48 protein-coding genes, 2 pseudogenes, 1 riboswitch and 1 other annotated feature (2 of these 52 running past the window's edge) are annotated in these 57,671 nt (G+C 43.1%); of the genes and pseudogenes, 20 read left to right on the plus strand and 30 right to left on the minus strand.

What is annotated here, in order from left to right:
• From aat to infA, 3 genes are all read left to right on the plus strand, one after another.
• On the plus strand, positions 1-311 hold the end of the coding sequence (gene aat / locus BSR11_RS06210) for a leucyl/phenylalanyl-tRNA--protein transferase (RefSeq protein WP_072669581.1). It extends 424 nt beyond the left edge of the window; the window shows 311 of its 735 coding nt (coding positions 425-735); its start codon lies off the left edge, out of view; the stop codon is at positions 309-311.
• Positions 308-1,009, plus strand: coding sequence for an arginyltransferase (locus BSR11_RS06215; RefSeq protein WP_072669582.1), 702 nt, complete (start codon positions 308-310; stop codon positions 1,007-1,009). The genes aat and BSR11_RS06215 overlap by 4 nt, the downstream gene beginning before the upstream one ends.
• 84 nt (positions 1,010-1,093) lie before the next feature.
• Entirely contained in the window at positions 1,094-1,312 is a 219-nt protein-coding gene (gene infA / locus BSR11_RS06220) for a translation initiation factor IF-1 (RefSeq protein WP_004395079.1), read from the plus strand.
• A 168-nt stretch (positions 1,313-1,480) separates the two neighbouring features.
• Here infA and clpA read toward each other — a convergent pair whose 3' ends face one another.
• On the minus strand, positions 1,481-3,745 hold the full coding sequence (clpA, locus tag BSR11_RS06225; protein ID WP_072669583.1) for an ATP-dependent Clp protease ATP-binding subunit ClpA: 2,265 nt from the start codon (positions 3,743-3,745) through the stop codon (positions 1,481-1,483).
• Positions 3,746-3,784: 39 nt separating this feature from the next.
• Complete coding sequence (clpS, locus tag BSR11_RS06230; protein WP_040904233.1) at positions 3,785-4,105, minus strand: ATP-dependent Clp protease adapter ClpS; 321 nt, start codon at positions 4,103-4,105, stop codon at positions 3,785-3,787.
• An 839-nt stretch (positions 4,106-4,944) separates the two neighbouring features.
• Here clpS and cspD point away from each other — a divergent pair.
• Positions 4,945-5,166 (plus strand): cold shock domain-containing protein CspD, encoded by a 222-nt coding sequence (cspD, locus tag BSR11_RS06235; protein WP_004395077.1) that lies wholly within the window; start codon positions 4,945-4,947, stop codon positions 5,164-5,166.
• Positions 5,167-5,219: 53 nt separating this feature from the next.
• Here the strand turns inward: cspD and BSR11_RS06240 are convergent, their stop codons facing one another.
• Positions 5,220-7,448, minus strand: coding sequence for an NADP-dependent isocitrate dehydrogenase (locus BSR11_RS06240; protein WP_072669584.1), 2,229 nt, complete (start codon positions 7,446-7,448; stop codon positions 5,220-5,222).
• Between the two features lie 311 nt (positions 7,449-7,759).
• Here BSR11_RS06240 and BSR11_RS06245 point away from each other — a divergent pair, with 311 nt between their 5' ends.
• Positions 7,760-8,443 (plus strand): pseudouridine synthase, encoded by a 684-nt coding sequence (locus BSR11_RS06245; protein WP_072669585.1) that lies wholly within the window; start codon positions 7,760-7,762, stop codon positions 8,441-8,443.
• A 48-nt stretch (positions 8,444-8,491) separates the two neighbouring features.
• Here the strand turns inward: BSR11_RS06245 and hisIE are convergent, their stop codons facing one another.
• From hisIE to BSR11_RS06290, 9 genes are all read right to left on the minus strand, one after another.
• Positions 8,492-9,127, minus strand: coding sequence for a bifunctional phosphoribosyl-AMP cyclohydrolase/phosphoribosyl-ATP diphosphatase HisIE (hisIE, locus tag BSR11_RS06250; protein WP_072669586.1), 636 nt, complete (start codon positions 9,125-9,127; stop codon positions 8,492-8,494).
• A complete protein-coding gene (gene hisF, locus BSR11_RS06255) occupies positions 9,124-9,897 on the minus strand; it encodes an imidazole glycerol phosphate synthase subunit HisF (protein ID WP_072669587.1) in 774 nt (257 codons plus the stop codon). The genes hisIE and hisF overlap by 4 nt, the downstream gene beginning before the upstream one ends.
• Positions 9,879-10,616, minus strand: a complete 738-nt coding sequence (hisA, locus tag BSR11_RS06260) for a 1-(5-phosphoribosyl)-5-[(5-phosphoribosylamino)methylideneamino]imidazole-4-carboxamide isomerase (RefSeq protein ID WP_072669588.1) — start codon at positions 10,614-10,616, stop codon at positions 9,879-9,881. Before hisA ends, hisF begins: the two co-directional genes overlap by 19 nt.
• Before the next feature lie 60 nt (positions 10,617-10,676).
• Complete coding sequence (gene hisH, locus BSR11_RS06265; RefSeq protein WP_072669589.1) at positions 10,677-11,288, minus strand: imidazole glycerol phosphate synthase subunit HisH; 612 nt, start codon at positions 11,286-11,288, stop codon at positions 10,677-10,679.
• On the minus strand, positions 11,288-12,361 hold the full coding sequence (hisB, locus tag BSR11_RS06270) for a bifunctional histidinol-phosphatase/imidazoleglycerol-phosphate dehydratase HisB (protein WP_072669590.1): 1,074 nt from the start codon (positions 12,359-12,361) through the stop codon (positions 11,288-11,290). The genes hisH and hisB overlap by 1 nt, the downstream gene beginning before the upstream one ends.
• 62 nt (positions 12,362-12,423) lie before the next feature.
• On the minus strand, positions 12,424-13,464 hold the full coding sequence (hisC, locus tag BSR11_RS06275; RefSeq protein WP_072669591.1) for a histidinol-phosphate transaminase: 1,041 nt from the start codon (positions 13,462-13,464) through the stop codon (positions 12,424-12,426).
• Positions 13,464-14,762, minus strand: a complete 1,299-nt coding sequence (gene hisD, locus BSR11_RS06280; protein ID WP_072669592.1) for a histidinol dehydrogenase — start codon at positions 14,760-14,762, stop codon at positions 13,464-13,466. The genes hisC and hisD overlap by 1 nt, the downstream gene beginning before the upstream one ends.
• A gap of 4 nt (positions 14,763-14,766) precedes the next feature.
• A complete protein-coding gene (gene hisG / locus BSR11_RS06285; RefSeq protein ID WP_072669593.1) occupies positions 14,767-15,663 on the minus strand; it encodes an ATP phosphoribosyltransferase in 897 nt (298 codons plus the stop codon).
• 40 nt (positions 15,664-15,703) lie between these two features.
• Positions 15,704-15,841: a sequence feature (His leader region), on the minus strand.
• A gap of 134 nt (positions 15,842-15,975) precedes the next feature.
• Positions 15,976-17,565, minus strand: a complete 1,590-nt coding sequence (locus tag BSR11_RS06290) for a Na+/H+ antiporter NhaC family protein (RefSeq protein ID WP_072669594.1) — start codon at positions 17,563-17,565, stop codon at positions 15,976-15,978.
• Positions 17,566-17,679: 114 nt separating this feature from the next.
• Positions 17,680-17,906: riboswitch (Lysine riboswitch) on the minus strand.
• 461 nt (positions 17,907-18,367) lie between these two features.
• Between BSR11_RS06290 and BSR11_RS06295 the strand changes: the two genes are divergently transcribed.
• Positions 18,368-18,781 (plus strand): H-NS family histone-like protein, encoded by a 414-nt coding sequence (locus BSR11_RS06295; RefSeq protein ID WP_072669595.1) that lies wholly within the window; start codon positions 18,368-18,370, stop codon positions 18,779-18,781.
• A 199-nt stretch (positions 18,782-18,980) separates the two neighbouring features.
• On the opposite strand, the gene BSR11_RS06300 is transcribed toward BSR11_RS06295, so the two are convergent.
• Complete coding sequence (locus BSR11_RS06300; RefSeq protein ID WP_072669596.1) at positions 18,981-20,285, minus strand: inosine/guanosine kinase; 1,305 nt, start codon at positions 20,283-20,285, stop codon at positions 18,981-18,983.
• A 310-nt stretch (positions 20,286-20,595) separates the two neighbouring features.
• Here BSR11_RS06300 and mnmA point away from each other — a divergent pair, with 310 nt between their 5' ends.
• The 3 genes from mnmA to purB are packed head-to-tail and all read left to right on the plus strand — an operon-like array spanning position 20,596 to position 23,779.
• A complete protein-coding gene (mnmA, locus tag BSR11_RS06305; RefSeq protein ID WP_072669597.1) occupies positions 20,596-21,714 on the plus strand; it encodes a tRNA 2-thiouridine(34) synthase MnmA in 1,119 nt (372 codons plus the stop codon).
• A 20-nt stretch (positions 21,715-21,734) separates the two neighbouring features.
• Complete coding sequence (gene hflD / locus BSR11_RS06310) at positions 21,735-22,352, plus strand: high frequency lysogenization protein HflD (protein WP_072669598.1); 618 nt, start codon at positions 21,735-21,737, stop codon at positions 22,350-22,352.
• Between the two features lie 56 nt (positions 22,353-22,408).
• On the plus strand, positions 22,409-23,779 hold the full coding sequence (gene purB, locus BSR11_RS06315) for an adenylosuccinate lyase (RefSeq protein ID WP_072669599.1): 1,371 nt from the start codon (positions 22,409-22,411) through the stop codon (positions 23,777-23,779).
• 63 nt (positions 23,780-23,842) lie between these two features.
• Here the strand turns inward: purB and BSR11_RS06320 are convergent, their stop codons facing one another.
• The 9 genes from BSR11_RS06320 to htpX all read right to left on the minus strand — a co-directional run bounded on the left by BSR11_RS06320 (position 23,843) and on the right by htpX (position 30,937).
• Positions 23,843-24,370 (minus strand): DUF3833 domain-containing protein, encoded by a 528-nt coding sequence (locus BSR11_RS06320; protein ID WP_072669600.1) that lies wholly within the window; start codon positions 24,368-24,370, stop codon positions 23,843-23,845.
• Positions 24,367-24,954, minus strand: coding sequence for a hypothetical protein (locus BSR11_RS06325; protein WP_240004047.1), 588 nt, complete (start codon positions 24,952-24,954; stop codon positions 24,367-24,369). Before BSR11_RS06325 ends, BSR11_RS06320 begins: the two co-directional genes overlap by 4 nt.
• Positions 24,929-25,432: a DUF2878 domain-containing protein gene (locus BSR11_RS06330; protein ID WP_072669601.1), complete on the minus strand. Its 504-nt coding sequence runs from the start codon at positions 25,430-25,432 to the stop codon at positions 24,929-24,931. Before BSR11_RS06330 ends, BSR11_RS06325 begins: the two co-directional genes overlap by 26 nt.
• The gene (locus tag BSR11_RS06335; RefSeq protein ID WP_072669602.1) at positions 25,432-26,670 is read right to left on the minus strand and encodes an SAM-dependent methyltransferase; all 1,239 of its coding nucleotides are present in this window, start codon (positions 26,668-26,670) and stop codon (positions 25,432-25,434) included. Before BSR11_RS06335 ends, BSR11_RS06330 begins: the two co-directional genes overlap by 1 nt.
• A complete protein-coding gene (locus tag BSR11_RS06340) occupies positions 26,670-27,452 on the minus strand; it encodes a DUF1365 domain-containing protein (RefSeq protein WP_072669603.1) in 783 nt (260 codons plus the stop codon). The genes BSR11_RS06335 and BSR11_RS06340 overlap by 1 nt, the downstream gene beginning before the upstream one ends.
• A complete protein-coding gene (locus BSR11_RS06345; protein ID WP_072669604.1) occupies positions 27,452-28,729 on the minus strand; it encodes an NAD(P)/FAD-dependent oxidoreductase in 1,278 nt (425 codons plus the stop codon). The genes BSR11_RS06340 and BSR11_RS06345 overlap by 1 nt, the downstream gene beginning before the upstream one ends.
• A gap of 12 nt (positions 28,730-28,741) precedes the next feature.
• Entirely contained in the window at positions 28,742-29,467 is a 726-nt protein-coding gene (locus BSR11_RS06350) for an SDR family NAD(P)-dependent oxidoreductase (RefSeq protein ID WP_072669605.1), read from the minus strand.
• Positions 29,464-29,943, minus strand: a complete 480-nt coding sequence (locus tag BSR11_RS06355) for a nuclear transport factor 2 family protein (RefSeq protein WP_501207395.1) — start codon at positions 29,941-29,943, stop codon at positions 29,464-29,466. The genes BSR11_RS06350 and BSR11_RS06355 overlap by 4 nt, the downstream gene beginning before the upstream one ends.
• A 130-nt stretch (positions 29,944-30,073) precedes the next feature.
• The gene (htpX, locus tag BSR11_RS06360) at positions 30,074-30,937 is read right to left on the minus strand and encodes a protease HtpX (protein ID WP_072669607.1); all 864 of its coding nucleotides are present in this window, start codon (positions 30,935-30,937) and stop codon (positions 30,074-30,076) included.
• A 301-nt stretch (positions 30,938-31,238) separates the two neighbouring features.
• Between htpX and BSR11_RS17270 the strand changes: the two genes are divergently transcribed.
• On the plus strand, positions 31,239-31,406 hold the full coding sequence (locus BSR11_RS17270; protein ID WP_004395053.1) for a hypothetical protein: 168 nt from the start codon (positions 31,239-31,241) through the stop codon (positions 31,404-31,406).
• A gap of 72 nt (positions 31,407-31,478) precedes the next feature.
• Here the strand turns inward: BSR11_RS17270 and metE are convergent, their stop codons facing one another.
• The gene (gene metE, locus BSR11_RS06365; RefSeq protein WP_072669608.1) at positions 31,479-33,770 is read right to left on the minus strand and encodes a 5-methyltetrahydropteroyltriglutamate--homocysteine S-methyltransferase; all 2,292 of its coding nucleotides are present in this window, start codon (positions 33,768-33,770) and stop codon (positions 31,479-31,481) included.
• 257 nt (positions 33,771-34,027) lie between these two features.
• Here metE and metR point away from each other — a divergent pair, with 257 nt between their 5' ends.
• Positions 34,028-34,939, plus strand: a complete 912-nt coding sequence (gene metR, locus BSR11_RS06370; RefSeq protein WP_072669609.1) for an HTH-type transcriptional regulator MetR — start codon at positions 34,028-34,030, stop codon at positions 34,937-34,939.
• Positions 34,940-34,977: 38 nt separating this feature from the next.
• On the opposite strand, the gene BSR11_RS06375 is transcribed toward metR, so the two are convergent.
• Both BSR11_RS06375 and BSR11_RS06380 read right to left on the minus strand, forming a co-directional pair.
• Entirely contained in the window at positions 34,978-35,172 is a 195-nt protein-coding gene (locus BSR11_RS06375; protein ID WP_040904231.1) for a DUF4250 domain-containing protein, read from the minus strand.
• A gap of 91 nt (positions 35,173-35,263) precedes the next feature.
• Positions 35,264-35,941 (minus strand): HI_1241 family integral membrane domain, encoded by a 678-nt coding sequence (locus BSR11_RS06380; protein ID WP_072669610.1) that lies wholly within the window; start codon positions 35,939-35,941, stop codon positions 35,264-35,266.
• Between the two features lie 195 nt (positions 35,942-36,136).
• Here BSR11_RS06380 and BSR11_RS06385 point away from each other — a divergent pair, with 195 nt between their 5' ends.
• Positions 36,137-38,899, plus strand: a complete 2,763-nt coding sequence (locus BSR11_RS06385; RefSeq protein ID WP_072669611.1) for a M16 family metallopeptidase — start codon at positions 36,137-36,139, stop codon at positions 38,897-38,899.
• Positions 38,900-39,111: 212 nt separating this feature from the next.
• On the opposite strand, the gene BSR11_RS06390 is transcribed toward BSR11_RS06385, so the two are convergent.
• Positions 39,112-41,592: a bifunctional diguanylate cyclase/phosphodiesterase gene (locus tag BSR11_RS06390; RefSeq protein ID WP_072669612.1), complete on the minus strand. Its 2,481-nt coding sequence runs from the start codon at positions 41,590-41,592 to the stop codon at positions 39,112-39,114.
• Between the two features lie 290 nt (positions 41,593-41,882).
• On the opposite strand from BSR11_RS06390, the pseudogene BSR11_RS06395 reads away from it, so the two are divergent.
• Positions 41,883-44,051, plus strand: a pseudogene (locus BSR11_RS06395) (YgiQ family radical SAM protein); the annotation flags it as partial.
• 115 nt (positions 44,052-44,166) lie between these two features.
• Here the strand turns inward: BSR11_RS06395 and BSR11_RS06400 are convergent.
• The 3 genes from BSR11_RS06400 to BSR11_RS06410 form a co-directional block, all read right to left on the minus strand.
• The gene (locus BSR11_RS06400; protein WP_072669614.1) at positions 44,167-46,035 is read right to left on the minus strand and encodes a methyl-accepting chemotaxis protein; all 1,869 of its coding nucleotides are present in this window, start codon (positions 46,033-46,035) and stop codon (positions 44,167-44,169) included.
• Between the two features lie 302 nt (positions 46,036-46,337).
• Complete coding sequence (gene serC, locus BSR11_RS06405; protein WP_072669615.1) at positions 46,338-47,432, minus strand: 3-phosphoserine/phosphohydroxythreonine transaminase; 1,095 nt, start codon at positions 47,430-47,432, stop codon at positions 46,338-46,340.
• Positions 47,433-47,669: 237 nt separating this feature from the next.
• On the minus strand, positions 47,670-48,932 hold the full coding sequence (locus BSR11_RS06410) for a DUF945 family protein (protein ID WP_072669616.1): 1,263 nt from the start codon (positions 48,930-48,932) through the stop codon (positions 47,670-47,672).
• A gap of 183 nt (positions 48,933-49,115) precedes the next feature.
• Between BSR11_RS06410 and BSR11_RS06415 the strand changes: the two genes are divergently transcribed.
• The 3 genes from BSR11_RS06415 (at position 49,116) to BSR11_RS06425 (ending at position 52,416) form a co-directional block, all read left to right on the plus strand.
• Positions 49,116-51,050 carry an ATP-binding protein gene (locus tag BSR11_RS06415; protein ID WP_072670049.1) on the plus strand — a complete coding sequence of 645 codons (1,935 nt, stop codon included), beginning with the start codon at positions 49,116-49,118 and terminating at the stop codon, positions 51,048-51,050.
• A gap of 10 nt (positions 51,051-51,060) precedes the next feature.
• The gene (locus BSR11_RS06420) at positions 51,061-51,558 is read left to right on the plus strand and encodes a response regulator (RefSeq protein WP_072669617.1); all 498 of its coding nucleotides are present in this window, start codon (positions 51,061-51,063) and stop codon (positions 51,556-51,558) included.
• A gap of 309 nt (positions 51,559-51,867) precedes the next feature.
• Positions 51,868-52,416, plus strand: coding sequence for a hypothetical protein (locus tag BSR11_RS06425; RefSeq protein ID WP_072669618.1), 549 nt, complete (start codon positions 51,868-51,870; stop codon positions 52,414-52,416).
• 75 nt (positions 52,417-52,491) lie between these two features.
• On the opposite strand, the gene BSR11_RS06430 is transcribed toward BSR11_RS06425, so the two are convergent.
• Positions 52,492-53,079, minus strand: coding sequence for a TfoX/Sxy family DNA transformation protein (locus BSR11_RS06430; RefSeq protein ID WP_072669619.1), 588 nt, complete (start codon positions 53,077-53,079; stop codon positions 52,492-52,494).
• Positions 53,080-53,431: 352 nt separating this feature from the next.
• Here BSR11_RS06430 and BSR11_RS06435 point away from each other — a divergent pair.
• The 4 genes and pseudogenes from BSR11_RS06435 to BSR11_RS06450 all read left to right on the plus strand — a co-directional run.
• A pseudogene (locus tag BSR11_RS06435) lies at positions 53,432-54,265 on the plus strand (HDOD domain-containing protein); the annotation flags it as partial.
• 60 nt (positions 54,266-54,325) lie between these two features.
• On the plus strand, positions 54,326-55,231 hold the full coding sequence (locus BSR11_RS06440; RefSeq protein ID WP_072669620.1) for a LysO family transporter: 906 nt from the start codon (positions 54,326-54,328) through the stop codon (positions 55,229-55,231).
• Between the two features lie 203 nt (positions 55,232-55,434).
• Positions 55,435-57,087: a pyridoxal-dependent aspartate 1-decarboxylase PanP gene (gene panP, locus BSR11_RS06445; protein WP_072669621.1), complete on the plus strand. Its 1,653-nt coding sequence runs from the start codon at positions 55,435-55,437 to the stop codon at positions 57,085-57,087.
• Positions 57,088-57,425: 338 nt separating this feature from the next.
• On the plus strand, positions 57,426-57,671 hold the 5' portion of the coding sequence (locus tag BSR11_RS06450) for a MurR/RpiR family transcriptional regulator (protein WP_004395036.1). It continues 609 nt past the right edge of the window; 246 of the gene's 855 nt are visible here — the first part of the coding sequence; its start codon is at positions 57,426-57,428; its stop codon lies beyond the right edge, outside the window.

Consider the following 57,671-nt stretch of genomic DNA (forward strand, 5'->3'; position numbering starts at 1 on the left):
CCTTAATCGGTGGCCTTTATGGTATTCAAGTTGGCCAGCTCTTTTGTGGAGAATCGATGTTTAGTTTAGCCGATAACGCATCCAAAATCGGGTTTTGGTATTTCTGTGCTCATTTTGCCACTCATGGCGGACAATTAATCGATTGCCAAGTGATGAATCCACATCTTCGCTCATTAGGTGCCGTTGAATTACCGCGTGACCAATTTTTAGATTCATTGCTATCCTTAAAACAAGGTCAGGTAACAGATAACTGCTTTCAACCTCAATGGTTATCTCTTACCGTTAACGGCTCATCGAAGGAGTCGCTATGAGTTCTGATTTACAGCAAATTCGCATTGGTTTAACCAGTAATCACCCTTGCAGTTATTTAGCCGACCGGATGGAGCGAGTCGCTGTTGCAATGGATCCTCACATGCAGAGTCCAGATAACTATGAACTACTGCTAGCCAATGGCTTTCGACGTAGTGGCGATACTATCTATAAACCTCATTGCGATCATTGCCAAGCTTGCCAAGCTCTACGAGTGTCAGTGAATGAATTCACACCATCGAGAAGTCAAAAACGCCTGCTAAAACAAGTACAAGCTCGTTATCAATGGCAATTAAAACCAGAAATGGATGACGATTGGTTTTCGCTCTATTCTCGTTACATCGAAGCGCGTCATAACAGCGGTACTATGTATCCTCCTCGCCGTGATGAATTTTCTAAGTTTGCGAGTTCTAACTGGTTAGATACACAATACTTACATCTCTATTTAGATGATCGATTAGTCGCCGTCGCCATCACCGACATTCTCCCGAATAGCGCAAGTGCGTTTTATACCTTCTTTGATCCCGATAGTTCACTGTCCTTAGGAACATTAGCCGTTCTTAGTCAACTTGAGCTCACCAAAATCATGAATAAACAGTGGCTTTATTTAGGATATCAAATTGATGAATGCCCAGCGATGAACTACAAAGTACGCTTCAGAGCACATCAAAAGCTAGTCAAACAGCGTTGGCAAGGGTAGAATACGCCCCAAGTTTACATATTGATTTTTTAACGGCAAAATACGCCGTTGATTATTTTTCGCCAAATTTCTAAAGAGGATTAAATGGCTAAAGAAGACGTAATTGAGATGCAAGGCACTGTCCTTGATACTCTTCCAAATACAATGTTCCGTGTTGAGCTAGAAAATGGTCACACAGTGACAGCTCACATCTCTGGTAAAATGCGTAAAAACTATATCCGCATTCTTACTGGTGACAAAGTTACTGTCGAGATGACACCTTACGATCTTTCTAAAGGTCGCATCGTCTTCCGTGCTCGTTAATCACTGATTTTCGAATGCAACAAAAACGGAGCTCTACGCTCCGTTTTTGTTGCCTAAGAGTGAGTGATAAGGCGATATCACGGATAACAAAAAGCGCACGATACCCTGTGCGCTTTTTTATTAACTTAATTTTATTCGCTGTTAAGTTCACTCATTAAATCGTTGGTCTTAATGAGCAACCTTTTCACGTGAACTCATGTACTCAAAGGTCAAATGGTCATCCGCTAAATCAACTTTAACCGTACCACCTTCGACTAATGAGCCAAACAGTAATTCATTCGCTAATGGTTTTTTCAACTGATCTTGAATCACTCGGCCCATCGGGCGAGCTCCCATATCACGGTCATAACCTTTCACGGCTAACCAGTGGCGCGCATCTTCAGACACTTCAAGAGATACACCACGAGCATCAAGCTGCACTTGTAGTTCAACAATAAATTTATCAACGACTTGGTGAATCACTCGTTCATCAAGACTATTGAACCAAATTACATGATCCAAACGGTTACGAAACTCTGGCGTAAAGACTTTTTTGATCTCCGCCATCGCGTCATGGCTGTGATCCTGCTGAATCATACCAATTGATTTTTTAACTGTTTCCGCAACCCCTGCGTTGGTCGTCATGACCAAGATAACGTTACGAAAATCGGCTTTACGACCATTATTATCCGTTAACGTCCCATTATCCATCACTTGCAATAATAGGTTAAATACATCGGGGTGCGCTTTTTCTATCTCATCCAATAACACGACGGCATGAGGATGTTTAATCACCGCATCGGTTAATAATCCACCTTGGTCATAACCGACATAACCAGGAGGAGCACCAATTAAACGACTCACCGAGTGACGCTCACCATATTCCGACATATCAAAGCGCAGTAACTCGATACCGAGCAACTTAGATAGCTGAACAGTGACTTCCGTTTTACCGACCCCTGTTGGTCCTGCAAATAAGAAGGAGCCAACAGGGCGGTTTTCCGCACCCAATCCTGCACGAGTGAGCTTAATCGACTCGCTCAACACTTCGATAGCTTTGTCTTGACCAAACACCAGCATCTTCATTTTCTTATCCAGATTTTTCAAAATATCCTTGTCTGAAGAAGAAACTGACTTCTCTGGTATACGAGCCATTTTAGCAACCATGGCTTCAATTTCTGCCACACCGACCGTTTTTCTGCGTCGGTTTGCAGGCATCAAGCGAACTCTCGCCCCAGCTTCATCAATGACGTCAATCGCTTTATCTGGTAAGTGACGCTCGTTAATGTATTTAGCCGACAGCTCCACCGCCGCGCGTAAAGCTTTATTGGTATAGCGAACATCGTGGTGAGCTTCATATTTCGGTTTTAGACCCATCAAAATTTTTGTTGTGTCATCAATAGACGGTTCGACAACATCAATTTTTTGGAAACGACGAGATAACGCACGCTCTTTTTCGAATATCGTATTGTATTCCTGATAAGTCGTTGAGCCAATACAGCGTAGCTTACCGCTACTCAGCAAAGGTTTGATTAAATTGGCTGCATCAACTTGTCCACCAGAAGCCGCTCCAGCACCGATGATGGTATGAATTTCATCGATAAACAAAATTGCATCTTTTTCTTTTTCTAACTGTTTTAGAATCGTTTTAAAACGTTTTTCAAAATCGCCACGGTATTTGGTCCCAGCTAATAACGAACCAATATCCAACGAGTAAATAACGCTATTTTGGATAACTTCAGGCACTTGACCTTCAACAATCCTCCACGCTAAACCTTCAGCAATCGCAGTTTTACCTACGCCAGCCTCACCCACTAATAAAGGGTTATTTTTGCGACGACGACATAATACTTGAATAGTACGCTCAAGCTCTTTATCTCGGCCGATTAAAGGATCAATTTGGCCTTGTTTAGCCAGTTGGTTTAGATTGCAAGCAAAGCTCTCTAAACGCTCATCAGAATTAGACTCTTCAGGACTACTGCTCCCAAAGGAGTCTCCTGCCGAATCTTCCGCACCAGACGTTTTCGTGATGCCATGGGAAATGTAATTCACAATGTCGAGACGACTGATATCATTTTTTTTCAATAAATACGCCGCATGGGATTCTTGCTCACTGAAAATGGCAACCAGTACGTTAGCACCCGTGACTTCACTTCGGCCAGAAGATTGAACATGGAAAACAGCACGTTGTAGTACGCGTTGAAAACTCAATGTAGGTTGAGTTTCGCGTGTTTCATCGTGGTTAGGAATTAAAGGCGTGGTTTGATCAATAAATTGATCAAGCTCGCGACGTAAGTTATCGATATCGGCTTGACAAGCGACGAGTGCGTCCTTCGCTGCATCATTTTCTAATAATGCAAGTAGGAGGTGCTCGACGGTCATAAATTCATGTCTTTTATCTCGCGCTCGAGCGAACGCGCCATTGAGACTCGATTCTAGTTCTTTGTTAAGCATAAGGCCTCCTTGAGGAACAACCAGATTGTTGTTGCAAGTCTAAGCTTGCTCCATGGTACACAAGAGGGGATGCTCATTTTCTCTTGAGTATGTCGCGACTTGTGCCACCTTCGTCTCTGCTACCTCTGCAGTATACGTGCCACAAATGGCTTTTCCTTCATAATGAACTCTCAACATAACCTGCGTCGCTCGTTCCATATCCATTGAAAAGAACCGAGCAAGTATTTCGATGACAAAGTCCATCGGAGTATAATCATCGTTATTGAGTACCACATGATACATCGCCGGGGGTTTAACCGCGGTTTTCTCTTTCTCCAGTAAGTCAGAGCCTGGAGTAACCCATTCAAAATTTCTACTCATAACCGTCGTATTTCGGAGCGTTTCTCGTTGTATTACTCATTGTTACCCTTTTCATCAGCGCAGTAAATAGGCTTTACTGGTGGCTTGCTCAGGTGAAAAACAACCCTTACTTAGAGACTAATCTAGCAATGGTATCGCTGCAAATAAAACATCACTTTTCCAGTTATTCATGGGGTCTAAATGTGTAAAATTCACCCATCACTATGCACCAGATATCACATTATGCATTGCTATTTGCAAATTAAATTGCATTTCTCCACACTACGTAGCCCAACCGCTTGAGCCTTATTAAGTCTATGGGGAAGTGACACGACGAGCACCACTATCGCTTCAATCAATAATCGGCTCATTGAGAATATCCACCGTTCAACCTTTCACGACGCCATTGATCTTCATCTAACTCAGCCAATAAGCAGACTTAGCCATCCATTGTTACGTTAATAAAGCGTTCAGCAGATCAACTCCGTTTAAAGGAAACCGATAAACAACAAATTAATCAATAAACCAGTCGCCATCCTACACTCAGCACGGTTCATTCGGTATCCATATCACGATACGAGATGTATTTGATAAAGATGCATTTAATAGCAGGCTAGTTAAGTGATTTACCTATAAAAGTGACGATTTTTATCTCTTTTTACTATTGACTGTACTCAATCATTGGCTACATTGGTCAATTAGTGACTAAAAATTTGGCAGCAGCTAAATGGTTATTCACTCAATAAGAGTTTCGCTGATGGAATAAAAAGCGAAAATTGATACCTAGACGATGGGACATTACCCATAAATAAGGTAAGTGTTAACAACATCAGTAATACAATGCATGAGGGATGTATAGCATGGCTACAGGTACAGTAAAATGGTTCAACAACGCTAAAGGATTTGGTTTTATTTGTCCGGAAGGCGGAAATGAAGACATTTTTGCTCATTATTCAACGATCAAAATGGATGGCTATCGCACATTAAAAGCGGGTCAACAGGTTGCTTATGAAGTGGAACAGGGCCCTAAAGGCTATCATGCAAGTAATGTGGTACCGATTGAAGGCCAACCAAGTAAATAATTCGCTGCCATCTTGTGTCTAAAACTAACCCGCCTTTCGGCGGGTTTTGTTCTTTAAACGCGATCAATGATCTTATTTAATGTTGCACTTGGACGCATCAAGATAGATGCCTTAGTAAAGTCAGGAGCGTAATAGCCACCTAAATCACCAGGAACACCTTGAGCTTGATTAAGTTCTTGAATAATCTGCTGCTCTTGCGCCTTCAATTGCTCAGCAATAGGGGTAAACTCCGCGGCCAGATCACTGTCTTGCTTTTGCTCAGCAAGCGCTTGCGCCCAGTAAGTCGCAAGATAATAATGACTGCCACGGTTATCTAACTCCCCAACTTTACGCGACGGCGATTTGTTATTGTCTAAAAACCGACCTGTCGCCACATCCAAGGTATCAGCCAAGACTTGCGCTTTCGAGTTCCCCGTCACCACACTCAGGTGTTCCAATGAGGCAGCGAGAGCAAGAAACTCACCCAATGAATCCCAACGTAGATGATTCTCTTTCTGTACTTGCTGCACATGTTTTGGCGCAGAGCCACCCGCTCCCGTTTCAAATAGACCACCACCATTCATCAGCGGAACAATAGACAGCATTTTTGCTGAGGTTCCTAATTCAAGAATCGGGAAGAGATCGGTCAGATAATCACGCAATACGTTACCGGTTACAGAGATAGTATCTTTACCCTCTTTCATTCGCGCTAAAGTATAGAGTGTGGCTTGTACCGGCGACATGATTTTGATTTCTAGGCCATTGGTATCATGATCCGGTAAGTATTGCTTCACCTTTTTAATCAGCTCAAGATCATGGGCACGAGCATCATCGAGCCAAAATACAGCAGGAACCCCGGTTGCTCGAGCGCGATTTACTGCTAGTTTGACCCAATCTTGAATTGGCGCATCTTTCACTTGGCACATACGGAAGATATCCCCCGCTTCGACAACCTGCTCAAGCAAGACTTGGCCTGATTGATCAATGACTTGCACAACGCCTTCAGCATCAAGGATAAAGGTTTTGTCGTGTGAACCGTATTCTTCGGCTTTTTGTGCCATTAAACCAACGTTGGGAACACTACCCATGGTGGTTGGATCAAAAGCGCCATTATCACGACAAAAATCGATCACTGCTTGATAAACTCCTGAATAGCAACGATCTGGAATTAAAGCTTTAGTGTCTTTTTGTTTGCCATCCGGGCCCCACATTTGACCTGACGAGCGAATCATCGCTGGCATGGAAGCATCGACAATGATATCGCTTGGCACATGTAAATTGGTGATTCCACGATCCGAATCAACCATCGCTAACGGTGGTTGAGTTGCATATACCGCCTGAATGGCAGATTCAATCTCTTCGCGTTGTGCTTGAGGTAAGGTCTGAATTTTTGCGTAAACATCGCCTAAACCATTATTGACATCCACACCTAACTGCTCAAACAGCTCACCGTATTTGTTAAAGACCTCTTTGTAATACGCTTTTACTGCATAACCAAAAATGACAGGGTCTGAGACTTTCATCATTGTCGCTTTAAGGTGTAAAGACAGTAAGACATCTTGCTGCTTAGCTTGCGCGATCTCTTTTTCGTAAAACGCCACTAAGGCTTTTTTATTCATCACACTAGTATCGATGATTTCTTTATCGAGTAAAGCGAACGGCTTCTTCAAGGTTTTACGAGTACCATCATGAGCAACAAACTCAATCGAAACCTGAGTATCACCATGAATCGTTAACGATGTTTCACTACCAAAGAAATCTTTATCATCCATACTTGCCACATGAGAGCGTGAATCTTTCGACCAAGCGCCCATTGAGTGCGGGTTCTTCTTCGCGTAATTTTTCACTGAAGTCGGTGCACGGCGATCCGAGTTACCTTCGCGCAACACTGGATTCACCGCACTGCCTTTAATTTTATCGTAAGTCGCTTTTATCGCTTCTTCTTCATAGGTGCTCGGCTCAGCCGGATAATCAGGAAGGTGATAGCCTTTATCCTGCAATTCTTTAATCGCGGCTTTCAATTGCGGAATCGACGCTGAAATGTTCGGTAGCTTAATAATATTCGCTTCAGGAGTTTGCGCTAACTGACCTAATTCAGCTAAAGCATCACTGACTCGTTGATTTTCTTTTAAGTGTTCAGGGAAGCTGGCAAGAATACGCCCGGCTAACGAAATATCTCTGGTCTCAACACTGATCCCTGATGATGCCGTAAATGATTGAATAATTGGCAACAATGAATAAGTTGCTAATGCTGGCGCTTCATCAGTGATGGTATAGATGATGGTTGGTTTTTCTGTAGGCATGAACTTTCCCTTTGTTCTAACCGCACTATGGGATGAGATAGTACGATGTGAATGTCCGTGAACAAGCTAGTCTTACATCCTCAAAACTTGGCCACGTTTGTCTCACTATTATAAGGTTAACTCTCACGATGGATGTGCTGGTTGAGTCTCACGGTGAGAAATTCTCTATTGGCTATAATTAAACAAAAACAAGATAATAGTCTATCATTCCGTCGTTCAATCTTGTTTTCAGGCGCGAAAAGCATAGCCTATTTCTGCGTCAGATAAAACATTCAAACACAACTCATTTACATATTTGCAAGGTGCTTAACATGTCATCCCGCTCACGTCGTACGCTTTCCAACTCTTCAACGACCGGCGCACCTGCGCAATTCAAACGCGCCGAACGCCCTAAACGGGCTGAAAAAACCATCTTCAAGCGAAAGAAAATCACTTCCGTGCCACGAGCTCCTGACGAACGAAAAGTCATCGCCTTTAATAAACCTTACGATACCTTAAGCCAGTTTACTGATGGTCAAGGCCGACAGACTTTGGCTGATTTTATTACGATAAAAGACATTTATGCCGCTGGACGGCTCGATCGTGATAGCGAAGGCTTAATGATCTTAACCAATGATGGCGTATTACAAGCAAAACTGACTCAGCCTAAAGCTAAAGCGCCAAAAACCTATTGGGTGCAAGTTGAAGGGCAACCACAAGAAGCCGATTTAGCGCAGTTGCGCCGCGGTGTAACGCTTAAAGATGGCCCGACGTTACCGGCTCAAGTTGAGATTATCGAACCACCACATGTATGGGAACGCAACCCACCAGTGCGCTTTCGGGCGGCAATCCCCACGACGTGGTTAGCAATTACTATTATTGAAGGTCGCAATCGACAAGTGCGGCGTATGACTGCTCACATCGGCTTTCCCACTCTACGCCTGATTCGTTATTCAATTGGTAATACTCGCCTAGAAACGCTTCAACCCGGTGAGTGGCGTGAAATTCAGCTATAAAGAATACGTAGGCCATGCGTCCATCAAAGAGGCATGGCCTAAGTACAATTACTGATGGCGCTGCTTTAATTTATCAATCACATCACTCAAAGCTAAACCTTGATCTTGTAATAACACTAACAGATGATAAATAAGATCCGCCGATTCACTGATCAGCTCCGCCTTATCACCCGTCGCCGCCGCCAGCGCGACTTCAACCCCTTCTTCACCGACCTTCTGCGCAATGCGCTTAGTGCCGCTCGCGTAAAGGCTAGCGGTGTAGGATGACTCAGGAGAGGCAGATTTACGAGCGGCCAACAATTGTTCAAGTTGATGAAGCCAAACCAGTTGTGATTCTTCTTGGCTATCTCCGTCCCAGCAAGTCGTGGTGCCAGTATGACAAGTGGGGCCAATCGGATTGACCTTGACTAACAGAGTATCTTGATCACAATCGAGGGCCAAATTTCTTAGCTGTAAAACATGACCAGAGGTTTCCCCTTTGGTCCATAAGCGCTGTTTGGAGCGCGAATAAAAGGTCACCTGCTTGGTAGTTAGTGTCACTTTAAGGGCTTCTGGATTCATATACCCCATCATCAACACTTGGCTAGAGTCAAAATCTTGCACAATGGCGGGAATCAGACCATCAACCTTTTGCCAATCAATACGCTCAACCAGCGCTGGCTCGATTTGTTCAGTTTGGCTCATCGTCTTACCTCTATCTGTTGTTGACGTAAATATTGTTTCAACTCACCAATATTAATGATTTGTTTGTGGAATACCGATGCCGCGAGCGCGCCATCAACGTTGGCAACTTGAAACGCATCGGCGAAATGCGCCATAGTTCCAGCACCTCCGGATGCAATCAGCGGCACTTTACACACCGCGCGGATCATTTGCAGCTGCTGCAAATCATAGCCATTACGTACCCCATCTTGATTCATCATATTGAGTACGATCTCCCCCGCGCCGCGTTGTTGGACTTCTTGCACCCAATCTTGCGTTTGCCATTGTGTGGCTTTGGTGCGCGCTTCATCACCAGTAAATTGATAGACCTGATATTGTCCCGTTGCCTGATCAAAATAAGAATCTATCCCGACCACAATACACTGCACACCAAATTTGTCCGCTAATTGAGTAATCAAGTTAGGATCAGCTAACGCCGGTGAGTTGATAGAAACTTTATCAGCACCAAACTCTAAGATCCGTGCGGCATCTTGCGCACTTTTAATGCCGCCAGCGACGCAAAAAGGGATGTCGATAACTTCAGCAACTCTGGCGACCCAGCTTTTATCCACCACCCGTCCATCGCTGGAGGCGGTGATATCATAAAAAACTAACTCATCGGCACCTTCTTGTGCGTAACGCTGAGCGAGTGGCACGATATCACCAATAATCTCATGGTTACGAAACTGAACCCCTTTCACGACTTGCCCATCACGTACATCTAAACAAGGAATTATGCGCTTTGCCAACATGAAAATGCCTCCTGAGCGGTAAATTTACCATCTAATAACGCTCGACCGACAATCACACCCGCCACACCACTGCCTTTAAGTGCAGCAATATCAGCGAGGGTGCCAATCCCCCCAGAAGATTGAAATTGCACCTGCGGATAGCGCTGACACAAATCGATATACAACTCGACATTGGAGCCATTTAAGGTGCCATCGCGGGCAATATCGGTACACAATACGTGCTGCAAGCCAACGGTGAGATAATCGTCTAGTAGTGCTTCAATCGTCACCCCAGAATCTTCTTGCCAGCCAGATACCGCCACTCGGCGCACACCATATTGGTCAATATTGATATCCAGAGCGAGGACGATTTTTTCTGCGCCATATTTTTCCATCCACTGCTTGACCAACTGCGGCTGCTTAACCGCTGTTGAGCCGATAACCACACGCTGCGCTCCAGCCGCCAGTAAATCAATTACATCTTGCTCACTGCGTACTCCTCCACCAATTTGGATCTTGGCCGGCGTACTGGCTAATAGTTGACTAATAAGCTCAAGCTGCCGTGCTGAGGTATCTTTTGCGCCGGTTAAATCCACCAAGTGCAGCCAATTGGCACCAGCTTGGTGATATAAATTAAATTGCTCAGCGGGGTCCACTTTGTATTCGGTCACTTGACCGTAATCACCTTGGTAGAGGCGTACCACCTGACCATCTATTAAATCTAATGCGGGAATAATCATCACTTATCCTTAATGCTGGCTGAGTCCATCGACTAAGCCGCGATCCTTAACCATTCAAACTTACAGTTTCAAAAAATTATCAATCAGTTTTGCACCCACTTTTGACGAGCGCTCAGGGTGAAACTGCACACCGTAATAATTACGCTGTTGAATGGCGGCGCTAAACGGCTGTCCGTAATCACATTCCGCAATGGTGTAATCACCGACTGGAATGGCAAAGCTGTGTACAAAATAGAAATACTCATCAGGATCAATACCCGCAAATAACGGATTGCCTTGCTGAGCGGTCACCGTATTCCACCCCATATGAGGCAATGGTAAATCTTCAGTTTGCATACGCTGCACATCGCCATTCACTAAACCAAGACAATCCACCGCCTGCTGCGCTTGTTGGCCATGCTCTTGTGAGCGTCTGCCCATCAATTGCATCCCTAGGCAAATCCCGAGAACCGGTTGCTCAAGACGCCGGATCAAGTCCACCAATTGTCCCTGCTTGAGGTTATGCATCGCTTCGCTCGCGGTGCCCACGCCAGGTAGAAACAGCTTATCCGCGGCAAGGATCACCTCTGGTCGGTACGATAAAGTGACATCGTAACCAAGTCGTTGAATCGCAAACCGTACTGAAGCGATATTGGCACATCCCGTATCAATAATGACCACCTTAGGCTTCATCACAATACTCCTTTGCTGCTTGGTAACTCATTACCTTGCACTTGAATCGCTTGGCGAAGTGTACGACCAAAGGCTTTAAACAAGCTTTCAATAATGTGATGATCGTTGTCACCGTTGGAAGATAAATGCAAAGTGCACGCTAAGGTATCCGTGAGAGAGCGGAAAAAGTGATAGACCATTTCCGTCGATAAATCCCCCACTTGCTCACGGCTAAATTGCGCGTCAAATTTAAGATAAGGACGACCCGATAAATCTAAAGCGCATTGTGCTAAGCATTCATCCATCGGTAAGCTAAAACCAAAACGGCCAATGCCTCGCTTATCACCTAAGGCTTCTCTTAAGGCTTGGCCTAATGCCAAAGCGGTATCTTCGACTGTGTGGTGATCATCAATATGCAGATCGCCCTTAACGGTTAATTTGAGTTGAAACCCACCGTGGGTAGCAATTTGATCCAGCATGTGATCAAAAAAACCTAAGCCAGTTTCAATCTGATTACCGCCTGTTTCATCGAGATTAACCGCCACTTGAATGTCGGTTTCTTTGGTTTTACGTACTACCTGAGCGGTGCGCGCTTTGACGGTTAACTGCTTGACTATCTGCCGCCAATTGCAATTTTGTGGATGATATTGAATCCCTTGCAGCGCCATATTTTCTGCCAATTGCAGATCGGTCACTCGATCGCCAATCACTGCTGAATGTTTAAAATCTATCTGGCCACTTTGCAAATAAGACTTCACCAAACCCAATTTAGGTTTACGACAGGCACAATTATCTTGTTCAAAATGCGGACAAATCAGCACCTCATCAAATGTCACGCCTTGGGATTGAAAAATCTCCATCATCATCGTATGCGGCGCATCAAAATCTGCTTGCGGATAACTGTCGGTGCCAAGACCATCTTGATTGGTAACCATCACCAAGCGATAACCCGCCTCTTGAAGCGCCAATAGGCTTGGTATCACATCAGGCTCAAACTTAAGTTTATCTAAGCGATCCACTTGAAAATCGACCGGAGGCTCAACAATTAAGGTGCCATCGCGGTCAATAAAGAGAATTTTTTGTTGTATGCTCACAGGAATATCCTTTTCTTATTTTGCATTCAAGATCATTGAAGCTTGATGCCTGTTAATGCCACTTATTGGTAATAATTACGCACAAAGGCGACGACTTTTTCGCACTCTTCTCGATTGCCGACAGAAATTCGCACCGCATTATCGATGGGCGAATTACGCAGAATCATTCCATGCTCCCAAGCCGCTTTAAACAGCGCATCACCATCGGGAAACTTAACCAATAGGTAATTACCCCAGCCTTCAAATACCTCGACACCGGACACCATTTGCAAACCGACTTGTAAATAAGCGCGGTTAGCATTGAGATCCAAAACCTGAAACTTCGTACGCGCTAAACCTGATGGAGATAGAGCTTGCAAAGCAATATCCGCCACTGGAACCGGAACCGGATAAGGGGCAATCACTTTAAGTAACAGATTAATGATCGCTGGGCTTGCCAAGGTAAAACCACAGCGTAAGCCAGCCAATGCAAATGCTTTCGATAAGGTGCGTAAAATGGCAAGATTAGGATAGGTTTGCAGCAAATCGACCGTTGACGCTTCAGGACAAAAATCGATATAGGCTTCGTCCATCACCACAATGGCTCTATCTTGGGTCATTTCTAATAGAGCGATGATGTCTTCACGCCGAATAAGGTTGCCAGTCGGGTTATTCGGGCTGCACACAAAGACTAGTTTCACCTGCTCAAGGTTGGCCTCAATCGCGGGTAAATCGAGTTGCCAATCTGCGCTAAGCGGAACCTGTTTACGCGCCACCCCAAAGGTTTCAGCGCTGATAGCGTACATGCCATAAGTCGGCGGACAATAAAGAATCGCATCTTGATTCGGCTCGCAAAATGCGCGGATCAACAATTCGATACTCTCATCGGCACCGCGTGAGGTCAGCACTTGCTGAGCCTCAACACCGGCATAATCGGCATAGGCTTGAATCAACCCTTGCGGTTGACAATCACTGTAGCGATTAAGACGAGCGAAATCGGTTTTATAGTGATTATCGAATGGTGATTCGTTGGCATTCAACCATACATCACCACTGCCACCAATGCGACGGGCAGATAAATAAGGCGTCAAAGCCTGAACTTGTTTTCGAGCCAATTTTTCCATCAGTTTTTCGCCTCTTGTAATTTCTCTATACGGATCGTGACCGCACGTCGGTGAGCATCTAATCCTTCCGCGTTAGCCATGGCAACGACTGTCGGTGCTAATGCTTTTAAACCATCCGCTGTCAGCTCTTGGACTGTCATACGCTTAGTAAAATCCGCTAAACCTAAACTTGAATAAGTTCTAGTGGAGCCGTAGGTTGGCAGCACATGATTGGTACCTGATGCGTAATCTCCGACCGATTCTGGTGACCAATTGCCTAAAAATATCGATCCAGCGTTATCCAGCAGTGGTACTAATTCACGGGGATTTTTGGTCTGAACAATCAAATGCTCTGGACCGTAATAGTTAGAGATCGCCACCGCTTGGGTCAGCGAATCAGCAATAATGATTAAACTTGACGCTAACGCCTGCTGAGCAATGTCAGAGCGAGTCAGACTCTTCAATTGGCGTTGCACAGCATCAGTTACCCGATCGGCAATCATTGGCGATGGCGTCACTAGCACCACTTGCGAGTCAGGCCCATGCTCGGCCTGACTGAGTAAATCAGCGGCAATAAATTCAGCGTCTGCGGTTTCATCAGCGATGACCAACACTTCCGATGGGCCGGCAGGCATATCCATTGCCGCTCCTTGAAAATCATTGCTCACTTGTCGCTTAGCTTCGGTCACATAAGCATTACCAGGACCAAAGATTTTATCCACTTTAGCCACGGTTTCGGTGCCATACGCCATGGCCGCAATCGCTTGAGCGCCGCCCACGTTATACACCTCATCGATATGGCATAATTTGGCAACATAGAGAATTTCATCGGCAATCGGTGGTGGTGAACAAAGCACGACTTTCCGACAGCCTGCAATTTGCGCCGGAACGCCAAGCATTAATACCGTTGAAGGTAACGGCGCACTGCCACCAGGAATGTATAAGCCTACTTTATTAATGGCACGAGTCACTTGCTCACAAACGACACCGGGCATGGTTTCCACTTTCAATGGTTGTGGTTTTTGCGCCTTATGGAATTTGGCTATGTTACTGTACGCTTGCTGCAGAGCTTGCTTCATCTCGGCGGACAAACGCTCACTCGCGGCGTCAATCTCTGCTTGTGAAATACGTAGACTATCAGGTTTCACACGATCAAACTTTTCCGTCAGTGCCAGCAACGCCGCATCACCATCACGGCGAACTTGGCTGATCAACTCTTGTACCGTGGCGGTAATATTGACTCCTGCGCTTATCGCTGGACGCTCTAAAACCGATTCTTGCTGAGTTTCACTCAGTGATGGCCAAACAACCGTTCTCATTTCCTTACTCCATCATTTTTTCAATAGGTAACACAAGGATAGAACTGGCTCCCAAAGCTTTGAGCTGCTCCATGGTTTCCCAAAATAAGTTCTCCGAACTCACCAAATGCACCGCCACTTTGCTTTTATCTGCTGACAGTGGTAGTACCGTTGGGTCTTCAGCACCCGGTAATAGCGCGGTAATTTTGCAGAGCTGCTCAACGGGAGCGTGTAACATGATGTATTTTGATTCTTTGGCTTGTTGCACGCCGTGCATACGGGTCAGCAATTTATCGATCAATGCCGCTTTATCGGCCGAGAAATCACCTGAACGTTGAATAAGCATGGCTTTGGATTGGAAGATCACTTCCACCTCTTTTAAACCGTTTGCTTCTAAGGTGGCCCCTGTTGAAACTAAATCGGCGATCGCATCAGCAAGACCAGCGCGAGGAGCGACCTCCACTGAGCCAGTTAACATACAGGTACTAAAATCGATTCCCTGTTCATCCATATAGGCTTTGAGTAATTGCGGATAAGTCGTCGCGATCCGTTTACCTTTCAAGTCTTGCGGGCTAGTGTAGGTTTGATCTTTATCCATGGCGATTGACAGACGACAGCCACCAAAGTCCATCCGACGGAGGCTGACAAATTGACTGGGCTGATTCAGCGCGCGGCGATCTAAGCGAGTCTCTTCGAGGACATTCTCACCGACAAACCCGAGATCTACCACACCATCCATAATTAATCCGGGAATATCGTCATCTCGAACGAGCAGGAGATCAATTGGCATATTCAGTGAGTGAACCACGAGTCGCTCACCCATAATGTTGAATTTCACTCCACATTTTTTCAATAAATCTTGGCACTCTTGACTTAAGCGACCTTTCTTCTGGATAGCAATTCTTAGGCGTTGTGTTGGCATTCGTTCATTCCTTTGTTATTTATCGCGTTAAAATCAAACCGTAAAAAAACCCTTGGAAGAGTGCTCTCCCAAGGGTTTAAAATCTAAATATACTTTTGATTTAACCACCGGGAGCGTCCTGCCTCCCGGGTATGCGTACACCTCCCGAAAGACTGGCTAGGGATGATGATGGTGATGAATATTCATTACAAAATTACGCATACTGATTTATCTTTCTATGGTTTAATTCGACTGTTTTCAACACTAACTAAGCTTGAGCATTTTTGCAACTGCAAATTACAAATTTTGCCAATTTACTGCTAATGCACAATGCTAACGGACTATTCTGGCTTTAGATAGCCACGATAACATCAAACAAACACCAATAAACACTACGCTTGAGGCTGCTAAAGAGGCCAATACCGACGCAGTCATGCCTAATACCACAAAACCAATCGCAGAAATAAACGCCACCGATAATGAATAAGGTAATTGTGTCGCAACGTGATCAATATGATTACAACGAGCCCCTGTTGACGAGAGAATGGTTGTATCTGAAATCGGTGAACAATGGTCACCAAACACCGCTCCGGCCAATACCGCACTCAGCATCGGTAGCATTAAGGCGATCTCGGTCGCTGCCGCCATATCGCCTGCAATGGGTAACATGATGCCAAAAGTACCCCATGACGTTCCGGTTGAAAATGCCATCACACCGGATAATAAAAATAAGATCACCGGTAACCAATGCGGATTGATATTACCTTGTACTAATGAAGATAGGTAAGCCCCTGTTTTCATATCACCGATGACGGAACCGATTGTCCAAGCAAAGATAAGGATCAAAATGGCACCAAACATGGAACGAGCACCAATCCACATCGTCATTAGTGTGTCACGTAATGGCATTTTTTGTTTGAATACCGTTACTAATGCCGCCAATAATCCCGTGGAGCCACCATAAACTAATGAGGTGCCTACATCAGTATTTTCAAATGCACCGAGAATACTAAAATCAATCCCCTCACCAGATAAAGCTTGGCCACCAGTAAACAGCATGGCACCAATGGTAGCGATAATCAGCAGAACAATCGGCAAGACCAGATCCAATACTTTACCGTTCTGACCTTCTGGAATATCAAGCTCTTCATTCAACTGATGAGCAACGGGGCTATCATTATCTTGATCGTTATCAAAACCTCGACCTTGCGATGCATTAATTTCATGACGACGCATCGGGCCAATATCCATTTGGAACCATACGACGGCAAAGACCATAAGCAGGGCAAAAATCGCGTAAAAGTTCATCGGAACAAGGCGTAAATAAGCCCCTAGAGGTGAATAATCGGTAATACCATGAGAAACCAAAATACCGCCAATAATCGTCATTATATACGCGCCCCAGCTAGAAGCAGGCATGACAACGCACATGGGTGCGGCAGTAGAGTCTAAGATATAAGCCAGTTTGGCACGTGATACATAAAAACGATCCGTGACTGGTCTTGAAATTGAGCCGACGGCTAAACTATTAAAATAGTCATCAACAAAAATAAACACTCCCAGAAAAGCAGCGAGTAATTTAGCACCGCGTTTGCTTTTTACGCGAACTTGCGCCCACTCGGCAAATGCACGAGTACCACCGGATAAGGTAAGCAGTGCGGTCATCATGCCTAACAATAATAAAAAGCCAACAATACTCATGTTCCAAGTATTGATACCACCATCAGCAATAAACACACTGAATACTTGACCACTGGTATAAGAAAACGCGTCAGTGACTGAATAGTTAGCCAGCAGTAAAGCGCCAATTAAGATACCAACACCAAGAGACAACAGTACTCGGCGGGTAATAATTGCTAAGCCCAATGCCACCAGCGGGGGTAACAAAGACAAAGGCGAGGAAGCAAAATCAATTACATTCATGATCTTCAAAAACCAATAATAAATGGCAAGAGATCTACTGCAGACAAACTGGACGACACTCGTCATCACAGCTTATGTTGAACTAAGCGAAAGGGAAGCGAACACTTCACCCAACCCTACAGTAGCGCTCCATAGTTTAACAACACAGTACCGAGCTTTACTTGGATTATGCTCTCCAACGTATACGATACTTAGACTATGGCAGTGTTGTCCCTATTCGATAACAACCCCAGCAAGCCGTGTTGATCGACGACTTACTTCGGCGGTAAGGCCTTTCACTTGGATTCATTGGCATCACCCCAATCCTAGTTACTTTTCAATACCGCACCTCTACATCGAGAAATCAACTTACTTAACTCTCTTAAGTAACCCATGACTCTCGCATTAGGTCATCGCATTGTACTTATCATCTTTGTCAATGCAACCCATAGTGAAGTTTAATTCCTTTCGATGCTCTATAAGTTGCACTCATGTGTCCGTTTCGCAATAAATGGATTATTTCATGGCTAAATCAGCCCGATTTTAAAATTAACACCGACGAACGTTGATAGCTGCAGGATGATTATGCAATGAATATCACTAAACATAGTCGGTAAGCTTGAAAAAACTGCGCTTATGTTTAACGTAATGTTCAAATATGGTCATATTTATGGGCTATCCTATAAACGAATAATATTAATCTTCGGTTTGTTAATCTTTTTTTACGCAATATTCGTGTTATTATCACATTCCAATATTGCTAGAATAAATAACTAGGTTTAATATCAACTGGTAAACCATTTTAATCTCACAGGAAACAGTAATGTCTGAACTAACTAAAACGCTATTAAATATTCGTAGCCTACGTGCATATGCTCGTGATTTAACTCTAGAACAACTTGAAGAAGCACTTGATAAATTAACGACTGTCGTTCAAGAGCGTAAAGAGCTTGAAGAACAAGAAAAAGCAGCACTGGCAGAACAAGAAGCTAAGCTCTCAGCAATTGCTGAGCAAATAGCTAAAGAAGGTATCGATGTGAGTGCTTTAATTTCTGCTCTTGCTGGCGAAACCAAAACTAAAGCAAAAAGCAAACAAGGCAAACGTGCACCACGCCCAGCCAAGTACAAATATATGGACAATGGCGTAGAAAAAACCTGGACAGGCCAAGGCCGTACACCTTTAGCGATCCAAAAAGCGTTGGATGAAGGTAAATCATTAGAAGAGTTTGCTATTTAACTCTTTTATTTCCTCTCTACTTAATTAACGGCTCGGTATTTATTCGATACTTACCGCATCAATCAACCTTGAGGTATCACGCTCGATTAATGAGCATTCCGTTAACAAGAGAGGTTTATCTGTTATTCAATAAAGGCTCCGATTAGGAGCCTTTATTATTGTGCGCATCAAATAATCAGCCGCTGTATGTTCACTGTTTTTATCGTTCCCAGTAGGCTTCTTCTAAACTGTCTTCTCGCTCAGGTAATCCACGAGATAGACGGGGTGAATGTTGTACTAATACCTCATAACTGGCTCGATTAGAATATTTACATACCTGAGAGAAAGAAGAGTACGTTAAAAATGGATACTGGTGCTTGCTAGAATTAGGTACGTTTTCTTTATGGTACTTATTCGCAGCCATATCGTGTAATAAAGCCGACAGTGCAGCATCGCCAGCACCATTGGTATTTTTAATTTTTTCAGGGCCGCCCATATATGGCGAAATATGCGAATAAACTCGGATAGGATTTTCACAACCAAGACGGCTGGTTGGTCGACTAAACTCATAACGGTTAAATTCAGCAATGGAGCCTGGTAATAAAGGGAGAGAAGTTTCACGTTTCGCTGAATCCTCTGTATAACCAGCCATAAATAAACCCACTGGACCAGCAGTACACAGCACCAAATCCACCCAGTCTAATGCTTTATCAGAAGCAGCCAGTGGATCTTGCTCTCCGGTTAATGCCTCAGCTTCGTCTTCATTCATGGCTAACACGGTGACGTGGTCATGTAAAAAGCGTTGCCAAAATTCGGGATCATCTTGAATAACAAATTTAGTCCCTAGAGTTAATACCACAGGCACATCGTATTTCTTAGCATACTCAATCGCTCTCATTGTTGCATGAGGCATAGGGTCGCCCGTCTTACAACGGACTAAATAAGCAGTAATAACTAAAGCAGAAGCGGTACGAAAAATTTTCTCTGGGATATTATCTGGGCTTAATTGATTCATTTGACCTTCACTTATCGCAAAGGTACGTTCACCATCTTCGGTAATTAAGGCAAAACAGCGGCCAATCGCACCGTCGACACCTTGTAAATAATTCAGGTCAACACGACTAGAAGTATTACAAAGGTAACGATAACCATAGCTACCTATCTTAATATCTTGGCTCATCACACCTAATAAGGTCGAGCGATCGTCGGCCAGTACCGAATAGTTATGTAGTGTATTACCGATCGTCCCACCAGCATATTCACTACTAATTAATTGATTACTTTTTAATTCCTGATAAAGCGCTTCTGCTGCTTCATCATTAATCACCAAAGAGTGGCCTTTACTGAGTCCATAACGTTCAATCAACTCAGAATCGACTTTAGCTTCAATGTCGACCAAAGTTTGATCAATTCCAATAATATGAGTGCGGGACATTTTCTTATTTTCTTGAGCTTGGATCACCAATGGATCGCGAGCATGAACAGGAAAATAATGTTTAGATTTGCGTTGGCCAGGAAATTTCATAGCGTCAATTCGGCTTGGGAATAAAAAGATGGGCGATTCTACCTCGCACTCTAGTAAAACAGCAACTAACAGAAACCAAGCAAACGTTTTCGTGATATTTTTATTTTGCTGTCAGTAAGCCTATGCATCTTCGCGAATCCTTGATTCTCACTTTGTCTGATCGCCTGCTTACTAGACAAACTATCCCAAAAAATATCGCTTAAATAGCTCAGATAATCAGCAAGGGAAGTGTGATTGCGGTCGCGGATCTGTCCTCAAAAAATTCTTTCTGTTAGAATCTGAGCCCAAGTTAATTAAGTGGTATTACGTTATGTCAGATAACCGCAATGCAAACAGCCAAAAGAAAGTGATTGTTGGCATGTCAGGTGGCGTGGATTCCTCCGTTTCAGCCTATCTTTTACAACAACAAGGCTATCAAGTTGAAGGCTTGTTTATGAAAAATTGGGAGGAAGATGATAATGAGGAATATTGTACTGCCGCTGAAGATTTAGCGGATGCACAAGCGGTCTGTGACAAGCTAGGCATTTATCTGCATACCATTAATTTTGCTGCTGAATATTGGGATAATGTCTTTGAGTATTTCTTAGCTGAGTACAAGGCTGGAAGAACGCCTAATCCAGATATTCTTTGTAATAAAGAGATCAAATTTAAAGCCTTCCTTGAGTTTGCCGATGAGGTACTCGATGCAGATTATATTGCCATGGGTCATTATGTGCGTCGTACGTTCCCTACTCAAGGCGAAAAGCCACAAATGCTGCGTGGTTTAGACAGTAATAAAGATCAAAGTTATTTCTTATATACGTTAAGCCATGAGCAAGTGGCGCGCAGTTTATTCCCCGTTGGTGAGCTAGAAAAACCTGAAGTTCGTCGTATTGCTGAAGAGCAAGGGCTCATTACTGCGAAAAAGAAAGATTCTACAGGCATCTGTTTTATTGGTGAGCGCAAATTTACCGACTTCTTATCTCGCTATTTACCAGCACAACCGGGTAAAATTGAAACGCCGGAAGGTAAAGTAATTGGTGAACACCAAGGACTGATGTACCACACTCTAGGACAGCGTAAAGGTTTGCATATCGGTGGCTTAAAAGACGGTAGCGAACAACCTTGGTATGTGGCAGAAAAAGATTTACAGCGTAATGTGTTGATTGCCGTGCAAGGCGCTGATCATCCATTATTAAAATCTCAGGGTTTATTGGCTTCTCAACTGCATTGGGTCTCTCGTTGCCCCATTACCGAGCCAACACGCTGCACTGTGAAAACTCGTTATCGTCAAACGGATATTGCTTGTACCATTATTCCGATTGATGAACAAAACATCAAAGTGATGTTCGATGAACCTCAAATTGCGGTTACCCCAGGACAATCTGCCGTATTCTATCAAGGTGAAGTCTGTCTCGGTGGTGGAATCATTGAACAGCGCATTTCTTAGTTAACTGTAGGAGTATTTACGTGGCTAACACCAACTACGACCGTACTATCGCCTTTGCTGGAATGTGCCAAGCCGTGGCTTTGGTTCAACAAGTGGCAAAAAACGGTCACTGTGATTCAGACGCGTTTGCAACCTCACTCCAAGCCATCATCAACCTTAATCCAAGCAATACCGTGGATGTGTTCGGCAATGAGGCCAATTTAAAAGTTGGCCTTCAATGTCTCGTTAATGGGATTGATAGTACACCATCAGGAAGTGAGGTAACCCGCTATCTGATCAGCTTGATGGCTTTAGAACGTAAATTAAATACGCGACGCGATGCCATGTCACAACTTGGTGACCGTTTACAGATGTTGGAGCGTCAAGTAGAACACTTTGATCTACTTGATGACACCATGATCAGTAATCTTGCTAGTGTTTATCTGGATGTGATTAGCCCTATTGGGCCACGGATTCAAGTGACTGGCACTCCAACGGTATTACAACAAACTGCCAACCAACAAAAAGTACGGGCTTTACTACTTTCAGGTATTCGCTGCGCAGTGCTTTGGCGTCAAGTCGGTGGTAAACGCCGCCATTTAATTTTTGGTCGTAAAAAGATGATCGAACAAGCTCAACTCTTGTTAACAAGACTGTAATGCTTGGCTTAATTCTTATTCACCTTCATTTTTAACTCACACTCCAGGAGAATAACATGGAACTGTCAGCATTGACTGCTGTTTCACCGGTAGATGGCCGATACGGAAGTAAAACGATTGCGTTACGCAGTATCTTCAGTGAATATGGTCTCCTCAAGTACCGTACTATCGTTGAAATACGTTGGCTACAAAAGCTGGCCGCGACTGCAGAAATTAGCGAAGTCCCTGCATTTAGCCAAGCAGCCAATCAATTTCTTGACCAACTTGCTGAAAACTTTAGCGAACAAGATGCGCAACGTATCAAAGATATTGAACGTACCACCAATCACGATGTAAAAGCGGTAGAGTACTTCTTGAAAGAGAAAGTTGCGACAGTTCCAGAACTTCACGCCGTTAACGAATTCATCCATTTTGCTTGCACCTCTGAAGACATCAATAATACTTCGCACGCGTTAATGCTTAAAGAAGCGCGTGACACCGTCATTCTGCCTGAAATTCGTCGTATTATTGATGCTATCCGTCTACTGGCTGAAGAGTATCGTGATATTCCTCTTCTATCTCGTACTCATGGTCAACCGGCTTCTCCTTCAACCATGGGCAAAGAGATGGCGAATGTCGCCTATCGTATGGAACGCCAATATAAGCAAATCGCAAGTATTGAAATTCTAGCGAAGATTAACGGTGCCGTGGGTAACTATAATGCGCATCTTTCTGCTTATCCTGAGATAGATTGGCACAAATTCAGTGAAGAATTTGTCTGTGAGTCACTGGGCGTCAATTGGAATCCCTATACAACACAGATTGAACCACATGATTATATTGCTGAACTCTTTGATGCTATCGCTCGTTTTAATACTATCTTGATCGATTTTGATCGTGATATCTGGGGATACATTGCTCTTGGTCACTTTAAACAAAAAACTGTTGCGGGAGAAATTGGCTCTTCAACCATGCCTCATAAAGTGAACCCCATCGATTTTGAAAACTCGGAAGGTAACTTAGGCTTAGCTAACGCCATCTTTACTCATCTTGCGCAAAAACTGCCGATTTCACGCTGGCAACGTGACCTAACCGATTCTACCGTGTTACGTAATCTTGGTGTGGGTGTGGGTTATGCGATCATCGCTTATTCTTCAACCTTAAAAGGCATCAGTAAACTAGAAGTCAATCGCGACGCGCTTTTGGCTGAACTTGACAAAAACTGGGAAGTCTTGGCAGAACCCATTCAAACCGTGATGCGCCGCTATGGTATTGACCAGCCGTACGAAAAACTCAAAGAGTTAACTCGGGGTAAACGCGTTGATGGCGAAGCGATGCGCCAGTTTATTGATGGTCTAGAATTGCCAGATGCAGAGAAAGAGCGTCTTAAACAGATGACGCCAGCCAGTTATATCGGCTACGCTATCGAGTTAACTGATCAACTGTAAGTCATCACTTGACCAGACTAAAAAGGACTTCTTAAAGAAGTCCTTTTTTGTTGATGCGCCCCGTTACTGCTTTTGAAAAAACAGGGTAATTTTACCAACTTCAATGCCAAATTTTTTAATTTTGGTAAGGTTGAACATGTGACGATCGTCTTGTCGATACATCCAATCATCAAACAGTACTTCAATATCTCGACTCTCGGTACTCAATAAAAATGAGTAACGCCAGTGCAATGCATTACCGACTTCTTTACCTCGAGCTTGACCAATAATATCGTCAGCTTCACCGCGATATTCACCCTCTCCGGTACGAGTGATCACCCAAATACGCTGACTCTCCTCACCATCGTCGAAAATAAAGTCTTCGACTAAAGTCAGCACATCCCCCTCTACCGAGCCTTCGATCAAGACTTCAAAACGTCGTGTTTGTTTATCGGTATAATCTTGCACCATCCCCCAAGCGTGGGTTGTGCCTGTAAAATAGTTGAACAGATCAAACTTTGGCTCTACATCCTGATAATCATTGATGTCTGTTGAACAGCCGACCAACACCAGTGCAACACTTAACCAAAGAGCTTGCCAATACTTTTTCATCCGCGCTTTCCTACCAGTTGATTTCTTAATCTAGGGTAATCACTCCGTGGTGATAACCAAATAGCCAAAAATGCTTCATTCATCTGCGGATCGGTTATCTCACCACGAACGTGTTTATCTGTTGGTGTTGGAAAATACCACAGCTGTCCATGTTGCCCGTCAGAGACATACACCAGACGCTGTTCGCTTTCCACCGTTGGAAATAGGTGGCTTAATTGACCCATCCATGACTCAATGTTTTTTGCAGAGTAGCCAAGCTTTTGCCACTGCTTTTCGGTAGCTTCTAATAGTTGTTCACGACGAATCGTACGTAAGTAATGGATCTCTAAAGCCAGAGGATGAGTCGCTACTTCTTGACCGGACTGCTTCTGGTACTGACCATCTGGTGAACGCAGCTGGGAATGATAAACATCCCAAAATAACCACGACAGCGTAGCCTGTCCAACCACTGGCCAATCACGCCAAGCATCCCGCATTTCTGGTTGCGGTTTATCCACTTCTGCTCTCAACGGAAGGGGCAACATCATGACGAGCAAAAGCGAAATACGCATAACCCGTTTATATACGCTGAGCATTCCTTGCATGATTAAATACCTTTAATAAACACCATGTGAGCCCCGACCATTGGATAAATAAAATGCCCATTACGGTCAGAACCGTCCATTGAAAATCCACGGCCGCAAATCGATAACCCGCCCAATAGCTGACCGCGCCACCTAAACCACCTAGGATAATGATCCAGCGTGATGAATAATGCTGAATAGCTGGGATAAGCAATCGAGCGTACCAAGCAAAACCACACCATAGGATGACTAACCAGAGTGGGATCGGATAATCGGAGGGAAAGATAAACACTCCGATAGCACCATTAATTACGTCCAATAATACACCTGCCGCAGCGAGCAGTATTACTTGAAAAAGCGAGGTTAGCTGGGTATATGCCATACTAAGCCAAGCGATGATCACCAACATCAATGTCAGCCATTGCCAATCGGTTTGGCCCCAGACAGCACTCCACCAAATAACTTCGAACAGTAATGAAGGCAGCAACAGTCCACGCATCAGGCGCCCTTTTGGAAGGTCATATGAATCGTACTGATTGTCCGGGCCTGAAAACCGCCTTCGCAGTAGCAGAGATAATAACGCCACATACGAATAAATCGCTCATCGTAACCTAACCGTTGTACCTCTGGTAATGCCGCTTCAAAGCGCGAACGCCAATCGGCTAAGGTATGGGCGTAATCTAGCCCAATATCAAAAACATTGCGCACCACCAGATTACTAAACCGAGTTGCCATTTGAGTTAAAGCGGTAATCGACGGTAAAAAGCCACCAGGGAAGATGTATTTTTGAATAAAATCAACATTATTACTGTAATAGTCATAACGTTGATCGGTAATGGTGATCGCTTGAATCGCCATTAAGCCTTGCGGTTTCAATAGCTGATCACACTGTTGGATATAAGATTTTAAATAGGCCTTACCAACCGCTTCAATCATCTCAATAGAGACTAATTTATCAAACTGCCCCGTAAGCTGACGGTAATCTTGTTTTAATAAGGTAATTTGATCGGTTAAACCCAGCGACTCAACTAATGCCTGTGTGTAGGCAAACTGCTCTTCAGAAATGGTCGTCGTGGTGACCTTACAACCATAAGTTTGTGCCATATAGATCGCCATCGCTCCCCATCCTGTGCCAATTTCTAACACATGATCAGAGGCTTGCAGCTCTAGCTGCTGACACAAACGCTCCATTTTATTCAATTGAGCTTGCTCTAAACTGTCATCACTGTTTAGATAAAGCGCGCTAGAGTAGAGCATTCTTTTATCTAAAAACGTTTGATACAGGTCATTACCGAGATCATAATGCGCTTCGATATTTTGTTTGGCTTGGCCAAGAGAGTTACGTTTTAACCAATGGCCTAATTGATTGAACCAGCGCATCACAACACTGCTTTGTGCTTCCAGCTTATCGAGCGCAGCTAAATTCCGTGCCATTAATTCCATCACCGCAGTCAGATCAGGACTGTCCCACCAGCCATCCATGTAGGCTTCTGCTGCTGCAATACTGCCACCCTTGAGTAAACGAGCATAAAAATGGGGATGTTTCACCTCTATCGTCGCGTGAATCTGCCCCTCTTGAGCCGGACCGAACTGCTCAATACCCACTTCATTGAATGATTCTTTAATGGTTAAACAGCCAATTTGCATTAGGTTAAGAGACTTGAATGCCATTGCCCTCGCCCCTTTTTGTAATACAGACAGCGTTTTAGGCATAGCCAAAGAAGAAGAGTGTGACATTAGCGTTTCTCCTTATTATTTTTGTTGAGTGACGATGAGCCTGGATGAGCATAAAACGGCGCTCCTTTCATCCATAACTTCAACGCATGCCAATAGATCCCCACCATTACTTTAATCGTCATAATTGGTGTTTTGATTAATAGTTTTAACAACTGAGCAGAGGTAAAAGGCTGTGCTTTTAAAGTCAGTGTCGCATCAAATTCTTTATGCTGACGATGGCACTCCAAATGCACCATTAAGCCTTGATTGAGCGGTTTGAGTTTCCAAACATACTGCTGCTCAATCGGGTTAAAAGGCGAAACATGAAAAGCTTTTGCATGTTGCCAATACTGATTATCGACCCCAGCCTCTGCCGGTAACGCATAGTAGTGACGCTCATTCCACGGTGTATTACTCACCTCTGCCAATAAATAGCGCCACTCTCCTTGTTGATCATACAAGTAATAAAAATTGACTGGGCTAAAATAGAGCCCGAGGTAGCGCAAATGGACCACAGCTAGGACTTTACCATCGATGTGCTGACCAGTAAGTTCATGAACTTTTTCTTGTACCGCGGCTTTCAAATCGCCTTGACCAAGATAATCTTGACGACGAAAACGGGCCCAATGCCACCATTTTTCACCCAGTCCCCACACTTTTTTTTGCAGCTCAGGCCACTGATCTAAGTCAATCGCGGGCATAAAAAGTGGATACGTCAGCTCGTGCGTCACTGGCGATAAACGCCGATGACGCACATGGCCAACCATCAACGAACTGCTTACTCCGCTCTCTTTACTGTGCATTACGCCGCTCCTTGCTGAGCGATATCCGGCTGCGCACTAAGGCGAGTGACAACGTCTAATGCGCTTTTCACGCCATCTTCATGAAAACCGTTATGCCAATAAGCGCCACAGAACCAAGTGTGATTGACGCCACTGATCTCTGCTTTGCGTTGCTGGGCAGCAATCGCGGCACGGTTAAATACCGGATGATGGTAAGTAAATTTACGCAGCACTTTATTAGGATTGATATTTTCACTGCTATTTAAGGTGACACAGAACGTTTCCGAGCTGTTAATATGTTGAAGTATGTTCATGTTGTACGTTAAAGCTGGTAAACGAGTCTCTTGATCAGCCTCACCTGCTAAACGATAGTTCCACGATGCCCAAGCCGCTTTTCGCTTTGGTAGTAAGCTGGTATCCGTGTGTAAAATCACTTCATTGGCTTGATAACCCATTGCACCGAGTAATTCACGCTCAAGATGATTAGCATCCGATAATAAAGCTAAGGCTTGATCACTATGACAAGCAAAAATCACCTCATCAAAGTGTTCTATCTTGCCATGCACTTGCAGTTCAATACCTTGTCCGCTCCGTCGCAACCACTCAACAGGAGCATTGAGACGAATCTTATCGCGAAAACCTTTGGTTAACGGTTCAATATACGCTCGAGAGCCACCTTCAATCACATACCACTGAGGGCGATCCGTAATATCTAATAGGCCATGATTGAGGAAAAAACGCAAAAAAAACGTCAGAGGGAAAGCACGCATATCGGCCAATGAAGAAGACCATATCGCCGCCCCCATCGGTAAAATATAGTTTTCACAGAAATAACCCGAGAACTGATGATGATGCAAAAATTCACCAAGAGTTTGAACACTATCTTCCGCATCATGAGCCGCCGCTTTAGCCAGTCGATTGAAACGCAAAATTTCGCGAATAAAACGATAAAAGCTTGGCTTAAACCAATTACGCTTTTGAGCAAACAGAGTCGTGATGGTATGACCATTATATTCCAATCCATTGGCATCATTACGCACACTAAAACTCATTTGTGTTGCAACGCCACGTATACCAATTTCATTCATCATTTGTATGAAATTTGGATAAGTGCGATCGTTATATACGATGAACCCCGTATCAATCGCATAACACTGACCGTTTAGTTCAACATCTACTGTAGCGGTATGCCCACCAATATAATCATTCGCTTCAAAAATCGTTACATCATGCTGTTGATGCAAATAATGCCCACAAGTGAGCCCTGATACACCACTTCCAATAATGGCTATTTTCATTGTTCTGTCCTTCTATGCGCCAACCAATCGCTTGACAATAGCGTGCTGCCAGCGGTAAGGCAGTGCTGCGATTAAACGAATTATCCAAGTAAATACCGCAGGGAAATAAATGCTCTGTTTACCTTTCGCCAACCCTTGTCTAATAGCGGCAGAGGCTTGTTCAACAGTAATGATCATTGGCATCGGAAAGGTATTTTTATCGGTCAGAGGGGTAGCAACAAAACCTGGAAAGATGGTAGAAACCTCTACCCCTTTCATCTGCCAATCTAATCTTAACGTCCGAGCTAAGTAGTTGACCGCCGCTTTTGAAGCACCATAAGCTTCTGCCCTTGGCAGTGGAAGTTCACTAGCAATAGAGCCAACAAAAGCCACTCGATGCCCTTGAGCTAGATAAGGTTGAATGCCCTCAATACAATGCGCGATACCCAGAACATTCACCTCAAAAACGCGGCCTAATAATGCAGAGTCCATCAGGCCATCATCGATGTATTCACAACTTCCAGCATTAAGAATCCAAAGCGTTGGAACCACCGGCAAGGAAGATAAAGCGTCGATTGTGGCCTGACGATCAGTGACATCGGCGATCAGAATTTCAATTCTTGGGTATTCAGCTTGTAATCCCTGCAATGCCGTCAAATTGCGCCCACAGGCAATGACCGACCAACCTTGTTGCGCATAATCTTTAGCAAGCTGCAAACCTATGCCTGAACTGGCTCCGGTGATCAAGACACTATTCATTGGCCTAACCTCCGTTTCACTGCACGAACTAAGCTACCTAGCAGCGGTAATTGCTCGTAGAGCATTTCACCGAGATCAAAATAATCTCGATGATAAATGACTTTATCATCTTGAAATTTAATCTGACTCATACCCTGGACATCAATTACTCGACCACTGGCAAGCTTAGGATGCTGTAAATGCATCGTCCAGACGAGAAAAGCCGTTTGTTCAATTTGATGTTGTTCATGGATAGTAAATTCACATCGCTGTACATTCTGATAAAGGTTAATAAAGTAATCATGCAAGCTTTCTAGACCTTCAATACGGTGTGCAGGATCAGCAAAAACCACTTCTTGATGGTAGATTTCTGGCAAACGATGCAAAGTATGCTTACTGAGCTGACAATAGAATTGACCAACCGTTTGAACATCCATGTGTAACCTCGTAGTTATACAAAATAATTTTTCGTACAATGTAATGATAAGATAGTGCATTTTATAAAGTTGTACAAAAAAAATTTTGTACAACTTTATAGATTAAGATACGACATGAAGAGATAAAACGATCAATTGCGAGAAAAGAAAAACCAGCCCGAAGGCTGGTTAGTCAATGATAAATAATAAATTAAGAGTTACGCAATGCGGCAATACGTTTATCTAGCGGAGGATGACTCATTAGTAACTCCGTCACGGTACGCTTACCGTTAATACCAAATGCCATCATCGAACCCTCTAACTGCGACTCATGACTCATTTTCAACCGCTCTAAAGCGGCAATCATTTTGTGTTTACCGACCAGCTGAGCCGCCCCGGCATCAGCATGAAACTCACGATGGCGGCTGTACCACATAGTGATAAAGCTGGCTAAGAAACCAAATACCAATTCAAGAGCAATGGAAACGCCAAAATAGACCATGGTGTTACTGCCCTCGCCCTCATCTGAATTTCTCGAAGCGACAATATTGGCGATAAAACGTGACAGGAAAATAACGAAAGTGTTCACAACGCCCTGCATTAATGTCATGGTCACCATATCACCATTCGCAATATGACTGACTTCATGAGCCAATACCGCTTCAGCTTCATCTCTTGTCATATTGTGTAGCAGACCCGTCGATACGGCGACTAACGAGTCGTTACGCTTTGCGCCTGTAGCAAAAGCGTTCATATCTGGCGCATCGTAAATAGCCACTGTTGGCATACCAATACCGGCTTGCTGCGCTTGACGGCTGACGGTTTGCAATAACCAATGCTCCATCTCATTACGTGGCGTTTCAATCACTCTGCCCCCAACCGAGCGCAGTGCCATGCTTTTTGACATAAGAAGTGAAATAAATGAACCACCAAAACCAAATACCGCTGCCAAAACTAACAAGCCAGACAAACTGCCATGCTGAATGCCGGTTGTTGCATAAACGATATTCAGAACAACACTGAGCACCAGCACAACAGCTAGGTTGGTTGCTAAGAATAAAAATACTCGCTTCATTACTTCTCTCCAAATAGGATGTTTTGATTAATTGTACCGATGATACCGTTCATATATCAGCCAACTTTTACTTTTATATAGAGATAGTGTTATCGATTTAATATTCAAGGTTAAGTGCTAAATTGCAACATTTAATGTCCGAGAAATTAACCAACAGATCCGATCAGTAAAAAGTTAGACTTTGGTCTTATTGAGAGGCGTAGTTAAAGCGATTAGATTGATCTAAGTCAATGGCTATACGCAAACTATTTGCAGATTCAGCTAAAAAGCGGGTATGTCACAACAAGCAAAGGAAACTATCATGGCCGAAGTCAATAGCTACCAAATGGCAATCGATTTATTATGTTGTCATCTAGGATTAACCGTTGAAGAAGCAAAACAACAATTGGGCATTACCACTCAGCCAACCATGCAAACCCCAGTGAGTGATATCCAACAATCGCTACTCGGTTTATCACAAGATAAATAGTCACCGTTCTCAAAAAAGCCGCCAATCGGTTCAATTCGAATAGCGGCTTTTTGTTTTGATTGTACTTCGATGTTAAACGTTAGCTTGCCACTCACTGCGCAAGGTTTTCGCCGCTAACACCAAGTTGGTCAATGCGGCTTCAACTTCCGGCCAATTACGCGTTTTTAAACCGCAGTCTGGATTCACCCACAAACGTTCTACGGGGATTTTTTCTGCGGCTTTACGCAGTAAATCTTCTATCCATTGTTGTGCAGGGATGTTGGGTGAATGAATATCATACACACCAGGGCCAATCGCATTGGGATAACTAAACTCCTCAAAGGCTTTAAGTAGCTCCATATTTGACCGTGATGTTTCGATAGTGATCACATCTGCATCTAATGCTGCCACCGCATCGATAATTTCATTAAATTCGCTGTAACACATGTGAGTATGAATTTGTGTTTCTGGACGAGCCACCGCCGCAGAGATCTTAAAAGCATCCACCGCCCACGACAGATACGCTTGATGATCGCGTTTTTTCAGCGGCAAGCCTTCACGAATCGCCGGCTCATCAATCTGAATAATATTGATGCCCGCATCTTGCAGATCGGCAACCTCATCACGTAAAGCCAGTGCTAATTGCTGAGCTATCTGCTGACGAGAAATATCTTCTCGTGGGAATGTCCAACATAAAATGGTCACAGGCCCAGTTAACATCCCTTTCATCTGCTTGCTGGTTAATGACTGAGCATAAGTCGACCAACCTACTGTAATTGGCTGCGCTCTTTCAATATCGGCAACCACAATCGCTGGCTTAACGCAGCGCGAGCCATAACTCTGTACCCAACCAAATTGCGTAGTTTGAAAACCAGCGAGATTTTCCGCAAAATATTCCACCATATCATTACGTTCAGCTTCGCCATGTACTAATACATCTAAGCCTAATGCTTCCTGACGCTGCACCGCATCAGCAATATGCCCTTTAAGCGCTTGCTCATACTGCGCTTGGGTTAATTTCCCTTGTCGATAAGCGCTGCGCTCAGCACGGATATCACCCGTTTGTGGGAAAGAGCCAATTGTGGTGGTTGGTAGCAATGGTAAACCTAACACTTCTTGCTGATGATGCGCTCGTTCACTGTATGGCGCACTTCGCTCCGTCAGAGCTTGATCAATACTATTGACACGTGCTTGGACTCGAGGCTTATTAACATGCAGGGCACTTTTTCGCTCGACAATCGGTAAACTATAGGTATCACAAGCTAAGATCGCCGCTTGATCGCCATCTAGCGCTTTCGCGAGTAAAGCCACTTCGGTAATTTTTTGCTTGGCAAAAGCAAACCAGCTGCGCACTTCGGCAGATAAATGAGCTTCTAACTCGAGATCTACCGGGCTGTGCAATAAAGAACAAGAACTGGCTAGCCAAAGCTTATCGCCTAACTGTTCTTTTACCGGTTGTAATAAGGTCAATAATGAAGCCAAATCCGCTCGCCATACGTTGCGACCATTAATGACTCCTGCCGATAACACCCAATCTTGAGGTAGCTTGTCGATGACGTTGTTTAATTGTTGGGGCGCAGTTGAAAGATCGATGTGCAAACCATTGACTGGTAATTGAATAATGTTATCTAACGTATCGACCACCGAATCAAAGTACGTGGTGAGTAATAGTTTTACCTCCCCTTGTAGCACTTGATAAGCTAATTTAAATGCATCTTGCCATTTTGGCTCTAACTCAAGGGCTAGAATCGGTTCATCAATTTGTACCCACGTCACCCCCTGTTTGGCTAATTTAGCCAAAATAGCTTGATACGCCGTTAATAGTCTCGGTAACAAACTCAGGCGATCAAATCCTTCTTCGACCTCTTTCCCCAAATATAAGTAGCTTAATGGCCCAAGTAATACTGGTTTGACTTGATGGCCAGCTTTAATCGCTTCATTGACTTCATCAAACAGCTGCGGCCAACTGACTTCAAAACTATCATCAGCACTAAACTCTGGCACAATATAGTGATAATTGGTATTAAACCACTTGGTCATATCCGAGGCCGCACTGCCACTGCAACCACAGCTATTTTGCGATTGACCACGACCGACACGAAATAAGGTATCAATATCTGGAAAACCATCACGATGACGCTTAGGCACATGACCAAGTAATAAAGTGGTCGTTAACACATGATCATACCAAGCAAAATCACCAGCCGTGACAAAACTTAATCCTGCTTCTTTTTGCCATTGCCAGTTTTGTTGTCGAATGTCACTGCCTAGCTGTTGTAATTGATGTTGCGTTATCTCACCTCGCCAGTATTGCTCTAAAGCGAACTTCAATTGACGTTTTTCGCCGATACGTGGGTAGCCTAGAATATGAGTCGTCGTTGCCATGGTCGTTATCCTTTTGATCATTGATTTTGTCAGACACCGCCACACTAAAAGATGTCTGGATGTCCAAACTATCTCGCTAATCAATCACTGACACAATCGCCAATTATTCAACTTGTTTATTAATTAAATTCATATTGAGACTTGATAACTTCACTTCTTTAAATAACAAATGGCCATCTAGATGTTTACAGCTCCAAAAAAACAACGTAAGTTAAATAGTAATAGACAAAAATAAAGATAAAAAATGACGGTGGCGCATGATAGAACTTAAACATTTAAAAACCTTAGTGTCGCTGCGTGAGACAGGATCGCTAACCGCAACCGCAACCAGTCTCCACTTAACGCAATCGGCTCTATCGCATCAAATCAAAGATCTCGAAGCACGGATTGGAGGACAACTATTTTTGCGCAAAACACGTCCGGTCCGTTTTACTTCTGAAGGGAATATTCTGCTTAAGGTCGCTGATGAAGTGCTACCAAGGCTGGCAAAAGCTGAAAATGAATTGGCCAGTCTAAAAGAAGATGTTAATGGCCGATTACACATGGCGATTGAGTGCCATTCATGCTTTCAATGGCTGATGCCCGCGCTACGTGAATATCAAATTGCTTGGCCGAGCGTTACTCTCGATTTTTCTTCTGGTTTTGGATTTGAGCCTCTCCCTGCATTATTGGCAGGAGAGCTTGATTTAGTGATTACTTCAGATATTTTGCCTCGCTCTGAAGTACACTATGAACCGCTGTTTGATTTTGAAATGCGTCTTATAACGGCAACCAATCATCCACTAGCCGATAAAGCGTTTATTAGCGCGCAAGATTTAGCCGATCAAACCATGCTGAGCTATCCGGTACAAAAACAGCGCTTGGATGTCGTAAAGCACTTTTTACAACCAGCAGGAATTGAACCAGCAAAATGGAAACAAGCCGATAACACCCTGATGTTAGTGCAAATGGTCTCTGCGGGATTAGGCGTTGCGACCTTACCGAATTGGGCAATCAGTGAATTTTCCCGTCAAGGCTTGATCACCAGTAAACCGTTGGGAAATGGCTTGTGGCGCAGGCTATTTGCCGCAACTCGTCACAGTGAAAAAGACAAACATTATCTGCAAGCCTTTTTTGCTATCGCTCGTCAACAATGCAAAAGCCACCTCGATGGCATCAAGATGGCTTAAAAACTGATTAATTTGTAAAAACTAATAGGTTTGTAAAATTAGACCGCTTTAAACTGGTTGGTGAGGGGGTCGTATCTAAAACCCAAGTTCTGTAGCTTACCAACCACGTGTTCTTCATTCATCTCATACATGGAAACTAATTCGCCCAAGCTATCACATTCAAGCCGAAGCTTTTCATTTACAATACCGAGTAAAATAGCATCGTCAAGACGGCTCACATTGCTTAAATCCATCATCATGCTCCTCTATCATCACACGCCTTATTAACAAGCTTAGTCGTAATTAGCGGAATGAAAAGTGAACCGTCTCGCGAAACTCTGCCAATTATAAATAAAGATGATGGAAGCCAGTCGCAGCGGCCAAAAGCAAGCCTTGGGCAACAATCAACTGTCCTTTGTTCACAGGTTTCACCAATAATAAGTGCCAACACCAAGCAACAATCCCTATTACTAGCAATAAAAAACTGATTAATAGAGGCTGAGTCAATGCTGACAAAGATGGCGCATCGAGTTGATAGGCATAAGGAACAATACAGAGTGTTGCGATCATCGCTGACACAATACCCACCACCGGTAATAAACGATGAAAAGCTTGTAGACGTGTACGAGCGATCGTCAGTAAAAGATGCCCCAATATTGCGCCTAGTAAAAAGATCAAACTGAACAAAGACAAGCTGGCAGACACATTGACAGCATCAACAATCAAAATCGCAACAAAAGCTAACGCTAAACCATCAGCCAGATACATTACCCACAACGGCCCTTCTTGACGTGTTTTTTTAGTTTGTACCTGCGAGTAAAAATAAAGCAAAGCAAATACGACTAAAAATGCCTCAACTTTTAATGACGCAACAGCAAGCCACAGAATGGCTAGTACAGGCAGTACTTTATGTACTCGCCCTCGTTGTCCCGGACAAATATCACCTTTGACCAACACTAGCGTCAATAGTATTTGCGCACCTAACAACATAGGAGCCATCACACTCAGTAGAGAATAAAGCATAAGATCTTCGTTACGTAGTTAAAAATGGACGAGGATGATAACAAAAGCGTCGTACATCTGCCTACCTCGATGTTAAAACTGATAGTTGTATCATTCTTATTGATTCGATTCGTTATTCTCATCGAGGATCATAAATATCTAGCGCCATCATGAACAACTTCTTGTTTATAGTACGGAAAAAATCATGAGGTCACTATGAACACACGAATAATGGTTGGGCTAATTTCCCTTTCTTTACTGGGTTGTATCTCTCACCACCCTACTACACCTTTACAAGCCGATCAGCGATGGGTAACGGGTCAATTAGAGAATGGCTTAACCTATCATCTGTACCCTGATCATCATCAACCTGTTTCCATTCGTTTTTATGTCCATGCTGGGTCACTACAAGAAAGTCCTGAACAATCCGGCTACGCGCATTTCGTCGAACATATGGCCTTTAATGGCAGTATCCATTACCAACATAATGATGTGATTAAGATGGTGCAGCAGACCGGAGCCAGCTTTGGGGCCGACCTGAATGCATTTACTAGCTACAAAGAAACCGTCTACAGCCTAGATTTGCCGGATAACCTAGCGATAGACAAAGCATTACTCTGGTTTAGAGATATTGCCGATGGTCTACATTTTACGCCGCAAGAAGTTGAAAAAGAAAAAGGTGTGATCATGGGTGAATTTCGTTATCGAATGAGTGACGATAAACCATTTGAACAAAAATTTTATGAGCAATTAATCGCAAAAACGATTTATGCTCAACATGATGTGTTAGGAACACGAGATAGTGTTCAACAAGCGACTCCTGAACGCCTAAAAACCTTTTATCAAACGTGGTATCAACCTCAATTAACAGAAATTGTCATTACGGGTAATGTCACTCTTGAGCAAGGTGAAAAATGGATTCAAGAGTACTTTGCTAACTGGCAAGCAGGTGAGACACCTCGCCCAATCCATCCAAGTAAAACAAAATTGGATACACAAGATTTTATTGATTATGTCGCGACTGGTGAACACCCAAGTTTTTCTCTGTTAATCGATCGTGGAGAACATCGTATTACCAATCACGAACAGTTAATCAATCATCGTCTAGATAATATTGCTGAACAACTGATCTCTTATCGACTTGCTGCCGAGTTTAATCAAGCCGCACAAGTTCATACTCAATTACATGCGATCAGTTATCGTATACTTGATCAACGCTATTCTCTGATCAGTGTGGCTTTTCCTTACCAACAAAGAGGCATGGTCACCGACCTTACCTTATCAACATTATCGTCACTCCGTGATTTTGGCGTCAGCGAGCAAGAGCTACTGGCGGTACTTCATTCGTACCAAGACGACCTCCTGTATGCAACTCAAAATAAGCATAATCGGTTACCCCCTGAACATGCGAATGATCGAGTTTGGGCTATCTCTAACCAAGAGGTATTATCAAGCGAACTCGACTTCCAGCATGGCCTTAAACAATTACTCAGCAAAGCTTCTGTTGAAGAGGTCAATCGTCACTTAAAACAGTTACTACGTAGTGATGCCACTATCATTATTGGTGCTGATCGACAAGAAACTTTATCCAAACTCACCAATCAACGAGGTCATATACAAAAAACCAAGCAACGCCGTGGGATAAAAACTGAAATAGCCGACATTAATCCTGCATTGTATCAACCCATACAACAAGGAGAGATTATTAGCTCACAGTCTATCAACACCGACCCTGATATTGTTCATTGGCAATTAGAAAATGGTGTGGATGCTTATTTATTAAGAACATATAGTGGGAAAAAAAAGCTGCAACTTTTTTACTCTAGCTTAGGTGGTTACGCTGCTTTACCCAATGACCTATTTTATGCAACCGATATTTCACCGACCGTTCTGATGCAATCGGGTTTGGGTGACATGAATGGAGCACAAACGGACAGCTACTTGAAACGCAAAAACATGTCGATGGCGACCTTTATTGATAGCACCTCACACTGGTTAAGATTGGAAATGAATCAAAAGGATTTAGATGAAGGGTTCGCCATGATTCACCAGTTCTCTACACGGCCAAATCTTGATCTAATAAAACTGGATACGACCAATCAGCAACACAGAGCTAACTTAAGTCAGTTTGTGGCGACGCCCCTTGGCCAACTCATTAAAACCGTTAGCCATGATTCTTATAATCCGAGCAGTGCCCATTGGTTTAGGGATACTCAAGATCAACCGACCCCGACGGCAGATCAAGTCATGCAAGTGCATCAACAACTCTTTCAGCAAGGTAACTTTACTTTGGTTATCGTTGGCGATGTGACTCCCTCGACCATCACTCCCTTATTACGTCAATATATTGCTAATATTCCACTAGCGCCAGCGCAACCACTTAGACTTACTGCGGACTATTCAACCTCCATCAGTTCACAATTAGAATTACCGATAAATACAGACAACCACACTCTGATTGTTCATCGTTATATTGCTGCTGATTCCTCAGTCAAAAGCGCAAAAACCGTGTTCCTAGAAGACATGCTCTATCGCCTAGCGACACAAAGATTATTAGCCAACATTAGAGAAAATAAAGGGTTGGATTATACCCCTGAGGTTATCCCACTCAATAAGGATAGTGAACCGAGTTCTGACTGGTCATTTATTACCACCATTGATTCAGCTTATGTTGAGCAAACACAACAAGCGGTTCAGGAAGTTATCGAGAGTTTAACGCAGCATATCAGCCAAGAAGAAGTACAAACTGTCGCGAAACAACTCATCGTAGATTTAAAACTATTACAAGATAAACCAGAACAAATGGCATCAATGCTTAGCCGCTACCTTATTCATGGTTATGGTATTGAATCGCTAATGAATATCGAAGATACGGCGAATAGCGTTCGTGCTGAAGAGATGCAGCATCGAGCAAAGCAAATGTTTGGTGATACAAGTATCAAACAAATCAGTATCATGACACCTAAACAGAGCGGTTAATCGAGTAGCCGAAGACAACACAGCGACTGACCCGAGAAACTCAAACGACTTGGAGTTGCAGATAGGTGGCAAGTAAGTTTATCCCCATGAGCATAGACATGCTACAGGATTAGGCTGAACGAACATGGTCAACACCGCTGCAGCTTCAAGTAGGAAGGGAGTAGAGCCGTCAGGCTTGTCAGGGGTATCTAGAAGAAAACGACACTAAGTGATCACAAAAACGGTTGTCTTTCTGCTAAATGCAGCAAGACATCCGTCTGAGTCAGTAAGCCCTTATATTTATCTCCATCCACCAAAACCCAAGGAAACGGGGTTTCATTACTGATTAATTCCGAGATTTTATCTTGTTTGGTGTCCGCATTAAGTTGGGTAAAATGAACTTGCATCAACTGGTTAACAGGTCGTCGCCAAATCGCAGCTTCACGCATCGTTTCCAATTCGGTTCCCATCGTCGGCGTTAAGTGCAAATTTAACGTCTCTCTCTGCACAATTCCAACACAAACCCCTTTATTGATAACTGGTAGTGCGTCGGTTTGTGTCACTTTAAAATACTTGTCAACCAAAGAAAGAGGCTCACTCGGATCAAGATGTGGTTTGCCTTTAAATAAATGGATTAAGCTGGTTTTCTTTTGTTGCTGATCAGATTTAGTATCGATTCCTACTAAGTTTTGACGATAATTTTTCGCTTGATGTAGTGACGTAAAAGGCAATGGTTTAGAAAAAAAATAGCCTTGCATATAATCGACACCCAATGACTTCAATACGGTCATTTCTTGTTCAGTTTCAACCCCTTCTGCAACAACCTTAATCCCTAGACTATGACATAAGCCAATGATCATATTTACTATTTTGCATTTATTACTACCAAGCTGAATATCAGTAACAAACTCACGATCGATTTTTAAATAATCAAAATGGCAATCACTTAAATAAGTAAACGAAGAATATCCGGTACCAAAATCATCAATCGCAACGGTTACACCTTGTTCACGCAGTGATTTTAATGCGTTAGCTTGCTTTGACTGGCTATCGAAATAAGCACTTTCGGTTAACTCTATGGTGATGGATTGTGGGCTATCGGTGTAATTTTCTATCATCTCTAAAGTGTTGGTTAATATTTGTACCGCATCCATTTTGCTATTAAAAGAGCGATTAATGGTTAATCCAATATGTTGCCCAAACAGCATTTTAATTTTGGGTAAAGCCTGCAGAGAAAGAATACCGACCGTTCTATCTAACTCGCTGATCAAGTTAAGATCCTCAGCAATACTGATCATTTCTTGAGTTGTGAATGCATTATCCTTAGTGGCTTTAAAACGGCATAATGCTTCAAACTTTACGATTTCCCAAGTTTTGGTATCGACGATGGGTTGATAATGAACCTCGAGATCCCTTTCAGAAATCGCTTTGCTCACTAAATCCTCTAAGGATTTGCGACGCTTAACTTGTTGATGTATTTCACTGTGATAGAAACTAATCGTTTTCGACTCACCGGCATGTTGCTCAAGCATCGCTTGCATAGCATGGGTGACCATTCTAGCCGGTGTTTTGGCATCTAATTCTAAAACAGACACGCCAATACGGCCACCAATCACCGTGGCATATATTTCAGATTCTTTCTTTAAGTCTTGCATGAAACGTCGAATGGCATGTTGAATTTGTCGAAAATCTGTCGTTTTTTGGCACTTAGTACATGCTAAACACACAGCATAAATATCTTTACCAACATAACCTGTCAGTTTGACTTCTTCGCTATTAACCAAGAAATTAGACAACATGACCATCTCAGCATGGCGATGCTCCGTCGAAAATTGAGGCTGAAAAACAAGCACAATTAATGTTGTATCTTCTTGATTTTCTTTCTGGTAGATACTCAGTAAATCTTTAAATTTCTCTTCCGTTGGCAATTGGGTCAGCAGATCAATTTCGCCTAATGGCATATCAGCTACTCGATAAAGGCTTTCTGACAAATCCAAAGTCATCCCTAAAAAAAATACCCGACCATCCTGTAAAGTAATTTTCTGAATGGTTAACTCTTGTGGCGAGATTTTTCCTGATGCGAGACGATTTAAAATCACCCCGCTCCAAGTACCATAATGATTAATGTCATGCCACATAGATTGATAAAAGTCGGCTGAGTGCTTTTGACTATTAAAAATACTGGCCTTTAAACCGAGTAATTCGCTTTGTTTAAAACCCGAATATTGCTCAAAATAACGGTTACACGCTAGGATTCTCGTATCCTGATCAGTCAGCATAAATCCATGATGTGTGTTATCAAAGAGGTCTTCAAATAACTTAGCTAATGCTCTTACCGAACCGAGTTTTATTAATGGTTGTATGGTTCCTTTCAGTAAAACGGCAGAAATCCGCTCAATGAAAAATTCGACATAAATTAGCGTTTTTTCAGCAATAACCAGACTGCAATTGAAATAATGACTCTCACCCGTTTCAATCACATACTTAAAACAACGCTTCATTTCAGCCGCTTTACTCGGAGTCATATAACGTAAAATATCTTTAATATTAGTCGTAGAGTGCTGCATAGAAAACAAGTGATTGAGCATTGCTTGATCACAAATAAACTCGTGAGTTTCAATGTTTAGCGACCACGCAATAGCGCTATATCCCACATTAGTAGGGTGCTTTGAGGACTTCTTCTGCAAGCATTCTTGAGAATCTACTTGTGTCATAATTATCCCAGCCTTGAGCCTAACTGACGTTCCTGAACAAGTCATACTCACCATGAAGCAATAAACTTGCACGAATAAAAACTACTTGCCTACTAATTAATGTAGACCATGTCACAGAAAATGACCCAAAAAATCTCTTAATTTGACTTCAAAAGATTTTTAACTTTTTAGTCAATACGTTGACGAACATGTTTCATTAAAAAATGGTCTACATATAACTGAGCAGGTTCCCCTAGATACTACTGATACAAGTCGTTATAATGCGCGGCTCATCTATCAGAGGTTAAAATATGCACAGCAATATCACTCCTATCCATCACTATAAAAAATACTGGGCTGAATGCTTTGGAACGGCACCCTTTCTTCCTACCAGTAAGCAAGAGATGGATGCGCTAGGATGGGATAGCTGCGATATCATTATTGTCACTGGCGACGCGTATGTTGATCACCCCAGTTTTGGGATGGCGATCATTGGCCGCTTGCTAGAAGCGCAAGGTTTTCGGGTCGGTATCATTGCTCAGCCGGAATGGCATAATAAAGAGGCTTTTATGGCTCTGGGTAAGCCAAATCTCTTTTTTGGCATCACCGCAGGTAACATGGACTCGATGATTAACCGCTATACCTCTGATAAAAAACTACGTCATGATGATGCTTATACACCAAATAATGAAGGTGGAAAGCGCCCTGATCGCGCAACCTTAGTCTATTCTCAACGCTGCCGAGAAGCTTATAAAGATGTCCCATTAGTCTTAGGTGGTATTGAAGCGAGCTTACGCCGCGTTGCTCATTATGATTATTGGTCTGATAAAGTTCGTCGTTCGGTGCTGTTCGATGCCAAAGCTGATATTTTGTTATTTGGTAATGCGGAACGCGCTTTAGTCGAAGTTGCCCATCGTTTGGCTAATGGTGACGCTATTACTGAGATGACCAATATTCGTGGCACGGCGGTTATCCTACCTGCCGCACCCGACCATTACACGATTATTGATTCTTCACGGATTGAAAAACCGGGTAAGGCGTTTGTACCGATAAATCCTTATGCGGTAGAGACTCAGTGTGAGACAAATCAGGAAAAAGAAGCCGAAGCGAAGCCAATCACCATTCGTCCTTCTCGTCACGATGCAGCAACGACAGCTGTACGTTTACCAGCCTTTGAAAAACTGAATAATGACCGGATCTTATACGCCCATGCGAGCCGCGTGTTGCATTTAGAAACTAATCCCTATTCGGGACGTGCATTAATTCAGCGTCATGGTGATCGTGAATTGTGGGTCAACCAAGCCCCAATTCCACTCACCACCGAAGAGATGGATTACGTATTTGGATTAAATTACGCTCGAGTGCCTCATCCTCAATACGGCCAAGCCAAAATCCCCGCTTACGATATGATTAAAACCTCGGTGAACATTATGCGCGGCTGTTTTGGCGGCTGTTCATTTTGTTCCATTACCGAGCATGAAGGACGTATTATTCAAAACCGCTCAAAAGAGTCGATCCTCAATGAGATGGAAGAAATTCGCGATAAAGTGCCTGGGTTTACGGGGACTATCTCTGATCTAGGAGGTCCAACCGCCAATATGTACCGTTTGGGCTGTAGCGATCCTAAAGCAGAAATGAACTGTCGTCGTCCGTCGTGTGTTTTTCCGGGTATTTGCCATAAACTCAATACTGATCATAAACATACCATTGATCTTTATCGTGAAGCGCGCAAGGTAAAGGGCATCAAAAAAGTGATGATTGCTTCTGGTGTACGCTATGATTTAGCGATTGAGTCGCCAGAATATGTGCGTGAATTGGTCACTCACCACGTGGGCGGTTATCTAAAAATTGCTCCTGAACATACCGAAAAGAACCCACTCGATCTAATGATGAAACCGGGTATGGGCACCTATAACCGTTTTAAAGAGATGTTTGAGAAATACAGTGCTGAAGCAGGTAAAAAACAGTATTTAATCCCTTACTTTATTTCTGCTCATCCGGGTACCGAGGATGAAGACATGCTCAACCTCGCGTTGTGGTTGAAATCCAATAATTATCAATGTGATCAGGTACAAAACTTCTACCCATCGCCGATGTGTAACGCGACAGCAATGTATTACTCCGAAACCAACCCATTAAAACGAGTCAAGTACAAAAAACGGGAAGAGGTGACTGTCGCTAAAGGTGAGCGCCAACGTCGATTGCATAAAGCATTACTACGTTATCATGACCCACTTAACTGGCCATTGATCCGTGAAGCTCTAATTAACATGGGTAAAAAACATCTAATCGGAGACAAAGCAACCTGTTTAGTACCCGCTGATGATGTTGAAGCTCGCACTCCAGCCCAGCGGCGTAAGTCTGGCCGCCACGGCGCGAATCGATTTGCGACCAAACATACCAATACCCAACCTGGGTTTGATGCTCTACGCAGTAATGCTAAACCTCATACGGCTAAAAATACATCATCGCCTAAAGGGAAAAATCGCACCACCAAACCAACCGCTAAATCTGCTCGCCCTTAATCGCTTAGCTTATATTGGATATAAAAAACTCAGGCAAACCGCCTGAGTTTTTTTATTAAAGGGGGGAGAATTAAACAATAAACTTGTTCATCACCGCCTCTTGACGACGAACATCTTCAAGCTGCTCTTGCATCTGTTGGTTAGATTGGCTGGCGGTATCCGATACTTGTACTGATAAATCTTTAATTTTTACCGTATTGGTATTAATTTCTTCAGCCACCAAACTTTGCTCTTCAGCCGCCGACGCGATTTGCATATTCATATCACTAATTTGCTGAATCGCTTGACGGATACGCAATAAAGCATCGTTCGCTTCGCTCGCCTTGGCGACGGTCTCTGTGGCCGTATCTTTACTTTGCCTCATCGCTCCAGCGACTGAGCTTGAACCCACTTGCAGTTGTTCGATCATACTGCGAATCTCTGTCGTCGACTGTTGCGTGCGCTGAGCAAGTGTACGTACTTCATCAGCCACAACCGCAAAACCACGACCAGATTCCCCCGCTCGCGCAGCTTCAATCGCTGCATTTAAAGCCAACAAGTTGGTTTGATCGGCAATATCATTAATGACTTTTAAAATGGTCTCGATGTTGGAGGTCGCACTTTCTAATTGCTTGACCTCTTCTACTGCTTGATCAATCCGTAACGCCAGAGAGTTAATCGCTTCCGTGGTATGCGATACCACTTCAGATCCTTGTTCCGTCGCGTTGTCCGCCTCTTGTGCTGCCGAAGCCGCCCCTTGCGCATTGCCAGCTACATTCATCGCTGTCGCAGCCATTTCATTCATTGCTGTTGCCAACTGCTCAACTTCATGCATCTGACTTTGCATTGCTTCTGTCGATGCTTGTAATCCGTGCGCCGTGGATTCAGTGCTGTGCATGATCTGTTGACCAATCTGCTTCGACTCTTTAATCAACTGCTGCAGAGTTTCGGTAAAGCGATTAAAGCCGCTAGCTAATCGAGCAAACTCATAATCGGTATTGGTATCAAGCCGCTTGGTCAAATCTCCCTGCCCAGAAGCAACATCTTGAATCGCATCATTGAGGGTGTCCAATGGACGCATTAAAATGCGGATCACAAAAGAAAGAATCAAGGTACTGACCACCAATGCCAGCAGTGAGTAAATCAACGCACTACGCCGCAAATCATCAACCGCAGCAAACGCAATGCTCTCATCCAGTAAAACTCCAACTGACCAAGTTTCGCCAGGAATGGGAACAAAACGTAATTGATAGTCTTGATTATTAATCCTCACTTCTTGTACATCACGACTGATACGTACATTCGGTAAGAAAGCCGACATTGGTTCACCATTAAAACGCGCCTCAGGGTGAGCAACCGTCGTACCATCATCAGAAACAATAAATAGATAACCGGCATCAAATAAAGAGACTTGGTTAACCAGTTCGGCAAGAGACACTAGGCTAACATCAAAAAATATTGCCCCCGAAAATTGCCCTCGATAATTGACTGGTGTAGCAATTGAGATCAAAATCTCTCCCGTAGCTGAATCGGCGTAGGGCGCGGTAATGGTTAATTTCCCTGCATTTTTAGCATCACGATACCAAGGCCGAACTCTTGGATCCCATGTTGCTCCGGGGTTCCAACTTGGGTCACTACCGACATAAGAGCCATCTTTATCATAACCAAACCCGACCAAAATAAAACTTTTCGCTAAAGCCCTCTGGCGAAGCACATCGGCGACACTTCGAGGATCAATATCGACCTGAACCAGCTCTGTGACATACTGAGCTAACGCTTTACTACCACTGAGATCTTTACTCACCGTATTGCGCACCCCACTAACAATTTCTTCGACGCTGCTATTCACTTGAGTTTCAATCTCAGAGCGCATAGTAAAATACTGTTGCGTCGACAAAAGTGTCAGCGTCAAAAGTAGCATCACGGATGACGCTGCGACTACTTTATGACTGAATTTCATGGTTTATCCCTCAAAGCAAACTATCTTCATGCATGGTTGTGCATGCTCACGTCCTTAATTGTTAGGGTCAGACAAAGGGATGACAGCAACATAACGTTACTAGGATCGATTTACTCCAACTCACTAAGGTTTGCTAAGCCATTTACACCAAACCAACTCTATTTTTATGCACTAAGTATGAACCAAGATCGCTGATTGTGCTGAACAAAACATCGATTACTATCAAATTTATCAAGAATAAAAAAACCGCAGTAAGGATAAGAGGTCTCTCACTGCGGTTTTATTTTGAAAAATAAGATAAATTACGCGTATTGCTCGGCAAACTCTTGCATAAAATCGACCAGAGCTTGTACCCCTTCTAATGGCATCGCATTGTAAATAGATGCGCGCATACCACCAGAAACCCGATGGCCTTTTAGCGAAACTAATCCTCGAGTTTCAGCCAATGACAAAAAAGTGTCATCAAGCTCAGGTTTGGCTAATTGAAACGGCACGTTCATTAACGAACGATTATCTGGATGGATGGTATTCCGATAAAAATCTGACGAGTCAATGTAGTCGTACAGCAAGGCTCCCTTCGCTCGGTTAATCTTCTCTATTGCTTGAACACCGCCTTGCTGTTTGAGCCATTGAAATACTAATCCTGACAGATACCATGCAAACGTCGGCGGTGTATTAAACATCGATTCTTGTTCGGCCAACAATTGATAGTTAAGAATACTCGGTAGCACTTCATGGGCTAAACCAAGTAAATCATCACGCACAATCACAATACAGATCCCTGCGGGCCCAATGTTCTTCTGCGCGCCAGCATAAATTACGCCATAACGAGAAACATCGATCTCCCGAGATAAAATCGTCGATGACATATCCGCCACAATCGGTTTATCCGTGATCGGCAAATCATTAATCTCAATACCATCAATCGTTTCATTGGGACAAAAATGCACGTAAGCCGCTTCTGGATCAATCACCCACTCACTGGCTGGTCGTACCGCGGTTTTGCCTTGCTTATTGATTTTTGCGTCAAACACATCGACACGACAATATTTTTTGGCTTCTTTGACTGCACTCGCGGCCCAGTATCCTGCATCAATATAGGTAGCCGTACTCGCCGACCCCAATAAATTTAGAGGGACTGCTGCGAATTGAGCTCGAGCACCGCCATGACAGAAAAGTACCTTGTAATTATCAGGAACGTTGAGCAAATCACGCAAATCTTGTTCAGCCTGTTGAGCCACTTGAATAAAAGGCTTACTACGGTGGCTAATTTCCATCACTGAGACGCCAAGACCATTCCAGTTCACCAACTCAGCTTGCGCTTTGTCCATGACGGCTTTAGGTAAAGCGGCGGGACCCGCACTAAAATTATAAATAGTGTCCGTATTCGGCTCCATGTATTGCTTGCTCCTGCTATCGAAAATGGGGAAATCATGTCAAAAATAAATAACCGCACTCACCACCCCTCCCTAAAAATGGATGCTGAGTGTTCTCGGTATACCATTTTTTTAAAAGAAGAAACAGCTTGAACTGACTGAAAATCAGCGGTTAATTATTTTTCAGTGACGGTATTTTAAATGCCTTCAAAACCGCTCCCAAAGGAAGCGGTTTAATGAAGGATAAAACAATCTTTATTAACGCATCAATAATGGCATCATTAAACTGATTAAAGGTACTTGCTTACCATTATCAAATGAGACATTACCTTGATTGATTTGAGCACGAATTCGATACCCTTGCTCATCTTGTGAAGCCATCTCCATCATGACTAGCTCATCCATCCCTTGTTGAATAAACGGATAATCTTGGGCAAATTGTTGAGAGACAAAGTTATCAAGATGTCCCGTTAAAGCCGGTAAAATCACGCTCGGATCTTGTAAAATATTATTCGTACCTTCTGGAATCGTCAGCATCCAATTGGCCGAAAAATCACCATCACCAACTTTGACCGCGAGTTGATTTAGACTCAGACTAAAACCTTGAGAAAATAGTGTTTCTATCAATGGCAGTGCTTGATTTAAAGCCTGTGCTGGCATGGTTGAGTAAGTTTGATATAGTGCGGACAATTGCTCAAAAGCTTGGCTATCAACATCGGCTAACGTGAAGTCAAACGTGGCATCATGCACTTCACCTTCATCGCTAACAACTTGATCAACCGTCAATTTATGTTGGCTAGTAAAACGTTTTTTATGGGCATCCATCGATGAAGTAAACTCATAATTGCCTTGACGAATAAGCAAAATGGATTGATGGTCACTGTCGTTGATATTCAGTTCACCGATTGACAGTGCTTGCTTGCCGAGCCAAAAGCCCACTTCTTGTTTACCATGGCCTTTTGCTTCCAGTTTAGACAGTTGCATTTTTTGACCATTGATAAAATCAATCATTACCGATGGCAAACTCAGATCATAAGTCACTTCCCCTAAAGTAGTGACCGTACCAGTCAGTTGAGCTGGCGTTAACGATATCCCTAAAGCTTCATCGTCAGGCGATTGATAATGCCAGCTACCTAACTGAACATGATAATCCGTATTACCATTTAATTGAGTCACCGTGGTCATGGTTAATGGTAATTCGGGGTATTCTGGCAGCCTTGATTGCGCCGACAAGCTGAATAATTGATGTTGAATATCGCTTTCTACTACCCACTGTGTCGGCAAACCTTCACTGATCAACTGTTGTCTGACTCGCTCATCGAGCACTGTAAATCGAGCTGAAACGTGAGAAGAAAGATAGCCACGGTCATAATGGATAAGCTCTGCGCTTACTTGCTGATTGGTTAAATTTTCTAGGCCGTGAGTAATCGCTTTCTGACCAATTTGTCCAACCGCTAAAGGCCAACACAAGACTAACACTACCGCACCACCGATAGCTCCTATTCGTTTGATATTTTGCATAAATGACTCGATTGCTTATTATTTCAAGCAGTGTAACGCAGATGATTGATCGAGCTCAAGTGGCGCATCCTTACCATCAGCGAACTCAAATATTGACGAGGTTAAGATTCTTAAACTCAGCTCTCAAATCTTTTTTGCAAAGCTTGTTACAGTAGCTTGGCTAAAATAATGATAGGGACTGCTGTGAACCGATATGCTTTGCTGTGCTTAGACAACAATCCAATTAGTATTGAACAATGGCGTCATGAATTAAGTATTTTTTCCGCCAAGTTTGATCTTTACACCGCTGATTCTATGCTAGAAGCTCAGCAGGCACTTGAATTCATCAAAGATAATCAACAAACAGCAGCGCTAGTGATTGCCAGTCATCATGAAGGCTTTAATGGCGCCGAGTTTTTAGTTCAATTGGACAAATCCCCAGAAACGAAATACGCGCGAAAAATATTAATCAGCAGTGGTCAAGATATTCAAGCCATCTTAAATGCCGTGAATGAAGGACGTTTAGATTATTGTTTAACGAAGCCATTGCAAGATAACGTCTTATACAAGACAACCCTCCAAGAATTGACCACCTATATTCTTGATCATGATAAAGATAACATTCTTAATTACAGTACATTACTGGATCAAACTCGTATTTTACGTGCGCACATTGATCAAAAAATGCGTATCTATCGTGAAGGTTTTATCAGCGATTATCACCGCATGTCCGATCAACAACTCGCCGAGCAAGTTATTGGTGCCTTGTATGAGTTTTTTGACGGTAATGATGAAACACGAGCCTGCCGAACTTACTCCGCAGAGCATTTACTTACCGTTGAAGGTGAAGATAACCATTTCTTGTGGTTTATCACCTCTGGTGAAGTCGCTCTGTATAAACGGGATGAACTCGGCCAACAAAGGGAAGTCGTACGCCACAATAAAGGCAATATCGTCGGGGGGATGTCTTTTGTCACCGGTGAGCCCTCTTTCTCTACCGCGTTAACGTTAACTCGTACTGATGTCATCAAATTAGACCGCGATATTTTTGCTAAAGTGATGCATAGCGATACCAGTTTACTGCCCCTATTTACTAACTTACTACTGCGTCATTTTAATCGACGGCTACAACGCAGTATTAATACTAAATTACAATTACAAAAAACGCTCGACTCACTGGAATCGGCGCATAAACAACTGATGGAAAGTGAAAAAATGGCCATGCTGGGTCAGTTGGTCGCTGGCGTTGCTCATGAGTTAAATAATCCTGTAGCCGCTATTCTACGAGGCAGTGATACCTTACGAACTCATATTGCTCAGCTGGTCGGCGATGCTCCTCCCCACTCTTTAGAATATACTGGTGCACAATTGCTGGCCCAAGCCTTACAATCTAAACCTATGTCAACGGCCGAGGAACGAGCAAAAGCAAAACAGATCGCCGAACAGATACGTCATCCGTTGTTAGCGAAAAAAATCGTCAAATTAGGCCTAGAACACGATCAAAACCTACTCAATTTAGCTAAATCCCAACCACAACAGGCATTACAGAATATTGAAAAATTAGAAGTGTATTTCTTAGCTGGGAGTAATCTGCGCTCAATTCAGGTTTGCGCGCAGCGAATTGCCGATATGGTAAAAAGCCTCAAGGGCTACGCAAGAGCGGATGACGAAACATTTCATATTGTTGATATCCATGAAGGATTAGAAGATACGTTAGTTATTTTTGAAAATCGTCTAAAAAGACACCAAATTGAAAAACACTATGCCAAAATCCCCGCTATCTCTTGTCTTCCTATCGCCCTACAGCAAGTTTGGACTAATCTTATCTCAAATGCGATTGAAGCGTTTCCTGAGCATGGTGTATTAATCATTACTACTGAGTTACGCCAACAAGATAATCACGATTATGTGCTCGTCAGTTTTACCGATAACGGTTGTGGTATCCCTAAAGAACGACAAGACGATATTTTTGCGCTTAATTACACCACCAAACGAGAAGGTGATTTTGGCTTAGGAATTGGGTTATCTGTTTGCCAACAAATCGTTCGTCAGCATCAAGGATGGATCGACGTAGAAAGTGAGGTCGGTCAATACACCACCATGCAAGTGTGGTTACCCGTCAACCGAGAGACTATTTAGGGAGAAAAAAATGCAAAAACTAATGATTTTATGCGTCGATGATGAACGTGAAGTGCTCAATAGTGTTATGCAAGATCTAAACGAATTCGAAGAGCATTTTATCCTCGAAGCCGCAGAGTCTGTGGCAGAGGCGAAAGAAGTTATTACTGATTATCAACAGCAAGGGATACCACTAGCGCTCATTTTGTGTGATCACATCATGCCGCAAGAAACCGGTATTCATTTTCTTATCGAACTTAATCAATCCGATGCCACTCAACCAACACGTAAGGTACTCTTAACTGGGCAAGCGGGATTAGACGATACCGTAGAGGCGATAAATCATTCGAGCTTACATTTCTTTATCACCAAGCCTTGGCAAGCCGAACAATTACGCCATACCGTGAAAGAACAGCTAACTCATTACGTGATCGAAAATGAACCTGATTTAATGGCTTGGATGCCAATTCTTGATACTGAATTAATTCTAAACGCACTGGCAGCGAATCGATCCAGTTATGGTGAATAATGTTAAACGTGTACCCTATTAAGCTCGACGGATAAAAATGGCAGCATTCTAAACAATATCACGTTGATTTTGCTGTTTTTTTATCAAGGTAACCCAATCTTGACATTTTTTGGTAGAGTTAGCCTCCATCAATGAATTATGATGTTATAACACTCGAAATAGTAATTGATTTAGTGTGTACCCAAATAAGCCATTCGATAAACCATGTGGATTAGATTTGAAATCAGTTGCAACGTTTTCAATACTGCATCTTAGGATCGCTTGGGTATACTATGGAATTAATCATAAACAGATAGGTTTATTGTGACTATGCGCAAAACAATCATGGCAACCGCTCTACTTTTAACGTCGGTACACGCTTTGGCTCAAACGGATCCAAACAGCCCAACCGTAATGAGTAATTTTAACTACGAATATGTCGAAGCTCGTTTCGGCGCTAGCCCTGCGACCTTCGGTGCGGCAATCAGTAAATCGATTCATCCTAATGCTCATATGATTGCACGTATCGATTCTGAGTTTGAAAGTGATTACGATCTCGCTGCAGGTTTTGGCTTTCATGCCCCGATTAATAATTGGGCAGATTTAACGGGAGAAATGTTATTCCGTTTACAAGACAAGAAAAGCTACGGCAGTGCAGATTCAGGAATGGAACTGAATTTAGGTGTTCGTCAGTGGCTAGGCCCACAACTTGAAGTAGGTGGCAAAGCTGGCTACGTCTCTATTGATGACCGCGATGATTGGATAGGCTCTGTGTATGCTCGCTTCCACTCAACGGAATTGTTCTCACTCGGCGCAGAAGCCCGCTTCAATGATGCTTATGGCGACCAACTGATGCTTACGGCTCGTTTTAAATATTAATCAACTAAGTGTAACTATTTGGTGCTTGTCATAAAATAAGCCGAAGTCTCTCGACTTCGGCTTATTTATTATTACTCAACGAGCTTGGCAATATTCCAACAGTTGACGTTTCTGTGGCTCTTGGAGTAGCTTCCAATGTACCCCTTCAATTGCTCCAGCAAACTTCCATAAGAGTTTGACATCAACATCACTGCCATAAATTTTACGCACCTTACTAAATACAGCAGGTGCGCCAAGTTTTACAAAAGTTTCAACATCGTTCACGCCGGCTTTTTTTACCATCCGCTCAAGAGTCAACTGCATATTGGGCAAGTCTCTTAGCCGACGGCTCGCTTGAGATTTTTGAAAGCTACGTTGTGAAATAGAATAAAAGATGGAGTGTTGAATAATATCATCTAGTTGCGCATAACCTTGTTCAAAAAGTTGCGTAATATCATAATAATTAACCGTCGCCGTAGTCTGTTTTTTTACATGACGGAATTTTTCACACCCTAGTTGGGTCAACCGTTCATCCAATTCTTCACTACCACGAAGAAAAATCGCACTCTCAGTTAACAACGCGTACATGGCCTCTTGCTGAAATAAGCCAACACCGCCGAACATTGAACGCTTTTGGTAGTCTCCAAACTTAATTACATAATCAAAAAATGTTGTCTCACTCATCTTGATAGATCCTTTAATCGTCGTCCCCGAGTCACAAAGATCACCAGATAGCAGCAAGTTATAGCGAATAAATTAGGTATACATCGCAAGCTTATTTTTACTACGTGCCTGCGTATTGATTTATGTACATAATAGTTAATTCCATAAAATAAGTCCGGACTTAACTCACATCCACCACCTGAAAAGCGTTTTAAAAAGCTACTGACCTCACAAAATCTCAATGTTGCATATCAGATGTTATTCATTTCATACTTTATATTGCACGATAAACCGATTAAGACCCGTTTAATGGTTGCATCTCTTTATTAGCAATCGGTAAAATGGGACGTCTTCCCGCTTTTGACCGGATACGATGAACCATTTATCTTTTTATTGGCTTCCCGAAAATAAACATCTCCTTATCCAAGGATTGGAAAGTGAGTTTGCTCAGCTGGTTAAATTCTCAATCAGTACAGGCAAAATAGCACTGCCCCCTATCCCAGATGTAGTATTAAAAATTCAACAATTATGTGGTATTGAATCAACCACAGTCGCTGATGTTGCCGCGTGCCTGACTGATGACCCAAGCCTCGCGGCAGTGGTTATCCGTATCGCAAATTCAGTTGTCTTTAATCGCCGCAATATCACTTGCCTTGATTTAACGACAGCAGTTTCCCGTTTAGGCATTATACGTGTACGTGAAATTGTCACTGCCCAAGCGATTGAGCAGCTCAAGCATTCAATTAATCTTAGCTCTGCGTGCAATAAAGTCCTGACCAATAGTGCTGCCATATCGCGTGAATTCGGTGCCAGTATGGTTTTAGTCACTCAATGGTTTAAGCGTTTAGAACCGCAGCACTATCAACACTTAGAACAAGAGAAAGCGTTATTAGTTGGTCTATTGGCCGATATCGGTCTGTTTTGCTTAGTGAATGAATATCACCTTTATTTGGAAAATGGACACTACCTCGATCAAGACATTGCGCTGCAGATTTTCCATTCTAACTGTTCTGTAACCAGTCAACTCGTTTTAAAACATTGGGGGTTTGATAACGATTTTCTCGAAGTGGCGAGTAACCAACCATTTATTGAGCATCGCCAAGAAGTCAGTTATCTTGATATCGCTCGCATCGCAAATCATCTGCTGTTGTTTCGGAAACAAGATGACGCTTTAGATGAGCATGAAGTAGAAATTAACGCCAGTGGTTTTTGAACACTCTCCCCCAGTTATCGTTAATATGAGCTGGGGTTACCCCTTGAGGAATCTATGTTTTTAGGGATGTTATTTATTTTTGCCCCACTGGTTATCGGGTATCTTTTTTCTATCACACAGCCAGCAAAATTAACCTTACTAAACAAAGCAACGGTTTCTCTGGTTTATGTCATCCTCTTCCTGATGGGACTTAGCCTTGCTGCATTAGATAATTTAAGCGCTAATCTACAAGCAATTTTGCGTATTGCCGGCGTATTTTTCCTTGCCATGGGCTGCTGCAATTTGTTGGCCCTGCCCTGGATTGATAAATGGCTACCAATTGATAGCCAAGCAACACAAACCAAATTACCCCTATCAAGTATGGCGTTAGAATCGATCAAGCTGATTTTTGTTGTTGGTGCAGGACTGTTGCTTGGCTTGGTTCTTGGTTTTGATTTATCTTGGGTAGAAAGCGCCAGTGAATGGATTTTATTCATTTTGCTGTTTTTTATTGGCGTTCAATTAAGAAACAGTGGTTTAACGTTAAAACAGATCTTGTTGAATAAGCATGGCATGATCATCGCCGCCGTCGTCATTATTACCTGCTGGATAGGTGGATTCCTAGCCGCTTTAATTCTCGATATCCCTGTCTATCAAGCATTAGCTATGGCTTCTGGGTTTGGTTGGTACTCATTATCCGGAATTCTGATGGGCGATGCTTTTGGCCCTGTCTATGGTGGCGCTTCGTTTTTAATTGAACTGATGCGTGAATTAGTCGCACTGGTGTTAATTCCAATGTTTATTGGTCGAAAACCCTGCGCTTCTATTGGTTACGCTGGAGCAACGGCCATGGACTTCACTCTCCCAGTGATTCAGACCACGGGTGGCGTGCGCTGTGTTCCCGTGGCGATTGTCAGTGGCTTTATCTTAAGTCTATTAGTGCCGTTTTTAATGCTGTTATTTGTCTCTCTTGCAGGTTAGCTCTCAGGAATCGGCCACAGCCCACTTTACAATACATCAACATTTCATCAAGATACGTAACCCAATTAAGTGACTGAGTAAAGCACGCCAATCGAACAAAGAGAGAACTGCCAAAGCGATATCAATGACTGCAGGACAAGCTTTGGGTTTTGGTTTAGATTGCCTAGCTGACATTAACCAGCCTCAACAATAACGACATAATTATGGTATCAGAACACAAAATAGCGGATGCAAACTTTGAGAGCCTTCTACGTATATTCACCGTACCAGAAGGACCAGACTCTACTCTGACTCGTATTGAAGAAGAGCTGTCACGTAATTTAAACCAATTTTTACGTGAGCATATTGTCGCAGAAGAAAAGCCGCTTAAAGAGATAGAAAAAGACTTTTCCAATCCGCACATTCCTGAAGCGCCAGAGTTTGTCTCAGAGCATACTCAACATTTAATGGATACGTTAGTGGCTCAATCGGTGCATACGGCATCGCCCAGTTTTATTGGCCATATGACTTCAGCATTACCTTATTTTTTAATGCCGCTGTCAAAAATCATGATTGCTTTGAATCAAAACTTAGTAAAAATTGAAACCTCGAAAGCATTTACTCCACTTGAACGTCAAGTATTAGGCATGTTGCACCGTCTTATTTATGCCCAACAAGACGAATTTTACCAACAATGGATGCACAGCGCCGCCCATTCTCTTGGCGCATTTTGCTCTGGCGGTACCATTGCCAACATTACCGCGCTCTGGGTAGCACGTAACAATGCACTAAAGGCGAGTAACCATTTTGGTGGTGTAGAAAAAGAAGGCTTATTCAAAGCCATGCTCCATTATGGTTATCAAGGATTAGCGATTTTGGTCTCTGAGCGAGGCCACTATTCACTAAAAAAAGCGGCTGACATTTTGGGCATCGGCCAACAAGGCTTAGTCACCGTTCGTACCGATGAAAATAATCGTCTTTGTCCAGATGATCTGCAGCAAAAAATCGATCAGCTAAAATCACAAAACATTCATCCCTTTGCCGTTGTCGGTGTCGCAGGTACAACCGAGACGGGAAATGTCGATCCACTAAGAGCCATCGGTGAAATTTGCCAAAAAGAGCAATGCCATTTTCATGTCGATGCCGCTTGGGGTGGTGCCACCTTAATGTCGAGTACCTATCGCCACTTATTGGATGGTATTGAACTGGCCGATTCTGTAACCATTGATGCCCATAAACAAATGTATATTCCCATGGGCGCAGGAATGGTGTTATTTAAAGACCCTCATGCAATGAATGCGATAGAACATCATGCGCAATATATTTTACGCAAAGGTTCTAAAGATTTAGGCAGTCATACCTTAGAAGGATCTCGCTCAGGGATGGCAATGTTGGTCTATGCGAGCATGCACATTATTAGTCGTGCTGGCTATCAACTGTTGATTGATCAAAGTATAGAGAAAGCACGTTATTTTGCTGATCTGATTCAGTCACAAACGGATTTTGAACTCGTTTCAGAACCTGAGCTTTGTCTACTTACTTATCGCTATGCTCCTGATCACGCGATAAAAGCACTGTCGATGGCGGATGAAAAAGAGAAAATCGCGCTGAATCATTTGCTGAATGAATTAACTAAATACATTCAGAAGAAACAACGTGAAACCGGTAAATCGTTTGTTTCTCGCACCCAACTGAATCCGACACGTTGGCAAGGTTTAGATACCTTGGTCTTTCGTGTTGTATTGGCGAACCCACTCACAACTAAGTCAATTTTACACTCGGTCTTGCAAGAGCAAAGGGACATTGCCCAAACCGCGACTCAATTACTTACCCAGATAAATCAGTTGAGTCAAAGCATTATTAACTCACAGGCTTAAAAACTCCGGCACATTTGCCAAACAATAACGACGAATAAAAAGAAAGAAATAAATGAAAATTTCTTTCTTTTTATTGTAACTCGCCCATCATAATCCATCTATAAACGAAGCTTTTAGGCCTTTTCCCCAATTAAAAGTGTAGTTTTCATGAAATTTAGTTTGAGGCTTGTCATATTCTCACTATTTGATAGTGTGTTTACTTTATGATTTATGACCGCTTGGGTTTATACTCGCGTCATGGCGTTGGTAAATGTGTCCCTTGTCAAAATGATTCATTTCGATGATAACAAGGCACCTGAAAATCCCAATGAGTTGTTCTCTAGGCCCGCGTGAACACTATGAATACATTAGAAAAAATACAAAAAAATCTAGAAAATTTCAGCAAATCGGAACGTAAAGTCGCCGAAGTGATTATGGCTTCCCCGCAAACCGCCATTCATTCCAGCATTGCGACGCTGGCCAAAATGGCCGACGTTAGTGAACCGACAGTGAATCGCTTTTGTCGTCGACTCGACACCAAAGGTTTCCCTGATTTTAAATTACATTTAGCACAAAGCTTGGCGAATGGGACACCTTACGTGAAT

The sequence above is a fragment of the Vibrio injensis genome (assembly GCF_001895205.1).
Taxonomy (GTDB): domain Bacteria; phylum Pseudomonadota; class Gammaproteobacteria; order Enterobacterales; family Vibrionaceae; genus Vibrio; species Vibrio injensis.

Coding starts and splice junctions, on each gene's coding strand:
- BSR11_RS06345 (WP_072669604.1), bottom strand. CDS start 28,729: ATGAAAATAGCCATTATTGGAAGTGGTGTATCAGGGCTCACTTGTGGG.
- panP (WP_072669621.1), top strand. CDS start 55,435: ATGGTATCAGAACACAAAATAGCGGATGCAAACTTTGAGAGCCTTCTA.
- mnmA (WP_072669597.1), top strand. CDS start 20,596: ATGTCAGATAACCGCAATGCAAACAGCCAAAAGAAAGTGATTGTTGGC.
- hisA (WP_072669588.1), bottom strand. CDS start 10,616: ATGATTATTCCCGCATTAGATTTAATAGATGGTCAGGTGGTACGCCTC.
- BSR11_RS06410 (WP_072669616.1), bottom strand. CDS start 48,932: ATGCAAAATATCAAACGAATAGGAGCTATCGGTGGTGCGGTAGTGTTA.
- hisH (WP_072669589.1), bottom strand. CDS start 11,288: ATGAAGCCTAAGGTGGTCATTATTGATACGGGATGTGCCAATATCGCT.
- BSR11_RS06335 (WP_072669602.1), bottom strand. CDS start 26,670: ATGTCACACTCTTCTTCTTTGGCTATGCCTAAAACGCTGTCTGTATTA.
- metR (WP_072669609.1), top strand. CDS start 34,028: ATGATAGAACTTAAACATTTAAAAACCTTAGTGTCGCTGCGTGAGACA.
- BSR11_RS17270 (WP_004395053.1), top strand. CDS start 31,239: ATGGCCGAAGTCAATAGCTACCAAATGGCAATCGATTTATTATGTTGT.
- BSR11_RS06290 (WP_072669594.1), bottom strand. CDS start 17,565: ATGAATGTAATTGATTTTGCTTCCTCGCCTTTGTCTTTGTTACCCCCG.
- BSR11_RS06355 (WP_501207395.1), bottom strand. CDS start 29,943: ATGCACTATCTTATCATTACATTGTACGAAAAATTATTTTGTATAACT.
- BSR11_RS06325 (WP_240004047.1), bottom strand. CDS start 24,954: ATGCAAGGAATGCTCAGCGTATATAAACGGGTTATGCGTATTTCGCTT.
- metE (WP_072669608.1), bottom strand. CDS start 33,770: ATGGCAACGACGACTCATATTCTAGGCTACCCACGTATCGGCGAAAAA.
- BSR11_RS06425 (WP_072669618.1), top strand. CDS start 51,868: ATGCGCAAAACAATCATGGCAACCGCTCTACTTTTAACGTCGGTACAC.
- BSR11_RS06420 (WP_072669617.1), top strand. CDS start 51,061: ATGCAAAAACTAATGATTTTATGCGTCGATGATGAACGTGAAGTGCTC.
- BSR11_RS06340 (WP_072669603.1), bottom strand. CDS start 27,452: ATGCACAGTAAAGAGAGCGGAGTAAGCAGTTCGTTGATGGTTGGCCAT.
- hisD (WP_072669592.1), bottom strand. CDS start 14,762: ATGAGAACGGTTGTTTGGCCATCACTGAGTGAAACTCAGCAAGAATCG.
- BSR11_RS06330 (WP_072669601.1), bottom strand. CDS start 25,432: ATGCGTGGACTGTTGCTGCCTTCATTACTGTTCGAAGTTATTTGGTGG.
- BSR11_RS06350 (WP_072669605.1), bottom strand. CDS start 29,467: ATGAATAGTGTCTTGATCACCGGAGCCAGTTCAGGCATAGGTTTGCAG.
- BSR11_RS06380 (WP_072669610.1), bottom strand. CDS start 35,941: ATGCTTTATTCTCTACTGAGTGTGATGGCTCCTATGTTGTTAGGTGCG.
- hisIE (WP_072669586.1), bottom strand. CDS start 9,127: ATGAGCCAAACTGAACAAATCGAGCCAGCGCTGGTTGAGCGTATTGAT.
- BSR11_RS06320 (WP_072669600.1), bottom strand. CDS start 24,370: ATGAAAAAGTATTGGCAAGCTCTTTGGTTAAGTGTTGCACTGGTGTTG.
- BSR11_RS06215 (WP_072669582.1), top strand. CDS start 308: ATGAGTTCTGATTTACAGCAAATTCGCATTGGTTTAACCAGTAATCAC.
- clpS (WP_040904233.1), bottom strand. CDS start 4,105: ATGAGTAGAAATTTTGAATGGGTTACTCCAGGCTCTGACTTACTGGAG.
- clpA (WP_072669583.1), bottom strand. CDS start 3,745: ATGCTTAACAAAGAACTAGAATCGAGTCTCAATGGCGCGTTCGCTCGA.
- BSR11_RS06300 (WP_072669596.1), bottom strand. CDS start 20,285: ATGAAATTTCCTGGCCAACGCAAATCTAAACATTATTTTCCTGTTCAT.
- BSR11_RS06440 (WP_072669620.1), top strand. CDS start 54,326: ATGTTTTTAGGGATGTTATTTATTTTTGCCCCACTGGTTATCGGGTAT.
- htpX (WP_072669607.1), bottom strand. CDS start 30,937: ATGAAGCGAGTATTTTTATTCTTAGCAACCAACCTAGCTGTTGTGCTG.
- purB (WP_072669599.1), top strand. CDS start 22,409: ATGGAACTGTCAGCATTGACTGCTGTTTCACCGGTAGATGGCCGATAC.
- BSR11_RS06375 (WP_040904231.1), bottom strand. CDS start 35,172: ATGGATTTAAGCAATGTGAGCCGTCTTGACGATGCTATTTTACTCGGT.
- BSR11_RS06245 (WP_072669585.1), top strand. CDS start 7,760: ATGTCATCCCGCTCACGTCGTACGCTTTCCAACTCTTCAACGACCGGC.
- cspD (WP_004395077.1), top strand. CDS start 4,945: ATGGCTACAGGTACAGTAAAATGGTTCAACAACGCTAAAGGATTTGGT.
- infA (WP_004395079.1), top strand. CDS start 1,094: ATGGCTAAAGAAGACGTAATTGAGATGCAAGGCACTGTCCTTGATACT.
- BSR11_RS06240 (WP_072669584.1), bottom strand. CDS start 7,448: ATGCCTACAGAAAAACCAACCATCATCTATACCATCACTGATGAAGCG.
- BSR11_RS06390 (WP_072669612.1), bottom strand. CDS start 41,592: ATGACACAAGTAGATTCTCAAGAATGCTTGCAGAAGAAGTCCTCAAAG.
- BSR11_RS06400 (WP_072669614.1), bottom strand. CDS start 46,035: ATGAAATTCAGTCATAAAGTAGTCGCAGCGTCATCCGTGATGCTACTT.
- BSR11_RS06295 (WP_072669595.1), top strand. CDS start 18,368: ATGTCTGAACTAACTAAAACGCTATTAAATATTCGTAGCCTACGTGCA.
- BSR11_RS06430 (WP_072669619.1), bottom strand. CDS start 53,079: ATGAGTGAGACAACATTTTTTGATTATGTAATTAAGTTTGGAGACTAC.
- BSR11_RS06385 (WP_072669611.1), top strand. CDS start 36,137: ATGAACACACGAATAATGGTTGGGCTAATTTCCCTTTCTTTACTGGGT.
- hisF (WP_072669587.1), bottom strand. CDS start 9,897: ATGTTGGCAAAGCGCATAATTCCTTGTTTAGATGTACGTGATGGGCAA.
- serC (WP_072669615.1), bottom strand. CDS start 47,432: ATGGAGCCGAATACGGACACTATTTATAATTTTAGTGCGGGTCCCGCC.
- hisG (WP_072669593.1), bottom strand. CDS start 15,663: ATGCCAACACAACGCCTAAGAATTGCTATCCAGAAGAAAGGTCGCTTA.
- hisC (WP_072669591.1), bottom strand. CDS start 13,464: ATGGAAAAATTGGCTCGAAAACAAGTTCAGGCTTTGACGCCTTATTTA.